The organism is Enterobacter sp. 61D5, assembly GCF_034107965.1.
GTDB lineage: Bacteria > Pseudomonadota > Gammaproteobacteria > Enterobacterales > Enterobacteriaceae > Enterobacter > Enterobacter cloacae_M.
Genome location: NZ_JAWNFK010000012.1, coordinates 230,687 through 288,357, shown reverse-complemented (window position 1 = coordinate 288,357; position 57,671 = coordinate 230,687). Strand labels below are relative to the sequence as shown.

The following is a 57,671-nucleotide window of genomic DNA, read 5'->3' as shown; positions in this document are numbered from 1 at the left end:
GCCGCCGGAAACCTGAGTACGGCCTCAGAGCCTGTCATCTTCACCGTGGACACCACGCCGCCGTCTGCCCCGGGTAATCTCGTGGTGTCGAATGATGGCAGCACCATCAGTGGCATCGCGGAAGCTGGCAGCACGGTGACCATCCGTGAAGGCGATATCACCCTTGGCACGGTGGTTGCCGATAGCCAGGGTAACTTCAGCCTGACGCTGACCCCGCCAAAAGTTAACGGTGAAATCCTGACAGCTGACGCCACAGACACAGCGGGCAACACGGGACCAACAACCTCCGCGGCGTCACCGGATATTACCTCGCCGCAGACGCCAGTTATCGTGTCGGTGATTGATGACGTGCAGGCCACCACCGGCCCCGTGGGCCAGAATGGCCTCACTAACGACACGACGCCGACGCTCACCGGCACAGCTGAACCGGGTTCAACCGTTACTATCCGTCTGGACGGTACTGATATTGGCACAGTGCTAACCGACAGCAACGGTCAGTGGTCTTATACCCCCACCACGCCGCTTGTCGAGGGCACTCACACTTTTACCGCCGTTGCTACCGATACGGCGGGTAACACCAGCCTTCCGTCGGAGGGCTTCACCTTGACCGTCGATATTACTCCGCCACCGGCAGCGACTATCGCTACCGTGACCGATGATGTCGGCGGCGTTCAGGGTCCGCTTAGCAGCGGCGATACCACGGATGACACCAAACCGCTGCTGCAGGGCACCGCCCCGGCTGATGCGGTAATCACCGTCTATGACGGCGCAACCCTGCTCGGCACCGCCACCCTTGACGGCAGCGGCGGCTGGAGCTTTACGCCAACGACTCCACTCACCGACGGCCTGCATTCGCTGACGGTTCACGCCACGGATGCCGCAGGCAATACCAGTATCTCCAGCCCGTTCGCACTGGTAGTGGACACCACGCCACCGCTTGCTCCGGGTAATCTCGCGGTGTCGAATGATGGTGGCATCATCAGCGGCATCGCAGAAGCTGGCAGCACGGTGACCATTCGTGAAGGCAACGTCATCCTTGGCACAGCTGTTGCCGACAGTCAGGGTAACTTCAGCCTGACGCTGACCCCACCAAAAGTTAACAGTGAAATCCTGACCGCTGACGCTACCGACACGGCCGGCAACACCAGTCCAACTACCTCCGCGGCGGCACCGGATATTACCCCACCGCAGACGCCAGTTATCGTGTCGGTGATTGATGACGTGCAGGCCACCACCGGTCCCGTGGGCCAGAACGGCCTCACCAACGACCGGGCCCCGACCGTGAACGGAACGGGCGAAGCGGGCTCGACCATCACGATTTATAACGGCAGCGATGTCCTCGGTTCGGTGGTTGTATCCTCCTCCGGTCAGTGGAACTTTACTCCCCCCTCACCGCTGACCGATGGCACGTACGTGCTGACGGCAACGGCGACGGATCCCGCCGGTAACCCGAGCGGGTTATCAGACTCGTGGACAATCAACGTCGACGGGACGGCGCCTGGCGCCCCGGTGATTTCACAAGTCGTGGACGATGTTCCCGGGCGTACCGGCTCGCTCGATATTAATGAGACCACCAACGATGCCACCCCGACGCTCAGCGGTACCGCCGAACCAAACGCGACGGTCACCCTCCGCGTGGACGGTGTTGCTATTGGTACGACCGTCGCCAATGGTCTTGGCGTGTGGATCTTTACCCCTGACACCCCGATCGCTGAAGGTCCACATACCCTGACCGCCGTCGCAACTGACGCGGCGGGCAACACCAGCCCCGTCTCCAACACCTGGACTCTGACGATTGACAGCGTCGCGCCAGCCGCCCCGGTCATTACCCAGGTGCTGGACGATGTGCCGGAGCGCCTCGGCGCGCTCACTTCTGGCGACAGTACCAACGACACCACGCCAACGCTCAACGGCACGGCTGAACCTGGCTCAACCGTCACCATTCGCCAGGACGGCGTCGATGTCACAACGATTGTGATCGACAGCAGCGGCACGTGGACCTATACCCCGACCACGCAGCTTGTTAACGGCACCTATACCTTTACCGTCGTCGCCACCGATACGGCGGGTAACACCAGCCAGCCGTCAAGCGGATTCACCCTGACCGTCGATACCACGCCGCCAGCGGCGGCCACCATCGCCACCGTAACCGATGACGTCGGCGGCGTTCAGGGCACGCTTAGCAGCGGCGATACCACGGATGACACCACGCCGCTGCTGCAGGGCACCGCCCCGGCTGATGCGGTGATCACCGTCTATGACGGCGCAACCCTGCTCGGCACCGCCACCCTTGACGGCAGCGGTGGCTGGAGCTTTACGCCCGTTACCCCGCTCACCGACGGCCCGCATTCTCTGACGGTTCACGCCACGGATGCCGCCGGCAATACCACTATCTCCAGCCCGTTTGTGTTGACGGTAGATACCGTCGCGCCTGCCACGCCGGACATCCCGGCAATCACCGTCAATCCTGACGGAACAGAAACACCGTTGAACCCGGGCGAAACCACTCGCGACACTACGCCGACCCTGAGCGGTACCGGCACGGCGGGCGATACCGTGACGATCTACAACAACGGCGTCAAAATCGGCGACGCCGTCGTGGACAACACCGGCAACTGGACCTGGACGCCATCAACCCCGCTGCCTGGCGGCACCTATGACATTACCCTGACCGTTACCAACGTGGACGGCACGGGCAACGAAAGCGCCCCGTCGCAGCCGGTAACCATCACCATTGATACCGAAGCGCCGGCTACGCCTGCGGCACCGACCGTCACCGACAGCGTTACACAGATCACCGGCCCCGTTCCCGATGGCGGAACCACCAACGATCCGCGCCCGGTCCTGAGCGGCACCGGCACGCCGAACGACGTCATCAACATCACTGATACCGTTAACGGCACACCGACCGTCGTGGGCACCGTCACGGTAGACAGCAGCGGCAACTGGAGCTGGCGTCCTGACAGTAATATTGGGGAGGGCAGCCACGTCTATACCGCCACCGCCACCGATGAGGCGGGCAACGTCTCTGACCCGTCTCCAGCGATTACGATCATCGTGGACACCCTGGCGCCGGATACGCCGGTGATTAGTGCAGTGGGCGGTGAGCCGAACGGTGGCTACATCACGGATACCACACCGACAGTGGGCGGAACCGGCGTCAACGGTGAGACGGTGATCGTCTACAACAACGGCGTCGAAGTGGGCCGTGTCGTGGTGGCTAACGGGGAATGGAACCTGACGCTTCCAACGCAAACGGACGGTCCGCTGAATATCACCGTTGCGGGTGTGGATGCGGCTGGCAACCTTAGCGCGCCGAGTTCGGTCTTTACCGTCACCCTCGATACCGTTGCGCCTGGGATACCGCAGATTAATGCCGTCTCAGACAGCCAGCTCACCAACAACGTGCTCTACACCCGCGACGGCACGCCGACCCTTACCGGGACAAGCGAACCCGGCACCACCGTTATCGTCTCCGTCGACGGTATCCCGTCAGGTGTGCCAGTCACGATACAGCCGGACGGCAGCTGGAGCTGGACCGCAGGCACAACGCTCTCAGACGGCCCGCATACCTTCACCGTCTCCGCTACCGATGCTGCGGGTAACGCTTCAGGAACTTCAGCCCCGCTGAGCGTAACGGTGGATACCCAGGATCCAACCGCCCCGGGCAATCTTAGCCTTGCTCCAGAAGGTACACCGCTGACCGGAACCGCCGAGGCTGGAGCACTCATTACCGTTAAGGATAGCGGCGGAAACGTCATTGGTACCGGGGTTGCGACCGGGGGCAACTTCTCCATCGCGGTCAGCCCGGCCCCGCAGGATGGCGCGACCCTGACCGTGACCGCAACCGATGCGTCCGGACGTACCAGCCCTGATGCGACTTACAACGTCACCGGTACGCTTCCGAATCTTCCTGACGTGCCCGTCATCACGGCGATTGTCGATGACGCGGATCCGGTCACCGGCGATGTGAAAGGCAAAACTACCAACGACACCACGCCAACGCTTACCGGTACGGCCGAAGCGGGCAGCCTGATAACCATCTATCAGGACGGTAGCGCGACGCCATTGACAACGGTGACCGCTGACGGCAGCGGCAACTGGAGCTATACGCCAGCCGCGCTTGGCGAGGGGCTGCACACCTTTGAGGTAACCGCGACCCTCAACGGCCAGACCAGCGGCCGCTCTCCGGCGGCCAGCGTCACCGTCGACCTTACCGCACCGGGCACGCCAGCTATCGGCGCGGTGATTGACGACGTCGGTCCGGGCACCGGCCCGCTGACCAGCGGCCAGACCACCAACGACAGCCAGCCGACCCTCACCGGCACCGGCGCGGTGGGCGATACCATCTCCATCTACAACAACGGCGTGCTGCTGGACAGCGTTGTGGTTGGTAATACCGGCACCTGGAGCTACACCACGCCCGCCCTGCCAGAAGGCAGTAATGTTCTGACCATCCGCGAGACCGATCCGGCGGGGAATCAGAGCGGTCCTTCGGCGGGCTTCACCGTCGTGGTGGACTCCGTTTCCGCCACGCCGGTTATCACCAACGTCACGGATAACGTCGGTAACGCCGCCACCACGGTGGTTAGCGGCAGCGAAACGAACGACGCCACGCCAACCCTTTCGGGGACAGCGGATGCAAACAGCGTGGTGACCATTTTCGACGGCGGCACCCAGATTGCCGTGGTGACAGCTGACAGCACCGGCGCATGGACGTTTACCCCTGATACCGCGCTCGGCGAAGGCTCGCACAGCTTCACCGTCCGGGCGACCGACCCGCTGGGCAACGTCAGCGCAATCTCAGCCCCATGGAGCGTGGTGGTTGACCTGACGGCACCGACGGTTCCGACGCTGGATAATGTCAGCGACGACGTCCCTGGCGGTGTCCTGGGCAACCTCACCAGCGGCCAGGTGACCAACGATAGCACCCCAACCATCAGCGGCACCGGGCAGGCGGGCAGCACGATTCACATCATGAATAACGGCACACAGATTGGCACAGCGATCGTTGACGGCAGCGGGAACTGGTCCTTTACGCCGACCGCGCCGCTGGGCGACGGCAGCTACTCCCTGCGCGCGTATGCAACGGATGCGGCAGGCAACGCCTCGGCGAACTCGTCGGTCTTTGCCTTTACCGTTGATACCGCAGCTCCCGGCGTACCGGTGGTGACCAGCGTGATTGACGATGTCGGTCCGATCACCGGGACGCTCACGTCGGGTAACAGCACCAACGACGCGCGTCCAACCTTCAGCGGCACGGGCGACGTGGGTTCTACCGTGCACGTGATCGTTGATGGCAGCGAAATTGGCACTGCGGTGGTGAATGCCCAGGGCGGATGGACCTTTACCCCGGGTACCGATCTGCCCGACGGGCCGCACGCCATCACCTTCAACGCTACCGACGCGGCGGGCAACGTGGGCACAGCAACGGCACCGTTTAACCTGACGGTGGATACGGGCGTGCCGTCGGCGCCGGTCATTTCGACCGCGGGTGACAATGTGGGCAGCATTCAAACCCCGCTCTCTTCCGGGCAGAGCACCGACGACACCACGCCGACGCTGAACGGCACCGCGACCGCGAACGCCGCGGTCACCGTGTATGAGAACGGCCAGCCGGTCGGTACCGTTCAGGCGGACGCTACCGGCGCATGGAGCTTTACGCCGTCAACGCCGCTGGCCAGCGGCAGCCATACCTGGACCGCCACGGTCACCGATGCAGCGGGCAACGTCAGCCCGACCTCGTCGGGCTTTACCCTGATTGTTGATACCGCGGCACCGAACGCGCCGGTTATCAGCCAGGCGATAGACGACGTGGGCAGCATCACCGGCCCGCTCACGTCCGGGCAAACAACCGACGATACCGTTCCGCGCCTTGTCGGAACCAGCGAACCGTTTGCCACCGTGAACATCTATGAGGGAACAACCCTTGTCGGAACAGGCACCGCGGATGGCAACGGAAGCTGGAGTATTTTGCTCAACACCACGCTGACAGCAGGCGCGCACAGCTTCACCGCGCAGGCGACGGATGCGGCAGGCAACACCAGCGTGTCCTCCACCAGCTTCAGCCTCACCGTCGACACCACGCCGCCTGCGCTGCCGGTGCTGACCAGCATTCTGGATGACGTGGGCAATGCGGCGACGCCGGTGGCGAACGGCGGGTTCACCAACGACGCGCAGCCAACACTCAGCGGCACGGCGGAAGCCGGGTCAACGGTGAAAATCTTCGATAACGGCGTACAAATCGGCAGCGTGACGGCGACCGGCGGGGCGTGGAGCTTTACGCCATCCCCGGCGCTTAGCAACGGTCCGCACAATTTAACCTTTACCGCCACCGATGCGGTGGGCAACGCGAGCGCGCCTACCGCCGGGTATGTAATTAACGTCGATACCCTCGCGCCGGGCGCACCGGTCATCAGCTCGGTCATTGATGATGTCGGCAGCGTCACCGGGCCGGTGAGCGGAACAAATCCGACCAACGACACGCGCCCAACGCTGAGCGGAACCGCCGAAGCGAATGCCACGGTGCGGATCTACGATGGCATCACGCTGGTGGGCACGGTGACCGCCGACGGCAGCGGAAACTGGACCCTGCCGCAAACCACCACGCTGACGCAAGGAACGCATAACTTCACCGCCACGGCCACCGATGCGGCGGGCAACACCAGCGTGGCGTCAGCCGTGACGACGATTATCGTCGATACGACCGCCCCAACGGCGCCAACCGGAACCTTCAACGCCGACGGTAGCGTCCTGACCGGAACTGCGGAAGCAGGCAGCACCGTCGCGATCCGCCTTGCGGACGGCTCGACGGTGACCGCCATTGCGGGCAGCAACGGCACCTACACCTATACCTTCATTAACAAACAGACCGAAGGCCAGACGCTGCAGATCACCGCCACCGATGCCGCGGGAAACACCTCGCTGCCGGGCTCCGCCCTTGCGCCGGTGGTGCCGCTCTCCGCCAGCAATAACGTCGAAGAGCTGAACCTCAGCACCACGGCAACCGTGACCAACAGCCAGTACAGCGATTACGGCTTCCTGCTGGTCGGCGCCGTCGGCAACGTCCTGACGCTGCTGGGCAATGATACGGCCCAGGTCAACTTCACGGTGGGCAGCGGCGGCAGCGCGGATATCGTGGTGAACGCCAACGCCACGGGAGCGGTGCTCTCTCTGCTCAACACCCTTGAACTGGTGGTTCAGCATTACGTCAACGGCGCCTGGACCACCGTGGTGGACACCGGCCAACCGCAGTTTGCCGATCTCCTGACCCTCGGAGCAACCGGCGTCTCGCTGAACCTGACCGGGCTGGCTGACGGCGACTATCGCGTGCTCAGCTACAACACCAACCTGCTGGCAACCGGCTCCTACACCAGCCTCGACGTGGCGGTGAAAGAGACCGGTCCGGGTACGGTCACGGGCGAAACCAGCCTCAACGGCAACGTGATCCTCGATACGGACCCGACCGCAGGCAGCGACAACGCGCCGGCAGGAACCACTATCTCCGCGGTCACTAACGGACAGGGCGTCACCACCAGCGTGAACGCCGACGGCACGGTGATCCAGGGCCAGTACGGTACGCTGACCATCAACCGCGACGGCAGCTACACCTACAGCCTGACCGACACCAGCGCCGCGGTCATTGGCCGGACGGAGAGCTTTACCTACACCATTACCCATAACGGCGTCAGCGCGTCAGCAAACCTGGTACTGTCTCTGGGTGCCGGTACGGTAATCAACGGCATTGTGGCGGTGGACGACACGGCCTCGCTGACCTTTGACACCACCGTGAGCGAGATTAATAACGGCGCCTCGTCTCAGAACGGTTTTACCCTGGTGGGCATTAATCTCGGCAGCACGCTGGGGCTTAACCTGCTGGACGATATGGCCAACCCGATTATCTACAACGTGGAGGAAGGCACGACCCGCACCATGACCATCCAGGCCTCCGTGGGCGGCGTGGCGCTGGCGTCGGTATTCGATCTGTACGTCTATAAGTTCAACAACGCCACCCAGACCTTCGAGCAGGTTCGCGTCGAGTCGGGCTGGCTGCGCGCCCCGCTGCTGGGGGGGACCTCATCCCAACTGACTCTGAATCTGCCGGCCGGGGAGTACCTGTTCTTACTCAATACCGCATCGGGGATCGCCGTCCTGACGGGCTACACGCTGAGCGTTCTGCAGGATCATGTCTACAGCGTGGCGAGCATCAGCGAAACCACCACGGGCGACGTGCTGGCGAATGACCCTGTTCCGGCGGGCACGGTGGTCACCGAAGTGAACGGCGTGGCGGTCAACAGCAGTGGAACAACCGACATTCAGGGGGAATACGGCACGCTGACCATCAATTCGTCCGGCCAGTACACCTACACCCTGAGAAGCGGCGTGGGGGCGGACCATATCAGCACGCCTGACACCTTCGTCTACACCGTTACCGCGCCTGACGGCTCGAAGGATACGGCATCGCTCAACATCACCCCAACCGCCCAGGCGATGGATGCGGTGAACGATGTCAGCGCCACGATGGACCTCACCTCGGTGCACCACACGTCGGTCTACTCGGATACCACCGTGGGTACCGCCAGCTGGACGACGGCGCTGCTCTCGTCAACCCAGGGCTCCGGCAGCGGAACCTTCGTGGTCGACGCGAACACCGCGCTGCACAACGCGTCGCTGCACTTTAACGTGGCCTCGCTGCTGTCGCTGGGCGGACTGACGGTGAACTGGTCCATCAGCGACGGGTCGGGCGTGATCCGCAGCGGTTCCTTCAGCGGCGCCTCGCTGCTGGGCGGCAGTATCGACGTTCCGCTGACCGGGCTGGATCTCAACGCCGGGACCTATACGCTGAACTTTACCGGTAGCGTACCGGGGCTGAGCGTCGGGACCATCACCATCACCCCAAGCGTGAACGGCACCACCTACTCGCTGAGTGATTTTGACGTCACCGGCAGCCACACCGTCAACGGCAATATCTTTGACGGCACCGACTCTGGCGGCGTGCTGGATCAGCTCCACTCGGTGGATACCCGCCTGAGCGTGACCGGTTACAACGGCGTGACCACCACGCTGGATCCGTATACCGGCAGCGCAACGGTGAACATTACCGGCCATTACGGCGTCCTGGCGATCGGCGCTGACGGTCATTACACCTATACCCTCAACAGCGGGGTATCGCTCTCAACCATGACGTCGAAGGAGACCTTCAACTACACCCTGACCGATGCCAACGGCAACACGGATACCGCCACGCTGACCATCAATATGGCACCGCAGTTCATCAGCTCGGAGCATAACGACGCCATCACCGGTACGGCCTACGGCGATACGCTGATTTATCAGGTGCTGAACAGTACGGTGGGAAATGCCACGGCGGGCAACGTCAGCAGCACCGCGGGCGATCACTGGACCGGCTTCTCGCTGGCGCAGGGGGACAAAATCGACATCGGCGATCTGCTGGTGGGCTGGGATGGTAATACCGCCTCGTTGGGGAATTATATCCATGTCACACAAAGCGGTAGCAACACTGTGATCTCCATCGACCGTGATGGTGCAGGGTCCACCTACACTAATACTGCACTCGTTACGCTTGATAACGTTCAGACCACATACGACGAGCTTGTTAACCAGCAACACATCATTACCTGATAGCACCTGCAAGAGATGACCCGGGCGCACAGCGCCCGGGCATAAATAATAAAGACATACTCTTTTTAATAGGGACATGACATGGGAATGAAGATGCCTCACTGGTGGCTCTCGTGCTGCCTGATATCTATGCCCGCTCTCTGCGCGAACCCGACGGCAATCATCAATACCGGGCAGCTTCGCGAAACGCAGGAACTCCCCTCGCTCAATGGCCGCGTCGCACCTGCGTCTGGCAAAGCCGCACCCGGTTCATTGCAGCTTGGCGATGCCGTTAACCGCGCCGTCACCTGGCACCCGGCGATCGGCGAAGCCGTGGGAAAACTCTATGAACAGAGCGAAGAGGTGGACGTCGCTAAATCAAAATACTATCCGCAGATTAATGCCGGCGTGGACAACGGCTATTCCCATGACGGCGACCAGAACGGCTTTACACCGTCGCTGGTGCTCTCTCTCTCACAGATGCTCTACGACTTTGGCAAAGTGGCCAGCCAGGTGCGCGCCGAGAGCGCGGGCGTTGCCCAGCAGCAGGCCAACGTGCTGGTGAGTATCGACACTATTGCCCACGATACCGCCATCGCCATGGTGCAGGTGCAAACCTTGCAGCAGATGGTCGACACCGCTAAAGAACAGCTCGACGCCCTCTCCTCGATTGGCACGCTGACCCGCCAGCGTAACGACGAAGGAGCCACGTCGCTCTCTGACGTGGTGCAGACCGATGCGCGCATTGAAGGCGCGCGCGCCCAGCTGATGCAGTACCAGGCCAGCCTGGACAGCGCCCGCGCCACGCTGATGAGCTTTCTCGGCTGGAACAGCCTGAACGCAATCAGCAATGACTTTCCGCAAAAGCTGGGCCGGAGCTGCGACATCGCCGAGCCGGATGACCGTCTGGTGCCCGCGGTACTTGCCGCCTGGGCGCAGGCTAACGTCGCCCAGGCGAATCTCGACTACGCCGACGCGCAGATGACGCCCACCGTCTCGCTGGAGCCGGAGGTGCGTCACTATATGAACGATCGCTACGCGGGGAGTGAAACCCGGGATCGCACCCAGTATTCCGCCTGGGTAAAAGTGCAGATGCCGCTCTATCAGGGCGGCGGCCTCACCGCCCGGCGTAACGCTGCCGGACACGCGGTGGAGGCGGCGCAGTCCACCATTCAGCGTACGCGCCTTGACGTCCGCCAGAAACTGCTGGAAGCCCGCAGCCAGGTGATGAGCCTGCAAAGCACGCTGCAAATCCAGGGCCGCCAGGAAGCCCTCAGCGCACGCACCCGCGAACTTTACCAGCAGCAGTATCTCGATCTCGGTTCGCGCCCGCTGCTCGACGTGCTCAACGCCGAGCAGGAGGTCTATCAGGCGCGCTTCACCCAGCAGCAGACCCTCGGTCAGCTGCACCAGCTGCAGCTCAACTGCCTGTATAACACCGGGCAGCTGCGTCATGCGTTCGATCTTGATAACCGCACCATCCAGACCGTGGAGATCCAGCCATGAAGCAACGCGAAATCCCGCAGGGTGAAACGATGACGGATGAGGCGCTTGCGCAGTGGGCGCAGGCCTTCGGTTTTGTCGCCACGCGCTACCGCGTCGCCTGCTCGCCCGGCGCTCTGATCGCAGGCGCACCGTGGCTAAAAGGCAAACCGATGGTGCCCGCCCTCACCCAGCTGGCCCGCGAAGCGGGGCTGTCGTTTCAGCTCCTTACCGACGATCGGCAGGCGATCAACAGCTGGCGTCTGCCGGTAGTGGTGGCGATGAACGACGGCAGGATCGGCGTGATCGAGCATTTCGACGGGGAGGATACGCTGGAGGTCAGCTTTTTTGACAATGAGACCTACACCAACCGGCTGTCGATGACGGCGTTGCTGCCCGCTATCCGCCACGTTATTGCCCTGCGTCCACTCGCCGCGCTGAAGGACAGCCGCGTGGACGCCTATATCTCAAAATACCGTCCGGACTGGCTCTACCGGCTGGTGATGCGCGACCTGCGCCCCTACAGCTGGGTCATGCTGGCCGCCCTCTTTATCAACGTGCTGTCGCTTTCCGGAATCGTCTTTTCCATGCAGGTCTATGACCGGGTGATCCCCGCCCAGTCCTACCCGACGCTTTACGTCCTGACCATCGGGGTGTTGATTGCCACCCTGTTTGGCTTTGTGCTGCGCGTGGCGCGCGGGCACATTATGGATCTGCTCGGCAAGCGCTCGGACATGCGCGTTTCGGATCGCGTGTTCGGCCACGCGCTGCGGCTGCGCAACAGCGCGATCCCCCGCTCCACCGGCAGCTTTATCTCTCAGCTGCGCGAGCTGGAGCAGATCCGCGAGATGGTCACCTCGTCCACCATCTCGACGATTGTTGATCTGCCGTTCTTTCTCCTGTTCGTGGTGGTGCTGGCGATCATCGCCCCGCAGCTGGCGTGGATCGCCCCGGTCGCGGCGGTGATCATGGTCCTGCCCGGCCTGCTGCTGCAGAAGAAGCTGGCGGAGCTGGCGAAACAGTCGGCCCATGAATCGACCCTGCGCAACGCGGTGCTGGTGGAGAGCGTGCAGGGGCTGGAGGACATCAAGCTGATGCAGGCGGAAAACCGCTTTTTGCAGCAGTGGAACAGCTATATCCAGATCACCGCGGAATCCGGCCTGCGCACCCGCGAGCTGACGCAGAACCTGATCAGCTGGGGGATGACCATTCAGAGCCTGGTCTACGCCGGGGTGATCGTGGTCGGCGCCCCGATGGTGATCGACGGCACCCTGACCACCGGCTCGGTGGTCGCCGCGTCGATGCTGGCCTCTCGCATGATCGCCCCGATGGCGACGCTGTGCGGCGTGCTGGCGCGCTGGCAGCAGGTCAAAGCGGCAAAAGAGGGGCTGGACAGCATCATGCAGCTTCCCACCGAAAACCAGCGCGAGGAGACGCCGATCCGCCAGGACGTGCTGCGCGGTCACTACCTCTTCGAGCAGGCGCAGTTCCGCTATCAGCCGGACGATCCGCGCATGGCGCTGCGCATTAACCGGCTGGAGATCCGGCCGGGAGAAAAAGTGGCGATCCTCGGGCGCAACGGCGCGGGCAAATCGACCCTGCTGCAGGCCATGGCGGGCGGGATGGATCTGGCGGCCGGCGAGCTGCGGCTTGATAACTTCAGCCTGCCGCATCTCGACGTCGCCGACGTGCGGCGCAACGTCGGCTTTATGACCCAGAACGCGCGGCTGTTTTATGGCACCCTGCGCGAAAACATCACCCTCGGCATGCCGCGCGCCACCGACGAAGAGATTTTCGAGGCGCTGGAGCTGACCGGCGCGGCAGGCTTCGTGCAGAAGCTGCCCAAGGGGCTGGACTACCCGATCATGGAAAACGGCGTGGGGTTATCCGGCGGGCAACGCCAGTCGATTCTGCTGGCGCGGATGCTGCTGCGCGATCCGAATATTGTGCTGATGGATGAACCCACCGCGTCGCTGGACGAGCACACCGAGCGCGAATTCATCCAGCGTCTGGGCGACTGGCTCGGGCATCGCACCCTGATTGTCGCCACGCATCGCGTACCGGTACTGGAACTGGTGGAGCGCGTCGTGGTGTTGAAAGAGGGGATGCTGGTGATGGACGCGCCAAAGGCCCAGGCGCTGAACAACAGCCGTATGCAGCAGCAACAGCAGCAGGCAGCAACCGGACGGGAGTGGAAAAATGAAAATCAGTCAGCGTGACGTGGCGGCAATGGACGATCTGGATAACGCCCTTGACTCCGAAAGCGGCTACACCGGCGCGCGTCGGATCGTGATCTTCTCGCTGCTGATGTTTGTGGTGCTGGGCGTCTGGGCGTGGTTTGGCGTGCTGGATGAGGTATCAACCGGCTCGGGTAAAGTGATCCCCAGCTCGCGCGAGCAGGTCTTACAGTCTCTCGACGGCGGGATCCTCACCGAGCTGAACGTCCACGAGGGCGATCAGGTGCAGGCCGGGCAGGTGCTGGCGCGGCTCGATCCGACGCGTTCCGAATCGAACGTCGGCGAAAGCGCGGCGCGCTACCGGGCCTCACTGGCCTCCAGCGCTCGCCTGTACGCCGAGGTGAACGATCTCCCGCTGAAGTTCCCTCCTTCGCTGGCAAAATGGCCGGATCTGATTGCTGACGAAACGCGCCTCTACAACTCCCGCCGCGCGCAGCTGGAGGATACCCAGCGGGAGCTGCGCGCCGCGTTAGATCTCGCCAACAAGGAGCTGGCCATCACCCAGCGGCTGGTCAAAACCGGCGCCGCCAGCCACGTGGAGGTGCTGCGCCTGCAGCGGCAGAAAAGCGATCTGGAGCTGAAGCTCACCGACGTGCGTTCGCAGTATTACGTCCAGGCCCGGGAGGCGTTATCCAAGGCCAACGCCGAGGTGGATATGGTTTCAGCGATCCTCAAGGGCCGCCAGGATTCCGTCACCCGTCTGACGGTAAAATCCCCGGTACGCGGGATCGTGAAAAACATCAAGGTCACCACCATCGGCGGCGTGATCCCGCCCAACGGCGAGCTGATGGAGATTGTGCCGGTGGACGATCACCTGCTGATCGAAACCCGCCTGTCGCCGCGCGATATCGCCTTTATCCACCCGAACCAGGAGGCGCTGGTTAAAATCACCGCCTACGATTACGCCATTTACGGCGGCCTGCACGGGGTCGTCGAAACGATCTCTCCGGACACCATCCAGGACGAGGCCAAGCCGGAAGTGTTCTATTACCGGGTGTTTATCCGCACCAGCCAGGATTACCTGGTGAATAAGGCCGGCAGGCACTTCTCGATTGTGCCGGGGATGATTGCGACGGTGGACATTAAGACCGGCGAGAAAACGGTGCTGGATTATCTGATCAAGCCGTTTAACCGTGCGAAAGAGGCGCTGCGGGAGCGGTAGTCAATCGCCGGGTGGCGGCTCCGCCTTACCCGGCCTACATACCCGGAGGCCCTTGCAAGCGCAGCGCCACCGGGCAATATGTATGAAGCATTGAATCCTCCGCTGAAGGGATATTCCTCAATCCGAGTAAACAGGCAATACAGGCTCATATTTCGCTGGACAGAGGGTAAAGCAGAAGATCTCTACCTCTCTCCACACAAGTACACGCAACACAAGTGAGGCATCACCTATGACACTTCAACAGGCACTCCGCAAACCCACCACGCCGGGCGACGTGTTGCAGTATGAGTATCTTGAACCGCTCAATCTGAAAATCAGCGATCTGGCGGAGATGCTCAATGTTCACCGCAACACCATCAGCGCGCTGGTCAATAACAATCGCAAGCTGACTGCCGATATGGCGATCAAACTGGCAAAAGCCTTTGATACCACGATTGAATTTTGGCTTAACTTACAGCTGAACGTCGATATCTGGGAAGCGCAATCCAACCCCAGGACGCAGGAGGAGCTAAGCCGTATAAAGACCGTTGCGGACGTCATGGCTAAGCGAAAATCTGGCCAGCCGGATGTAGCCTGATTCGGTAAACAATTCACCTATCAATACTTTTAATCGTTAAAAGAGCTGGATCTCAACGCAGCCACGCGTATTACCTTCGCCCAAAAGGGCCTTCTTTAATCACCCACTGCCCCGGCGTTTTACCGGTCCATGCTCTGAAAACCTCAATAAATGCGCTGACGCTGCTGTAGCCGCAGGACAGCGCAATCCACCCTACCGGCTTCCCCGCCGCCAGCCACTCCATTGCCCGCATGACGCGCGCCAGCTGCCGCCAGTTAACAAAGTTCATTCCGGTCTGGGCGCTAAATCGACGGTTGAACGTACGTACGCTCATCCCAGCATGAACAGCATGGCTCTCGACCGTCTGGTTATCATCGACAAACTGCAGCAAATGGCTGACCACTTTCTTCAGACGCGGATCCGTCGGCACGGGCAGAGAAAAGCGAGCCTGGGGCGTCAGGGCAAGCTCATCCAGCAGCAACGTCAGCTTTCGCGGATCGTACTCGCTCTCTGCATCGCATAAACGGGAAAACAGTGCATGGGTGAGATCGTCGGGCTCGAACAGCGCGGGCGCATCGGGAAGCATTGCGCATCCGGCGGGATCAAGATAGATAGCGTAGCCTTCTATCGCACTTTCGGAAAAAGCGGCGTGCTGCCGATCCGGAGGGATCCAGCCGATGTGTTTTGCCGGTACGACCGATCGCGCCTGCGGCGTCTCAATGACCAGCAGCCCCGCTGCAATGCGCCACAGCTGGCCGGTGCGATGACTGTGCCAGGGCGTTCGGTACCCGCCGGGATGAAGGAGCGTTTCAGCACTGACCATATCATTTTGACCGAAAATCGTTATTCATCGACGCATTACAGAAACTACGTCTTCGGCTGTCAAGGATAATGATGATTCACCATATAAGGAGCCCGCATGAGCATTATCACGTCCCTGATATCCCACACCGACAACGCCGCGCAGCGCGAAAAGATGGCCTGCCTCTTAACCCGCTTATTCAACGGCGATATCGATCCGGCAGAGGTATTTACGCCCGATTACCAGCAGTTTACGGACGGTCACGCGCTTGACTACCGGGTTTTTGTCCAGCATCTGAGCCACGTCAGCTCGCAGATCCGCGCGATCGCCTTTACCGTGGTGGAGATAGCCTGTCATGACGAACTTCTGGCTGACCGGCATCTCGTGACGGTCACGTATCCTGATGGTCGTCAGGCAGAGATCGAGGTTTACCTGTTTGCCGCGCTGCGTGAAGGGAAAATCTGGCGGATCCATGAAGTCACGCGAGCACTCAGCGGCGATGCTGCAGATCGCATGCTGGCACACGCGACAGAATAATCTTACTCCGCCGGGCGCGGTGCGGCGCTGTTATACACGCCAATATAACGCGCAAATTTCCCGAGAAACACGCCGGCAAACACGCCGCCGGAGACGATCGCCAGCGCGCTCATGGCGGGCTGCTGCATCGTCTGCGGAGAGACCGCGCTCATCACGCCCAGCACATACTTGACGCCGAACGCCAGCATCATAAACGGCAGCGCGGTGTAGTCTGCCTGACGATAAAGGCTGCGCGGCGCATCTGCGCGGGTGATAACCGCCTGCTTAATCATGAAATACCCCAGCGCGGCCCCGGCGAGGATCCCCGCCGTCCACAATGCGACAGTTCCGGGCGTCAGCGTGCGGTAGACCACCAGATCGTAGATATCCCAGATTAGAAATATTGCCGGAATGATGGCAAGCCTCTCCAGCGTAACGGTGGCAGGCCTGCGGGCTTTAATGCCGCGAGAGATAAGGAAGATAAACAGCACCCACACCCAGGCGGGCGTGTGCGTAACGACACCGAACAGAAATTCAAACATGGAGATCTCCATGGACGATCGCGGCCCGTGCCGCCCTGAACGCGTATTGCGCATAACGGCAGGAAAGCCATTATGCGCAGGTCTTTTACAGCGATTTTTTCAGGCGTTGAACCGCTTCCTTCAGCTCTTCATCCGTTGGCGTGACAAACGACATACGCAGCGTTGAATGGTCTGGCTCATTACAGTAGAAAAATTCGCCCGGCACAAATACTACGCCGTTACTTAACGTTTTTTCCAGCCAGCGGGTGGTATTACTACCATTTTTCATATTCGCCCACAGGAACATGCCGCCCTTCGGCTTGTGGAACGACATCACATCGCCCAGCTCGGCCTCCAGCTCGGTTGCGAACGTCTGGTATTTCTGGCGATAGGCTTCGCGGATCGTTTTAATCTGATCGGGCAGGCGACCGGTTTTCAGGTATTCATACGTCATCAGCTGCGACAGCGTGCTGGTGTGCAGGTCGGTGGTTTGCTTAAGGTTTACTACTGCGCGCTTCAGCCATTCCGGCACCAGCACCCAGCCCACGCGGGTTCCTGGAGCAAGAATTTTGGAGAAGGTCGAGGTATACACCACGTTGTCTTCGTTGCCGATATCTTTGGCATGGGCAATTAACGGGCGGAAAACTTCATCGGTATAATTAATTTCGCTGTACGGATCGTCTTCAATAATGACGAAGTCATAGCGCTTCGATAATTCCACCAGCTGTTTGCGACGCGCCTCAGAGAGGGTTACCCCGCCAGGGTTGCCAAACGTCGGAACAATATAGACCGCTTTGATGGTTTTATTTGCCGCCAGCGCTTCAAGCTCATCCACCTTCATGCCGTCGCCGTCTGTTCCAACGGATTCAAAATTCGCCTGCGCCAGACCGAAGACCTGCAGCGCGGCAAGATAGGTTGGACGCTCAACCACCACGGTGTCACCTGGGTTGATTAACGCACGCGCCAGCACGTCGAGCGATTGTTGTGAACCGGAGGTCACGACCACATCATCCGCCTTGCAGCGGATCCCGCGCCCTTCACAGATGCGCTGAATTTCTTCACGCAGCCCCGGAACACCTTCGGTCAGACCGTACTGAAAGGCCTCACCAAAATGCTGTGATAAAACGGCATCAGCGGCAATTTTCAGGCCTTCGTGATCGAACAAGGCCGGGTTAGGGATCCCCCCGCCCAGCGAAATGACGCCAGCCATTTTGCTATGTTTTAATAATTCACGGATGGCAGATGATTGCAGGCCCTGCGCGCTGCTGGCGAGTTTATTCACAGACATTCTTTGCATACCTTCTTTTTTTATAGTGTGCCCAATCTTAGCAGAATATGGGCGATAAATTCCGTTAGCTTAGGGAGAGGTCGTAAATCCTGACGCCACAGCAAATGCACGGGTCTCGGCGCCGGAATAAATGCCTCCAGCACCCGCACCAGCCTGCCGCTTTCCAGATCTTCCGCCACCAGCACCTCCGGTTGCAGCAATAGCCCCGCTCCGGCTCTCGCGGCCATCCGCAGCCCGTAGCCGTCGTTGCATCTCAAGACCGCATCCCGCTTCCAGTGCACCTCGCCTTCGACGCCCGGCAGCCGCCACTCGTTGCGTGCGGTCCACACGCTGTGGGATAAGCAGAGATGATCCACCAGATCGGCAGGGGTTTGCGGCGTACCGTAGCGCGCAAGATAGTCCGGCGCGGCGCAGATCACCATCCGGTAAGGGCAGAGGTATTTCGCCACCAGATCGTCGTTGTGAATGTCGCCAATACGAATGGCCAGATCGATGCCCTCCTCCACCAGGTCCACCATCCGGTTGGTGAGATCCAGCTCGATGCGCACTTCCGGGTAGCGTTGTAAAAAAGAGGCCGTAAGCGGCGCGATCGCGCTGCCGCCAAACGAGGTGGGTGCGGTCACGCGCAGGGTGCCGGACGGCACGGCGCGCAGGCGTTCCACGGCGCTTTCGGCGATCGCGACCTGCTCCAGCACCCGCTTCGCCTCGTCGAAATAGACCCGCCCGGCGTCGGTCAGGCTCTGGCGCCGCGTGTTACGCTCCAGCAGGCGGGTGCCGAGCTGTGATTCCAGCAGCGCAACGTATTTCCCCACCATTACCGCCGACATCTCCAGCCGAGCCGCCGCACCGGTAAAACTGCCGCTTTCAACCACGGCAATAAAGGTCTCCATACTGCGAAGCTTATCCATATTCCAAACCTCTGGTTAGCAATCTTCTAACTTTAGCCCAGTTTATCTGCATTTTTATTTATTAAAGAATGAAGGCTCACAACATAAGGAGTCGGCTATGAAAATCGTGATTATTGGTGCCAGCGGTACGGTCGGTCGTGCGGTAACGGAAGAGCTGAGTCTTCGCCACGAGGTCATCCGCGTCGGCCGCACGCAGGGCGACGAGCAGGTAGATATCACCTCGCAGGCGAGCGTCCAGGCGCTGTTTGAAAAAATCGGCCCGGTGGACGCGATTGTCTCCGCCAGCGGGGGTCTTTACTTTGGCCCGCTCGCGACCATGAAGGACAGCGACTTCAACCAGGGCCTGCAAGACAAGCTGCTCGGGCAGGTGCGCCTGGCGCTGATCGGCCAGCACTACCTGAACGAGGGCGGCTCGATCACCCTGATTAGCGGCATCGTGGCGCACGAGCCTATTGCCCAGGGCGTGAATGCCACCACGGTAAACGCGGCGCTGGAAGGGTTTGTCCGCGCTGCAGCCTGCGAGCTGCCGCGCGGGATCCGCATCAACCTGATTAGCCCGACGGTACTCACCGAATCCGTCGAAACCTACGACGGCTTCTTCCCGGGCTTTGAGAGCGTTCCCGCCGCGACCGTGGCGCTGGCCTATCGCCGCAGCGTGGAAGGCGTGCAGAGCGGGCGGGTGTATAAGGTGGGTTACTGAGCCTTACGGGCGGCGATCAGCACCAGCATCGGGCGCTCCGCCTCTTCGGCCAGCGCGGGCCAGGCGTCAATCTGCGCCTGCGCTGGACCCCACTCGTTGACGTCGCTTATCGTTAATCCGGCCCCGATCAGCGCGTTAAGCGTGGTGCCGAGCGTGCGGTGATATTTCACCACCCCGTCCGCCAGCCAGTTGCTGATGCGTTTGCCTTCATCCTGATAATGATTAACGCCCCAGTATCGCTCGCCGTTATCGTCGGTCAGCCAGCCCTGACGGGTGGCGCAGGTGTAGATCGGGTGCTCCATCGAAAAGACCAGGCTGCCGCCGGGCTTGAGCGCGCGCTGAACCCTGGCGAATAGCGTATCCAGTTCCGGCAGGTAGTGCAGCGCCAGCGAGCTGTAGACCAGATCGAGGCTGTTCTCGTTAAGCTTAAGAGATTCCAGATCGCTACGCTGATAGTGAATCTGTGGGTCAGCGGTAAGCTCCGCTGCGCGGGCGAGCATCTTTTCTGAGATATCGACCCCCGTGACGTCAGCAGCGCCCAGCTCGCGCGCCGCGCGGCAGAACCAGCCGTAGCCGCAGCCGAGATCGACAACCGATTTGCCGGTCAAATCAGGCAGCATGGCCTTAAGCGCGGGCCACTCCGGCGCGCCGTCCAGACCCTGCACCGAGCGTGGAAGCTGGGCGTAGCCTTCAAAAAACGCCGGATTGTCGTAGATGTTTTGTGCCATGGCAGATCCCTCTTTAAGAATGTGCATAGCAGTATACTGCATTGTCGGGTGGCGGCTTCACCTTACCCGACCTACGGAAGTGCGGCCTGATGCCCTTCCCCCCTCTCCCACAGAGAGAGGGAGAAATGCACGTTAACCCACCAAGCCCCAGACAAGGTTGCCCTTATGGAACGTCGCGGTGCGCGGCGAAATGCGCGCCACGGCCTCGGCGGAGCAGGAGGCATCCACCAGCACAAAGCTGGCTTCATCCTGCGCTTTTGGCCACACGCGCTCGCCTTTGTCATTCAGCGGCAGCACGTTGCCGGTGGCAATACCGAGCGCGCGGGAGAGCGTCTGCTCGTTCGGGCGGATGTAGAGCTGAGCGTAAAGATTCGCCTTCTCCAGCATGTCCCCCAGACCGTAAGGCGACCAGTGGTCGATGACGCTGTCGGTCCCCGTCATCACGAACACGCCCTTCTCGCGCAGCTGCTTCAGCGGCATATGCAGGGTGCCAATCGGCACCGTGGAGGCGATGGTCACCCGCTGCGCCGCCATGCGGGTGGCGATCTCATCCACCTGCTGCTCGTTGAGCGTCGCCAGCGCGAAGGCGTGGCTGATGGTCAGCTTGCCCTTCAGCTCCGGCGTTTTCTCCACGGTTTCCACCATATAGTTCACCGCCGCCACGCCCGCCGGGCTGGTTTCGTGCAGGTGAATGTCCACGCCTTTGTCGTAGTCCAGCGCAATCTGGAACATGGTGTCGAGGGATTTCTCCATCGCGCCGTCGACGTTGGTAGGATCCAGCCCGCCGACGTAGTGCGCCCCGGCCTGCATCGCCTCGCGCATCAGTTTTTCGGAGTTTGACAGCAGCAGGCCGTGCTGCGGGAAGGCGACGATTTCGCAGTCAAAGCCGGGCTTACGGCGCGATAAAACCGCCTGCAGGTTTTCCAGATTCTTCAGGCCGGAGGTCGGCTCGATATTGCAGTGGCTGCGGGCGATGGTGGAGCCTTTCGACTGGATCAGATCGATCAGCTTTTCCGCACGCTCCTGGGTGTAGGGCTGTAGCTCCGGCAGCAGCTTCTGCTCAAGGCGGATCATGTCCTGAATAGTAGTACCCGCCGGGCGGTTCAGGGAGCGCCACGGACCGCCGTAAAAGGTTTTATCCAGGTGAATGTGCATGTCGCGCATCGCCGGGAGCATCAGCTTGCCGCCCGCATCGTAGTGCGGCAGCGTGGCGTCGGCGTGGCGCTTGTTATCGCGCAGGGCGACGATCTTCCCGTCGTTAATCTCCAGCGTTTTCAGCTCGGTGCGGGTGCTCGTCGCCACGCCGCCGTCGACGTTGAACCCGGCCTCCAGCAGCACATTGTCCAGATAGTAATGTTTCGCGGTGATGCTCATCGGTTTGCCCGTCTCGCAGGTTGGCTTCGCGGAGTCAGCAGCATACGCGACGGATCCGGTGGCGCCAAACAGCGCGCAGGCGGTGACCATTTTGCCGCTCTGGCTAATAAATTCGCGGCGGCTTTTGTTTTCACTCATCTTATCTTCCTTCATTAACAATATGGGTGCCGGTTTCCCCGCGCAGCGCCGCGGGCAGGCAGTCCGGCGAGGTGATAATCACGCGCCTGCCGCCGTGGTGTAAAAATTCCAGCGAGGCGTCGATTTTGGGCAACATGCTGCCCGCCGGGAAGTGGCCCTCCTCCCTGTAGCGCGTCATCTGCGCCACGTTTACAGTGTCCAGCGCCTGCTGGTCTGGCTTGCCGAAGTTGATGCACACCTTCTCCACGCCGGTGGTGATCGCCAGCACGTCGGCGCCGATCTCGCGTGCCAGCAGCGCGGTGGAGAGATCTTTATCAATCACCGCATCGACGCTCTGGTAGTCGCCCTGCTCGCTGCGAATCACGGGTATTCCGCCGCCGCCCGCGCCGATCACCACAAAGCCTTTTTGCGTCAGCGTTTTGATGGCGTCGGCCTCAACGATGCGCAGCGGCTGCGGTGAAGCCACCACGCGACGGTAGCCACGGCCTGAATCCTCGACAAAATGCCAGTCCGGGTGTGCCTGCTGCAGCTCGTCGCGCTGCGCCTCGGTGAAGAACGCACCGATAGGTTTGGTAGGGTGAGTAAAGCCCGGATCGTTTTTATCCACCTCCACCTGCGTAACGACCGTGACCGCTTTTTGCTCCCCGCGCGCGGCCAGGCGATTGTTGAGCGCCTGCTGGATCAGGTAGCCAATCCCGCCCTGGGTGTCCGCCACGCAGTTTGCCAGCGGCGTCAGCGGTAGCCCTTCCCGCTCGTGGGCGATTTCGGCGCGGCGCAGATCCAGCCCCACCTGGGGGCCGTTGCCGTGCGTGAGCACGATGTCATAGTCGGAGGCCAGCATTTCCAGCACCGACTCTGCTACTGCTTTCACCGCCTGCGCCTGATGTTCAATCGACTGGCTGGCGTTGTCTTTGATAATGCTGTTGCCGCCGATGGCGACGACCATAAGCTCTTTCATACGTGCTCCTTCACAACAGTACCCGGCTCAGCGCTCGCCGCTTCGCGGCTATCCAGCACATGCTTCACCACAAACATGCCGCCCATCATCAGGTAGGCCGTAACGAACATCAGCGAACTGCCTTCGGCAAAGCCCACCACCGGGGCGTGGATCACGCCAAACAGCGCGAGCAGCGCCCCGACGGCGGCCGCAACGGCTCCGCGCAGCGGCTTGTTGATGATGGCGAAGATGGCGATACAGCCCCACAGCATGCTGGCGAGCGGCGCGCCGTTGCCGAGATGCACCAGGCCTTCGTAGTAAATTCCTTTGCTGTGCAGCACGTCGGTGCCGATCTTCGTCGCGCTGGTGCCCGCCGCCCCCATCACGCTGTTCATCATGGTCAGCGCCCAGTTGGCGATCCACGGGAACAGGCAGATGAAGATCACCGGCACCTCCACTTTGGGCGTTTCCCTCACCACCTGGTTGGCGGTGACGACGCCGATAAACACCAGAATCGGCACGATGGCGGTCATCGGAATGATGGCGAGCATAAATGCCCCCAGCCCGAACAGCGGCACGATGAACATGGTCACGCCCGAGGCCAGCGTGTAGCCGATGCTGGCCCCCATCGCTTTCCAGCCGGGGTGGCCGACGTAGACCGTCACCGGGAACGGGTTTCCCATCAGGCAGCCGAGCATCGACGCCAGACCGTTCGCCAGCATCACCTTACGCGTCGGGTACGCATCTCCCGCCGCGTGGGCGCTTTCGATATTCTCCAGGTCGAAGATGTAGTTCGCCAGCCCCAGCGGCACGGCAGAGGCCAGATACGGCAGCGCGTGCGGCAGGCCCTGCATGAAGCTGTTCACGTGCACTTCCGGCGGGTTAAAGCCGAAGGATGACATGGACGCTTTAATCGCTTCCGGGCTTTGCAGACCGGAGATCCACGCCAGTGCCGTACCGGCAATCAGCAGCAGCAGGCCGGTCGGGATACGGGCGAAAATCGGCTTTTTACCGAACCAGTTGATGAAGATCAGCAGCAGCACGATAAACGACACGGTCGGCGCTTCGAACGCCTGCAGCATCGGGTTCATCGCCAGCAGCAGCAGGCCCAAACCGGAGAGGCACGACAGCAGCACGGTACGCGGGATCATCTTGCGGATGGTTTCCCCCAGGAACGAACCGCCCGCGAGGATCATCGCCTCCACGAAGCACCACACTAGGCCAATCTGGATCGCGAAGTCCGCATCGCCGGTCTGCTGATAAACCGGCATCAATACCAGGAAGGTCACGGTAAAAATTGACGGCGCGCTCGGGCCGGACGGCAGCGCGGTCACGTCCGTACGCCCGGTGGCGCGCGCCATCTGCATGCCAAACCAGGCGTAGCAAATACTCGCCACCAGCACCGCCAGCCCGAAGGCTGGCGCGATGCGTCCATAAACAATCTCCTTCGGGATGCCGACGACAAAAATGAGCAGCCCCATCATGGTCAGCAAATTGGTCAGGTTGTTGGTCATCAACCCGAAATACGCCGCCCAGTCACCTCTTTTCCACTCCAGCTTCATGTTTTTCATGGATGCATGCCTTATAAAAAGTAGCGATCGCGGAAGGTCAACAGCGCCTTTTCAAAACAGCTAAACGGCGGGTGAACGATGCCCGCCCCAATCATGCCGATGCCCGCATCTTTATGGGCAATGGCGGTGTTAATCACCGGCAGAATGCCGCTACCCGCGACTTTGGTGATGTCGATAGCAGTCGGAATGCCCATAAACGAGAGCAGCGGAATGGTGACGTTCGGGTTTTCGCCGAGGGTGATTTCGCGCATCTGGCGGGAGAAGTCGATGGCTTCGTCCACCGTCCCGCCCACCAGCGCAACGATTGCCGGAGCCGTCGCCATCGCAAAGCCGCCAATGCCGTAGGTTTCGGTGATGGCGCTGTCGCCGATATCCAGCCCGGAGTCTTCCGGCTTATAGCCCGCGAACATCGGGCCAATCACCTGCTGCGCCGGGCCGGTGAACCACTGCCCCGGCAGGCCGGAAACGCGCAGGCCAAACTCGTAGCCGTTGCGCGCCATGGTGGTGACGACGGTGCTGTACTCAATGCCGTGGGCAGCGTCCAGCGCGGCCTTACACATCGCCATCCACGTCGGGCCGGAGAAGTAGTCGCTGCTGGCGACAAACTCGAACACCTCGCGCTGCTGCTCCACCGGATAGCCCGCCTGGATCAGCCCCGGCGTCAGCGCCTGGATCAGCAGCGTGGTGCCCGCGTTGTTGCGGTTATGGCACTCGTCGCCCATGTGCAGCGCCTGGGCCAGCATCAGGCGCAGGTCGATTTCGCCGACGATCTTCATCGCGTCGCGCAGCATCGGGCCGAGCACGTCGCGCATCCAGTTCAGGCGGTCGATCACGCTCTGGTCGTTAGCGCCCATGCGCAGGATCTTCGCCATCTGCTCGCTGAGATTGGTGAACGCGCGGTTGCCGTAGGTTTTGTTTTCAACGATGTGCATAAACATCGACGCGGAGGTCACGCCCGCCATCGAGCCCACGCAGTCGTGCTCGTGGCACGGTGAGAAGGTAATTTCTCCGGAGGCAGCGAGCCTTGCCGCGTCGTCCAGATCTTTCGCCAGCCCTTCAAACACCAGCGCCCCGGTGACCGCGCCCTTCATCGCCCCGCACATATTTTCCCAGGCGACAGGCGGACCGGCGTGCAGAATGGTGGTGCGGGTCATGCCCGGCACAACGTTAATGGCCTGGTCATAGCCCACCAGTACCGGATGGGACTGAATAATGCGCTCAAGGGCGATGCGGTTAGCGGCGGCGATTTTCTCCGCCAGCGGTTTTTCCGCCAGTTGGTCGAGCGCTTCAACGACCTGCATATTGCCCTGCCCCGGCGGCGTCCAGTCAAGTTGGGTCACGGGAACGTGCTGTTTTTTAAGATCATCGCTGAACATCGCAATGCCGACATTAATCACGTTCAGCGGCTGGTTGAATAAGGTCGTCATTATGCTTTCTCCCCTTTGCAGACAAATTCGCGAGCCAGTAATCCGGTGTTGGTACTGCTGCTGGCCCAGATGACGCCTGCGTCGGTCAGCAGCTGGCACTGCTGCGCCAGCGACTGCGGATCCTGGTCGGTGCCGAGCACGTAGCCGAGGATCTCAAGCGGACGGTTATCGGCCTTCGCGATCGCCTGCGCCTCTTTGATAGCGTCGATCATCACGCCGACCGGATCCTCATGTGCGCCAAAGCCCAGCACGAAGTCCATCACGATGACGCCCACCTCAGGATCGCGCGCCTCCTGCAGCAGGCGGCTGATGCGGTTGGTCGGGTCGATCATCGGGTGCGGCTTGCCGTTGGTGAAGTCATCGTCGCCAAAGTCGAGGAAGGTGTGGGCTTTACTGACATTGACGTCGCCCAGGCGCTTAGACGGATCGGGCTGGATGTTGCTGTAAACGTCGTTGAATTTCTCCAGCGCCGCGAACATCGCCTCGTCGCACAGGGTGCCGCCGCAGAACAGGCCGCGAATGTACTTCTGCTGCGGCGTCAGGCGAGTGCGCACCTCTTCAATCAACGGCCAGTTGAGCGGATGCAGATCGAGGGACTCTTTTTTGATGCCGGTGAGCAGGACCGCCTTCAGGGCCGCGTCTTTGGTGCCGCGCACAAACTGCAGGCCGTCTTCATCGGCGGGCGGTTCGCTGCGACCGAGGAAGCAGACAACCACCGGCTTGCGGCAGGCGCGCGCGCGGGCCAGCACTTTCTCCGCCACCGCAGGGGCCGGCGGCTTGGAGATCAGCGCAATCACCTGGGTCGCGTCGTCCGCTTCCAGCATGTCGATGGCGTCGAGCATCATCAGGCCGCCGATTTTCTCGCTGAGATCGCGTCCGCCGGTGCCAATCAGCTGCGACACGCCGCCGCCGAATTCGTGAATGCGCACGCTCAGCTCCTGGCTGCCGGTGCCGGATGCGCCGACGATGCCAATCGGTCCGCGGCGCACCGCGTTGGCAAAGCACAGTCCCGCGCCGTTGATAATGGCGGTGCCACAGTCCGGCCCCATCATCAGCAGACCTTTCTTATGCGCCAGCTGCTTCAGCGCCAGCTCGTCGTCGAGCGACACGTTATCGGAAAACAGCATCACGTTGAGATCGTTTTCCAGCGCCTGGCGCGCTTCGCGGGCGGCGAAGGTGCCGTTGACGGAAATCACCGCGAGGTTGCTCTCCGGGCGATGGGTTTTGGCGCTGGCAATCGTAGCGTAGCGCGCTTCATGGGTGCCGCCGCTCTCTTTACGCGTGAACAGCGCTTCGATGGCCGCCAGGGTTTCATCATTCGCCGCGTCGCCTTTAATTACGATCATCAGGTCGCCGTTTTTGGCTTCCGCTAATTCCGGCGTTAATAGCCCGAGGTTTTTTAATACGCCTTTGTTCATTTCCGTCGCCATCGCGACAAACGCCTGCTCGACGCCCGGTAATTTATTGGCTCTGGTGGAAACGGACATTAATGAGACGGAGTCAAAATATGTGTTCTTTTTTATGACGATTTTTGTGGGCATTATTTTCTCCTGAAAGCGGATAAAAGGGGGCCGCCGTCGTGCAAAATGCACGTCGGTAAAAATGCGTTTTAATTAGCGGCCAGCCGGAAAAGGCTGGCCGAATGCGTTATGCGCCCGCCGCCAGCAGCAGGTCAGCTATTGCATCGAAGCCTTTTTCCCGCGCCAGTTCGAGCGGGGTTTTACCGTATTTATCGGTCATGTGCGGGTTCGCGCCGTTATCCAGCAGCAGCTTCACGATCTCCTGCTGCTTAGCGCCGCCGTCGTTAAGCACGATCGCTTCCAGCAGCGGCGTCCAGCCGACAAAGTTGGTGTGATTGACGTTGATATCCGTTTTCTCCAGCAGCTCGCGCACGATCTCCACGTGCCCTTTTTCGCTGGCAGGGGTAATGCCCACGCCGCCAAAGCGCGTCAGGCGGTCGAGATCCGGATTTGCCGGAAGGACAAGGCGCAGCAGGGTGATATCGTTGGTCAGGCAGCTAATCAGGAAAGGGTTAAAGCAGGTCTGATCCTGTTTATCAATATCCGCCCCGGCGGCAATTAATAACGCCACGCAGTCATAATGCTTTTTCAGGCTGGCAATAATAACGGCGGTTCTTTTCTGTCGATTGGTGGCGTTAATATCCACGCCTTTCTCCAGACAGACTTTTAGCGCATCGCTATTGCCCTCTTCTGCCGCCAGCAGAAATTCAGTAACGAGTTCGTTCGCAGACATATTCAGACTCCCGATGTTTTTATTTCTGTTGACCTGAGAATAGCAACAGCCTGGTCATAAAAGAATCCGCTTAAAAATGATTCATCGACAGTCAATTCATTGTTGAGGTAAATTCAATAAACCGGTCAAAACGTGCGTCTGTGCAACCTTTTTCTTATGTTTCTCCGCTTTTTAGCGCTTCTGGCTGCATTATGCTTATGCCTGACGAAGCCTTACTGTGTGGGGCTTTCGGCAAATGATAAGAACTGTGATCGGCTTCAAATGCGTTGTAACAACGCTGTTAAAATATGTTCAAAACTGATGGCTGAAGGGAGTGAGATATGAATTCCATCTTTACCGAGGAGAACCTGCTGGCCTTTACTACCGCCGCACGCTTCGGCAGCTTCAGCAAAGCCGCCGCCGAGCTGGGCGTGACGACCTCCGCCATCAGTTACACCATCAAACGCATGGAGACCGGTCTGGACGTGGTGCTGTTTGTCCGCAGCACGCGCAGCATTGAGCTGACCGAGTCCGGCTTTTACTTTTACCGTAAGGCCACCGACCTGCTGAACGACTTTCACGCCATCAAGCGCGGCATAGATACCATTTCTCAGGGCATTGAGGCGCGGGTACGCATCTGTATCAACCAGCTTTTATACACGCCGCGCCACACGGCACGGCTGCTGCAGGTGCTAAAAAAGCAGTTTCCCACCTGCCAGATCACCGTGACCACCGAGGTGTATAACGGCGTCTGGGATTCGATCATTAATAATCAGGCCAACATCGCGATTGGCGCGCCGGACACGCTGCTGGACGGCGGCGGGATTGATTACACCGAGATCGGTGCCATTCGCTGGGTGTTTGCCATCGCGCCGGAACACCCGCTGGCATTCACCCCTGAGCCAATAGCGGAAAGCCAGCTGCGCCTGTATCCCAACATCATGGTGGAAGATACCGCGCACACCATTAACAAAAAGGTTGGCTGGCTGCTGCACGGGCAGGAGGCGATTCTGGTCCCAGACTTTAACACCAAATGTCAGTGTCAGATCCTAGGCGAAGGGATTGGCTTTTTGCCGGAATACATGGCCCGCGAGGCGGTAGACGCGGGGCTGCTGGTCACCCGACGAATCAATAACCCGCGTCAGGATTCGCGCATGCTGCTCGCCACGCAGCATGCCGCAACCGGCCAGGTCACGCGGTGGATCAAGCAGCAGTTTGGTCCAGCGGGGGTACTGACCGATATCTATAGCGATTTACTGTGGCGCGCCTAGCTTTTGCTCTGTACCCAAAACGCGTGAATGAGGCCGGGGAAGTAGCCCAGCAGCGTCAGAAGAATGTTGATAATAAACGCCCAGCCAAATCCTTTACCCAACAGCACGCCCAGCGGCGGTATGAGGATCGTAAAAACAATACGCCAAAATCCCATATAAACACTCCGTTCAATCTAATCCATTGAAAATAAAAAAGAGAACGCTGTAAGCATAGCCAGTTTATTCGTCTGTACCAGTTCCGGGCCTCGCGTTTACCCTCTTTTACGCTTTTGACGCTGGTTTAATGCACCGGATTAGTTTAGCATTCACTTAATTAAGCAAACACTAAACTATCATGACCGAACTCGAACAGCTTCAGGCCAGCGCAGAGCAGGCCGCAACCCTTTTAAAAGCGATGAGCAACCCGCGTCGGCTGCTGATCCTCTGCACCCTGTGCGGAGCGCCCGGCACCAGCGCGGGGGAGCTTGCGCGAGCCACGGGGTTAAGTCCTTCCGCCACGTCGCAGCATCTGGCGCGCATGCGTGAGGAAGGGCTTATCGACAGCACTCGCGACGCGCAGCGCATTCTCTATTTCATTAAAAACGATGCGGTGCATCAGCTTATCAGCACCCTGAAAACCCTTTATTGCCCGTAAGGAGTCGCCATGTCACTTCCTCTTCTTTCACCGCGCCAGGCCAATGCCCGCGTCGCTGAAGGCGCAAAACTGATTGATATACGTGATGCCGATGAGTACGCCCGCGAGCATATTCCCGCCGCGCGGTCCATGCCGCTGGATACCTTACCCGGCGGACTTAGCGCGCAGGTGGGTGATACGCTGATTTTTCACTGCCAGTCTGGCGTCCGCACCTCTGGCAATGCCGAGCGCCTTGCTCAGGCCGCCGCGCCCGCAGAGGCATTTGTGGTCGAGGGGGGCATTCAGGGCTGGAAACAGGCCGGACTGCCGACCGTTGAAGACAAATCCCAGCCGCTGCCGCTGATGCGTCAGGTGCAAATTGCCGCCGGGCTGTTGATACTCTGCGGCGTTGTGCTGGGCTATAGCGTCTCCAGCGGCTTTTTCCTTCTCAGCGGTTTTGTCGGAGCCGGGCTGCTGTTCGCCGGTGTGACGGGCTTTTGCGGCATGGCGCGACTGCTCATGGTAATGCCCTGGAACCGGCGTACCTCATAAGCAGTAAGCGGTGAAATACGCTGTACCCGGCGTCATGCGTGGGCTAAGGTGAAGATCGCTAAAACGATGAGGAGGTAATATGTTTTCTGTCGGTGATTATGTGCAACCGCGTAAAGGCGGCCCGAAACTGAAAGTGCTCGAAGTGAACGGTGACAGCATTGTGGCGGTCCAGGCCAGCAATGAGCAAGGCGAGAAATATACGCTGAAAGCCGCCGATGTAGCGCCTTATACCGAAGAAGGCGATTTCGGCGTCTGCTGAACAGTCAGCCGGGCGGCATATTCCGCCCGGCTCATTCGTTAGATCAGAAAATCATCCAGTGATTTACCGTCTGCCAGCGCGCTGGCGATAGGCTTCGGCGTGCGGCCCTGGCCGGTCCACGTTTTCTCTTCGCCGTTCTGGTCAATAAAGCGATATTTTGCTTCACGCGGCTTACGCTTTTTCGCTGGCTTACCCGTCTGCGCCAGTTCAGAACCCAGCAGGTCAGTCGGTGAAATACCATCAGCTTTCATCAGCTCCAGCAGGGCATTAATTTTTTCCTGCTGCTCAGCACGCTGCTGCTCTAATTCCGTCAGCTCGCTGCGTTTCTCTTCAGTAACGACCCTGACCTTTTCCAGCATTTCCTCAAGAACGTCCAGGGATAATTCACGCGCCATGGCGCGCAGGGTTCGGATATTATTAAGATTCTGTAACGTCAAAGACATATTATTTGGAAACCTTTTCTTTGGGGGGTAAATAGATAAATCGCCGACAGAATAATTCATTTGAGTTGAAATATCTACCCAAGGGTCCGTACGGGCATCAGTGTAAATATATCTAGAACTCACTGTTAATAATAGCGCAAGGTGCTGACAGGACACCGATGAATCCAATCACTCCATTAATATAAATGGCCAACTTTAATCCAAATTACAGCATACTGCGCCGCTTCAGGTGGAGGATTCCTGACTTTCGCCACTAACGAAATCAACTCATTGATTTTAAAGCGAAAACCATCAAACGAGACAGATTATAACGATCGGAACAAAAAACAAACAACTTTAGAGAATTTTGTGGACAAAAGGCGATTAAATAAAAATTAATCACTAGTTGTTAGTTTAAACTTAGAGATATACGCTATACACGTCAAACAAACCAACCTAAAGCACTAACCGCTGAAGGAAAATCGTTTCTTTTGTGTTCTTCTCAAGGAGTTCAGACATGTTCTCGCCGCAATCTCGCCTGCGCCACGCGGTGGCGGATACTTTCGCGATGGTTGTTTACTGTTCCGTCGTGAACATGCTGATCGAAATATTCCTCTCCGGAATGTCCTTCGAGCAGTCACTTTCTTCTCGTCTGGTGGCGATCCCGGTCAATATTATTATTGCATGGCCGTACGGATTATACCGCGATGCGGTAATGCGTTTCGCACGTCGTTTCAGCCCCGCAGGCTGGGTGAAAAACCTGGCGGACGTTCTGGCGTATGTGACGTTCCAGTCGCCGGTTTACGTGGCCATTCTCCTGACAGTCGGTGCAGACTGGCACCAGATCGCTGCGGCGGTCAGTTCGAATATTGTGATTTCGATGTTGATGGGAGCCGTTTACGGCTATTTCCTCGACTACTGCCGCCGCCTGTTTAAGGTCAGCCAGTACAGCCAGGCAAAAGCGTGATGTGAAGCGACTGGCGCACGCCAGTCGCGGATTTACTGTACGTCGCCAAACAGTCCCTTCAAAAATCGCTCCAGCGCCATACGCGAACTGAAACCGTGCGGAATACCATAATGCTCATGCCGTTCACCGCCTAAATAGAGCGGAAATTGCTGATAATGATCGCAGGTTTTAATATCCGAGGCAGGCTCAGCAAATGACAGACTTCTGTCTTTCAGCGTCGGGTGAATAATGAGAGCGGTACGTCCCATTCTTGCTTCGCGATTAACATAAACATAATTCTCGCCGCGGCGATATCCATACGCTTTTGGCGTTACCTCATCCATGGTGAATCCCTCTTTTTCAAGAACGCGTGCCACCTCGTCAGGTCGTAAATACATATCTTTTCCTCGTTATCTTTTCCTGCCCGGCAACCTTACAGTATTCAGCAATAGCAGGGCTTTCAGAATAGTCCATAAACTGCCGGATAACGCGTGATGCGCTTCAGATATTAAATTTCTGAACTAAACTGAACGGGAACACAAAATTACGGAGGATCGTATGTTTAACAGACCGAACCGAAACGATATTAATGGCGACGCTCAGGATATTCGTAATGATGTCAGCCAATTAGCGGACACGCTGGAAGAGGTGCTGAAGTCCTGGGGAAGTGACGCGAAGGACGAAGCGGATGCCGCAAAGCGTAAGGCTCAGTCTCTGCTCCGTGAAACTCGCGCCCGTATGAACGGACGTTCACGCGCCACGCAGGCTGCCTGCGATATGGCAAGCTGTGCTACGACCTTCGTGCGTGAAAAACCGCTATGTACTCTGGGAACCGTCGCAGCGGTCGGTATCTTCGTCGGTGCCCTGCTCAGCCTGCGTAAATAATCCCGCGTTCTCTGCCCCGGTAGCCTCAGGCGCCGGGGCTTTTTTATGCCCGTTAGCCTGAAAAACCCGTACAGCCTGCCCTGCCCCGCTGTGCTCATCACAGGGGCGATATTAATCTAAATTTCCCATATCTTGTATGGTTGAAACTTAAGACAACTACATCTAGTATTCCTTTTAGCAAGATACACACAACCCGACGCGATGATTCGCGCCGCACCCTCACTTTAAATGGAAATACGAATCATGAGCATTATTATTTACACTCGTAACGATTGTGTTCAGTGTCACGCGACAAAACGGGCAATGGAAAGCCGCGGCGTGGCGTTTGAAATGGTGAATGTTGACCAGGTCCCCGAGGCCGCAGATACCCTGCGCAAGCAGGGTTTTCGTCAGCTTCCGGTGGTGGTCGCCGGGGAGACAAGCTGGTCCGGCTTCCGCCCGGACATGATTAACCGCCTGAGCGCTCAGGCCACACGTGCATGAGCGGGCTGGTCTACTTCTCCAGCAGCTCGGAAAACACGCTCCGCTTTATTGAGCGCGTCGGGCTGCCTGCGGTGCGCATTCCGCTGAACGAGCGGGAGCGGATCCGGGTAGAGGAACCTTACATTCTGGTGGTGCCCAGCTATGGCGGCGGCGGTACGGCAGGAGCCGTGCCTCGTCAGGTGATCCGCTTTCTGAACGATCCTCACAACCGCGGGCTAATCCGCGGCGTTATCGCGGCGGGGAATCGCAATTTCGGCGATGCCTTTGGCCGCGCCGGGGATGTTATTTCTCAAAAATGCGGCGTGCCGTATCTCTATCGTTTTGAGCTGATGGGGACGCAGCAGGACGTCGAAAACGTGCGTAAAGGAGTGAACGAATTTTGGCAACGACAACCGCAGAACGGGTGATTCAGGCGACGCCGGATTACCACGCATTAAACGCCATGCTTAACCTCTACGATCGGGAGGGGCGCATCCAGTTCGATAAAGATCGTGAGGCGGTGGATGCCTTTTTTGCCGCCCACGTGCGGCCCAACAGCGTGACGTTTGCGAGCCAGAATGAACGTCTCGACTATCTGGTGAACGAGGGCTACTACGACGCGCGCACGCTCACCCGCTACGACCGCGCCTTTGTGGTGAAGCTGTTTGAACGCGCCCACGCCAGCGGCTTTCGTTTCCAGACCTTCCTCGGCGCGTGGAAGTATTACACCAGCTACACGCTGAAGACCTTTGACGGCAAGCGCTACTTAGAGAGCTTTGAAGATCGCGTGGTGATGGTGGCGCTGACGCTGGCGCAGGGTGATGAAGCGCTGGCGGAGCAGCTCGCCGACGAGATCCTCTCCGGACGCTTCCAGCCCGCCACGCCGACCTTTCTCAACTGCGGCAAAGCCCAGCGCGGCGAGCTGGTCTCCTGTTTCCTGCTGCGTATCGAAGACAATATGGAGTCGATTGGCCGCGCGGTGAACTCGGCGCTGCAGCTTTCCAAACGCGGCGGCGGCGTGGCGTTTCTGCTCTCTAACCTGCGTGAAGCGGGCGCTCCGATCAAGCGCATAGAAAACCAGTCCTCCGGCGTGATCCCGGTGATGAAGATGCTGGAAGATGCCTTCTCCTATGCCAACCAGCTTGGCGCACGCCAGGGCGCGGGGGCGGTTTACCTGCACGCGCACCACCCGGACATCCTGCGCTTTCTCGATACCAAGCGCGAAAACGCCGACGAAAAAATCCGCATAAAAACCCTGTCGCTCGGCGTGGTGATCCCGGACATCACCTTTAAGCTGGCCAGGGAGAATGCCGATATGGCGCTCTTCTCGCCGTACGATATTGAGCGTATTTATGGCAAAGCGTTTGGCGACGTGGCCATCAGCGAACTTTATGACGAACTGGTGGCCGACGATCGCATTCGCAAAAAGACCATCAACGCCCGCGATTTCTTCCAGCGGCTTGCGGAGATCCAGTTTGAGTCCGGCTATCCGTACATCATGTTTGAGGATACGGTGAACCGCGCGAACCCGATTGCCGGGCGTATCAACATGAGCAACCTGTGCTCGGAGATTTTGCAGGTCAACAGCGCGTCAGCCTACGACGAGAACCTGGACTACGCGGACATCGGCAAGGATATCTCCTGCAACCTCGGGTCGCTGAATATTGCCCACACCATGGATTCCCCGGACTTTGGCCGCACGGTGGAGACCGCCATCCGCGGGCTGACGGCGGTGTCGGACATGAGCCACATCCGCAGCGTACCGTCTATTGAAGCGGGCAACGCCGCGTCGCACGCCATCGGTCTGGGGCAGATGAACCTGCACGGCTATCTGGCGCGGGAAGGCATCGCCTACGGCAGTTCGGAAGGGCTGGATTTCACCAACCTCTATTTCTACACCATTACCTGGCACGCGCTGCACACCTCAATGATGCTGGCGCGCGAACGCAGCCAGCGGTTCGCCGGCTTTGAGCAGTCCCGCTACGCCAGCGGGGAATATTTCAGCCAGTATCTGGAAGGCGACTGGCAGCCGAAAACCGAAAAAGTACGCGAACTGTTTGCCCGCGCGGGGATTACCCTGCCGACGCGCGAAATGTGGCAGCAGCTGCGTGACGACGTGATGCGCTACGGCATTTATAACCAGAACCTGCAGGCCGTCCCGCCGACCGGATCGATTTCCTACATCAACCACGCCACGTCGAGCATTCACCCGATCGTATCGAAAATTGAAATTCGTAAGGAAGGTAAAACCGGGCGCGTTTACTACCCTGCCCCGTTTATGACCAATGAGAACCTGGCGCTCTATCAGGATGCGTATGAGATCGGCCCGGAGAAAATCATCGATACCTACGCCGAGGCGACAAAACATGTGGATCAGGGGCTGTCGCTGACGCTGTTCTTCCCGGACACCGCCACCACGCGGGATATCAACAGAGCGCAAATCTACGCCTGGAAGAAAGGCATCAAAACGCTCTACTACATTCGCCTGCGCCAGCTTGCGCTGGAAGGCACCGAAATTGAAGGCTGCGTATCCTGCGCGCTGTAAGGAGAAAGGATGAAACTGTCACGCGTGAGTGCCGTTAACTGGAACAAAATCCAGGACGATAAAGACCTGGAGGTATGGAACCGCCTGACCAGCAACTTCTGGCTGCCGGAAAAGGTCCCGCTCTCCAACGATATTCCGGCCTGGCAAACGCTCGGTCACGCCGAGCAGCAGCTGACGATCCGCGTCTTTACCGGCCTGACGCTGCTGGACACCATTCAGAATACCGTTGGTGCTCCGGCTCTGATGAGCGACGCGCTGACGCCGCACGAAGAGGCGGTGATGTCGAACATCAGCTTTATGGAGGCGGTGCATGCCCGCTCCTACAGCTCTATTTTCTCGACCCTGTGCCAGACCAAAGACGTGGACGCCGCCTATACCTGGAGCGAAGAGAGCGAGTCACTACAGAGAAAGGCAGAGCTGGTTCTGGAATATTACCGCGCCGACGAGCCGCTGAAGAAGAAGGTCGCCAGCGTGTTCCTGGAATCTTTCCTCTTTTATTCCGGCTTCTGGCTGCCCATGTACTGGTCGAGCCGGGGCAAGCTCACCAACACCGCCGATTTGATTCGGCTCATCATTCGTGATGAAGCGGTGCACGGGTATTACATTGGCTATAAGTATCAGAAAGGGCTGGAGAAAGTCAGCGAGGCGAAGCGCGAGGAGCTTAAAGACTTTGCGCTCGATTTGCTGATGGATCTGTACGACAACGAGCTGAGCTATACCGAGGAACTCTACGCCGGCACCGGCTGGGAGGACGACGTGAAGGCCTTCCTCTGCTACAACGCCAACAAGGCGCTGATGAACCTGGGTTACGACGCGCTGTTCCCGCCGGAGATGGCGGAGGTGAACCCGGCGATTCTGGCCGCGCTGTCGCCCAACGCCGACGAAAACCACGATTTCTTCTCGGGATCGGGCTCATCGTACGTGATGGGCAAAGCGGTGGAAACCGAGGATGAAGACTGGGATTTTTGATGAACGCTAACGTTCGTTAATTTAATATAAACCCAACAACTCTCTCTCTAATATTTACAAAACAACTACACTGTAATTTCCACGTCATATTCGCCTGAATCATTCCGGTTCAGGCGAAATTTCCCGATGCAGCAGCAAAAAATTGAGAAAAATTCAAATCGCCCTCAGCCCTTTATTCATGGGAAATTCAGCCGTTTCGCTTACGTCAAAATTTTGCCTTCATCCCGACTCAGGGTTGTCTCAGATTCTCAGTATGTTAGGGTTATGCCCGTTAACAATTTACCATGGTAATCATATCGGCATAAACAAATAACAGGACACTCTCTATTGCATGGCAATTAAATTAGAAGTGAAAAATCTTTATAAAGTATTTGGCGAGCATCCGCAGCGCGCATTCAAATATATTGAGAAAGGCCTTACGAAAGAGCAAATTCTGGAAAAAACCGGGCTATCGCTTGGCGTTAAAGACGCCAGTCTGGCCATTGAAGAAGGCGAGATTTTTGTCATCATGGGATTATCCGGTTCGGGTAAATCCACTATGGTTCGCCTTCTCAATCGCCTGATTGAACCCACCCGCGGGCAGGTGCTGATTGACGGCGTGGATATCGCCAGAATATCAGACGCAGAGCTTCGCGAGGTGCGCAGAAAGAAGATTGCAATGGTGTTCCAGTCATTCGCGCTGATGCCGCACATGAGGGTGCTGGATAATACCGCTTTCGGCATGGAATTAGCCGGCACGCCGGCTCAGGAACGTCAGGAAAAAGCCCTTGATGCGCTGCGTCAGGTCGGGCTGGAAAATTATGCGCATGCGTACCCGGATGAACTTTCCGGCGGTATGCGTCAACGCGTGGGATTAGCCCGCGCATTAGCCATTAATCCAGACATATTATTAATGGATGAAGCCTTCTCCGCCCTCGATCCGTTAATTCGCACCGAGATGCAGGACGAGCTGGTAAAATTACAGGCTAAACATCAGCGAACCATTGTCTTTATTTCCCACGATCTGGATGAAGCCATGCGTATTGGCGACCGTATTGCCATTATGCAAAACGGTGAGGTGGTCCAGGTCGGCACGCCGGATGAAATTCTCAATAATCCGGCGAATGATTATGTCCGCACCTTCTTCCGCGGCGTGGATATTAGCCAGGTCTTTAGCGCCAAAGATATTGCTCGTCGAACGCCAAACGGCATTATCCGTAAAACGCCAGGCTTCGGCCCGCGCTCCGCGCTTAAGCTGCTGCAGGACGAAGACCGTGAATACGGATATCTGGTTGAACGCGGCAATAAATTTGTTGGCATTGTCTCCATCGACTCCCTGAAAACGGCTCTCACTGAGAGCCAGGGAATCGATGCGGCGTTACTTGACGCTCCGCTTGCCGTGGACGCCGAAACGCCGCTCAGCGAGTTGCTCTCTCATGTAGGGCAGGCGCCATGCGCTGTGCCGGTCGTGGGTGAAGAACAACAGTACGTCGGCATCATCTCAAAACGGATGCTGCTGCAGGCTTTAGATCGCGAGGGGGCAAACAATGACCGATCAATCTAACCCGTGGGGCGCCACTGAGGCAGCGGACAGCGCTGCGCAATCCACCGACGCGTGGGGTTCCACGCCAGCGCCGACCGATGGCGGCGGCGCGGCAGACTGGCTCAACAGCGCACCCGCGCCTGCGCCAGAGCACTTCAACATCATGGATCCGTTCCACAAAACGCTGATCCCGCTGGACAGCTGGGTCACGGAGGGGATCGACTGGGTGGTCACCCACTTCCGTCCGGTCTTCCAGGGGATCCGCGTCCCGGTGGATTACATCCTGAACGGCTTCCAGCAGCTAATGCTGGGCATGCCGGCGCCGGTGGCGATTATCCTGTTCTCCCTGATCGCCTGGCAGTTCGGCAGCGCAGGGATGGGAGTCGCCACGCTGATTTCGCTGATTGCCATCGGCGCGATTGGGGCGTGGTCGCAGGCGATGATCACCCTGGCGCTGGTGCTGACCGCCCTCCTCTTCTGCGTTGTCATCGGCCTGCCGATGGGGATCTGGCTGGCACGCAGCCCGCGGGCGGCGAAGATTATTCGTCCGCTGCTGGATGCGATGCAGACCACCCCGGCATTCGTCTATCTGGTGCCTATCGTAATGCTGTTCGGCATCGGCAACGTGCCGGGCGTGGTGGTGACCATTATCTTCGCCCTGCCGCCAATTATTCGTCTGACCATTCTGGGGATTAACCAGGTGCCTGCGGACCTGATCGAAGCGTCACGCTCGTTCGGCGCCAGCCCGCGCCAGATGCTGTTTAAGGTTCAGCTCCCGCTGGCGATGCCAACCATCATGGCGGGCGTTAACCAGACGCTGATGCTGGCCCTGTCTATGGTGGTGATCGCCTCGATGATCGCCGTTGGCGGTCTGGGCCAGATGGTGCTGCGCGGCATTGGCCGTCTCGATATGGGGCTGGCCACCGTCGGCGGCGTCGGCATTGTGATCCTCGCCATTATCCTTGACCGCCTGACTCAGGCCGTCGGTCGTGATTCACGCAGTCGCGGCAACCGTCGCTGGTATACCACCGGCCCTGTCGGGTTACTCACCCGCCCTTTCACGAAATCAAAATAAGGAACAACGATGCGACATAACGTACTTTTTGCCACAGCGTTTGCCACCCTTGTCTCCACCAGCGCGTTTGCGGCTGACCTGCCTGGCAAAGGCATTACCGTACAGCCGGTGCAGAGCACCATTTCAGAAGAGAGCTTCCAGACCCTGATCGTCAGCCGCGCGCTGGAGAAGCTGGGCTACACGGTTAACACGCCGAGCGAAGTGGACTACAACGTAGGCTACACGTCGATTGCCTCCGGTGACGCCACCTTTACCGCGGTGAACTGGCAGCCGCTGCACGACGACATGTATGCCGCCGCCGGTGGCGACAAGAAATTCTATCGCGAAGGCACCTTCGTGACGGGTGCGGCGCAGGGGTATCTGATCGACAAGAAAACCGCCGATAAGTACCACATCACCAACATTGAACAGCTGAAAGATCCGAAGATCGCCAAACTGTTTGACACCAACGGTGACGGCAAAGCCGACATGATGGGCTGCTCGCCGGGCTGGGGCTGTGAAGCGGTGATTAACCACCAGAACAAAGCTTTCGATCTGGCGAAAACGGTCGACGTGAGCCACGGCAACTACTCCGCGATGATGGCCGACACCATTGCCCGCTTCAAAGAGGGTAAACCGGTGATCTACTACACCTGGACGCCGTACTGGGTAAGCGACGTGCTGAAGCCGGGCAAAGACGTGGTGTGGCTGCAGGTGCCGTTCTCCTCCCTTCCGGGCGAGCAGAAGGATATCGACACCAAACTGCCGAACGGCATGAACTACGGCTTCCCGGTGAACACCATGCATATCGTGGCCAACAAAGCCTGGGCGGAGAAAAACCCGGCGGCGGCGAAGCTGTTCTCGGTAATGAAGCTGCCGCTGGCGGACATCAATGCCCAGAACGCGATGATGCATGCGGGCAAATCGTCTGAAACGGATGTCAAAGGCCACGTGGACGGCTGGATCAAAGCCCACCAGCAGCAGTTTGACGGCTGGGTGAAAGAGGCGCTTGAGGCGCAGAAGTAAAATATTTTCCCTCACCCTAACCCTCTCTCCTTGGGAGAGGGCCGGGGTGAGAGGATCAAACCACACAATCCCCCTAAACCGCACAATACATCACCCAACAATCCCCCGCTATTAACAATCATTAGCTATTATGGTTTCCGGAAAAATAATCACTCAACTAACGATTCCTGAAACTAATGACAAAAACAACTCAAGGGCTTAGCCCCGCACTCATCCTTTTAATGTCCGTGGCAACGGGTCTGGCGGTCGCCAGCAACTATTACGCGCAGCCTCTTCTCGACACCATCGCCCGCGCGTTCAATCTCTCCGCCAGCTCCGCAGGCTTTATCGTCACCGCTGCACAGCTAGGCTATGCCGCCGGGCTGCTGTTCCTGGTGCCGCTCGGCGATATGTTTGAACGCCGAATGCTGATCGTCTCCATGACGCTTCTGGCCGCCGGTGGGATGCTGATCACCGCCAGCAGCCAGTCGCTGACGATGATGATTATCGGTACCGCGCTAACGGGGCTGTTCTCCGTGGTGGCGCAAATCCTGGTTCCGCTCGCCGCGACCCTCGCCTCTCCGGAAAAACGCGGCAAGGTGGTGGGCACCATCATGAGCGGCCTGCTGCTGGGGATTTTGCTGGCGCGTACCGTTGCCGGGCTGCTGGCAAGCCTCGGCGGCTGGCGCACCGTATACTGGGTGGCGAGCGTGCTGATGGTCATTATGGCGCTGGCGCTGTGGCGCGGGCTGCCAAAGGTGAAGCAGGAAAACCACCTGAACTATCCTCAGCTGCTGGCCTCCGTTTTCAGCCTGTTCACCCAGGACAAGCTTCTGCGCACTCGCGCTCTGCTGGGCTGTTTCACCTTCGCTAACTTCAGCATTCTCTGGACGTCGATGGCGTTTCTGCTGGCCGCGCCGCCGTTCAATTATTCCGAAGGGGTGATCGGCCTGTTCGGCCTGGCCGGTGCCGCAGGCGCGCTGGGCGCACGCCCCGCTGGCGGGCTGGCCGACAAGGGCAAATCCCACCTGACCACCTCCGCAGGGCTTGTTTTACTTCTGCTCTCCTGGGCGGCGATCTGGTACGGACACATCTCGGTGCTGGCGCTGATTGTCGGTATCCTGGTGCTCGATCTCACCGTTCAGGGCGTTCATATCACCAATCAGACCGTCATCTATCGCGTGAAGCCAGAGGCGCGTAACCGCCTGACGGCCGGATACATGACCAGCTACTTCATCGGCGGCGCGGCGGGTTCGCTTATTTCAGCGTCGGCGTGGCAGCATGCGGGCTGGTCGGGGGTATGCGCGATCGGGGCCATCGTCGCCACCCTCAACCTGCTAGTATGGTGGCACGGTTATCACCGTCAGGATGCAATTAACTAACATTTACATTGAGTTGGCCTCTTAGGGTGTTAAGAGGCCCTTCACTCTGTTAATGTAAACGTAATCATTTATCCCAGAAATTTTAATGTGGGTGACATATTTACAATCGGCATGAATAGTTCAGACCCCCGTCCTCACATCCTCTCTTCAGCGGGTTCACACCCTACGCTTTCTGTGCTCACCGGGTCACGGACTTACCCGGCGCTTTCTGATGGTGACATAAGTTTGGCGGATATAACCGCACAAATAATTCATTTACATTATTTGTCACTATCGTTACTATATCGGCTGTAATTAATGAGGTTATGCCCAAATGGATAGTTCGTTTACGCCCATTGAACAAATGCTTAAATTCCGCGCCAGTCGCCATGAGGACTTCCCGTATCAGGAAATCCTGCTGACTCGCCTGTGCATGCACGTGCAGGGTAAGCTACTGGAAAACCGTAATAAAATGCTGAAAGCTCAAGGGATTAACGAGACGTTGTTTATGGCGTTGATTACGCTGGAGTCTCAGGAAAATCACAGCATTCAGCCTTCCGAACTGAGCTGCGCGCTGGGCTCCTCCCGTACCAATGCGACCCGAATTGCCGATGAACTCGAAAAGCGCGGCTGGATTGAGCGCCGTGAAAGCGACAACGATCGCCGCTGCCTGCATCTGCAACTGACCGATAAAGGTCACCAGTTCCTGCGCGAGGTGCTGCCACCTCAGCACAATTGCCTGCACAAACTCTGGTCTGCCCTCAGCACCGCCGAGCGCGACCAGCTTGAGCACATCACTCGCAAGCTGCTCACCCGTCTGGACCAGATGGATGAAGACGGCGCCGTTCTTGAGGCGCTGCGCTAACGCGACGACACGCTCACCATTCCAGATTCATAAGAAAACCGACAGGCCAGCACGTCACAGTGCTGGCCTTTCTGACAACAGGTCGGCTCAGCCGATGTGAAAATAAGAAGATCGTGGAGAACAACAATGAGCGCAAATGCGGAGAGCACTACCCCGCAGCAACCGGCCAACAAGAAAGGCAAACGTAAGAGCGCCCTTCTTCTGTTGACCTTGCTCTTTATCATTATTGCCGTGGCATATGGGATCTATTGGTTTTTAGTACTGCGTCATGCTGAAGAGACTGACGACGCGTACGTGGCAGGGAACCAGGTACAAATTATGGCGCAGGTGTCAGGCAGCGTGACGAAAGTCTGGGCTGACAATACCGACTTTGTGCAAAAAGGCGATGTGTTGGTGACCCTCGATCCAACAGACGCCCAGCAGGCGTTTGAAAAAGCACAGACCGCGCTGGCCTCCAGCGTCCGTCAGACCCGCCAGCTGATGATCAACAGCAAACAGCTGCAGGCCAACATCGACGTGCAGAAAACGGCGCTGGCGCAGGCGGAGAGCGACCTGAACCGCCGCGTTCCGCTCGGCACCGCCAACCTGATTGGCCGTGAAGAGCTGCAGCACGCCCGCGACGCCGTTGCCAGCGCTCAGGCACAGCTGGATGTAGCCATTCAACAGTACAACGCCAACCAGGCGATGGTGCTGGGCACCAGCCTGGAAAACCAGCCTGCCGTACAGCAGGCGGCGACCGAAGTGCGCAACGCGTGGCTTGCCCTGCAGCGTACCAAAATCGTCAGTCCGATGACCGGCTATGTCTCCCGTCGTTCCGTCCAGCCAGGGGCGCAGATTAGCCCAACCACGCCGCTGATGGCGGTCGTGCCGGCGGACAATCTGTGGGTAGACGCCAACTTTAAAGAGACGCAGCTTGCCCATATGCGTATCGGCCAGAGCGCGACGGTTGTCAGCGACATCTACGGCGATGACGTGAAGTACACAGGTAAAGTGGTTGGTCTGGACATGGGGACCGGCAGCGCTTTCTCCCTGTTGCCTGCGCAAAACGCCACCGGTAACTGGATCAAAGTGGTTCAGCGTCTGCCCGTGCGTATTGAGCTGGATGCCAAACAGCTGGCGGATCACCCGCTGCGTATCGGCCTCTCTACGCTGGTGACGGTCGACACCGCCAACCGCGACGGCCAGATCCTGGCAAGCCAGGTGCGCAACAGCCCGGCTTATGAAAGTAACGCCCGTGAAATTAGCCTCGATCCGGTCAACAAGCTGATCGATGACATAGTGAAGGCAAACGCCGGTTAATCCGAAGGTGAGCGTTATGCAACAGCAAAAGCCGCAAAAACCGCTGGAAGGCGCGCAGCTGGTCATTATGACCATCGCGCTGTCGCTGGCGACATTCATGCAGGTGCTGGACTCCACCATCGCAAACGTGGCGATCCCGACTATCGCCGGTAACCTTGGCTCGTCGCTGAGCCAGGGGACCTGGGTTATTACCTCCTTTGGGGTGGCAAACGCCATCTCCATTCCGATTACCGGCTGGCTGGCAAAGCGCGTCGGTGAAGTGAAGCTGTTCCTCTGGTCGACGGTATTGTTCGTTCTTGCCTCCTGGGCGTGCGGCATGTCCAGCAGCCTGACGATGCTGATTTTCTTCCGCGTCATTCAGGGGATTGTTGCCGGACCGCTGATTCCGCTGTCGCAGAGTTTACTGCTGAACAACTACCCGCCCGCCAAGCGCTCGATTGCGCTGGCGCTGTGGTCAATGACCGTGATTGTCGCGCCGATTTGCGGGCCTATCTTAGGCGGCTATATCAGCGACAACTATCACTGGGGCTGGATCTTCTTCATCAACGTACCGATTGGCGCCGTCGTGGTAATGATGACGCTCCAGTCGCTGCGCGGCAGAGAAACCCGGACGGAACAGCGGCGTATCGACGCCATTGGTCTGGCACTGCTGGTTGTCGGCATCGGTAGCCTGCAGGTCATGCTCGACCAGGGCAAAGAGCTGGACTGGTTCAACTCCAGGGAGATCATCATCCTGACGATTGTCGCGGTGGTGTCGCTGAGCTTCCTGATTGTCTGGGAGCTGACGGACGATAACCCGATAGTCGACCTGTCGCTGTTTAAGTCGCGAAACTTCACCATAGGCTGTCTGTGTATCAGCCTCGCCTACATGCTCTACTTCGGCGCGATTGTACTGCTGCCGCAGCTGTTGCAGGAGGTTTACGGCTACACCGCAACCTGGGCAGGTTTAGCCTCGGCGCCGGTTGGATTGATTCCGGTTCTGCTGTCGCCGATTATTGGCCGCTTCGCCCACAAGCTCGACATGCGCCGGCTGGTGACGTTCAGCTTTATCATGTACGCCGTGTGCTTCTACTGGCGCGCGTATACGTTCGAACCGGGAATGGACTTTGGCGCGTCCGCGTGGCCGCAGTTTATTCAGGGCTTTGCCGTGGCGTGTTTCTTTATGCCACTGACCACCATCACGCTTTCCGGTTTACCGCCTGAGCGAATGGCGGCGGCATCGAGCCTGTCGAACTTTACGCGAACGCTGGCGGGCTCGATTGGTACGTCGATCACCACCACCCTGTGGACGAACCGTGAATCAATGCACCATGCCCAGCTGACCGAAGCGGTGAATCCGTTCAACCCGAACTCCCGGGAGATGTACAACCAGCTTCAGGGAATGGGCATGACGGAGCAGCAGGCGTCCGGCTGGATCGCCCAGCAGATCACCAACCAGGGTCTGATTATCTCGGCCAACGAGATTTTCTGGATATCGGCGGGGATCTTTATCGTCCTGCTGGGGCTGGTGTGGTTTGCTAAACCACCGTTTGGTGCCGGCAGCGGCGGCGGCGGCGCGCACTAATTCTCGTTGTCCAGAACGCGACAGCGATTGTCAGTTTCGATAAAGCAGCGCTCCTGAAATCAATTCACGATAGTGAAAAGACAACAGGAGCGCATCATGCTGAACACACCCGCCGACAAGTATCAACCCTACCCGACCCTTTCCCTGCCCGACCGCCGCTGGCCGGAGCAACGCATTACCCGCGCGCCGCGCTGGCTCTCAACCGACCTGCGCGATGGCAACCAGGCCCTTGCCGAGCCGATGGACAGCACCCGCAAGCTGCAGTTCTGGGATCTGCTGCTGGGCTGCGGATTCAAAGAAATTGAGGTGGCTTTCCCATCCGCCTCGCAGACGGACTTCAACTTTGTTCGCCAGCTGATTGAAGAGAACCGTATCCCGGATGACGTCACGATTCAGGTATTAACCCAGGCGCGGGAAGATCTCATCCATCGCACTTTCGAATCCCTGCGCGGCGCGAAACAGGCCACCGTGCATCTGTATAACGCCACCGCCCCGCTGTTCCGCCGCCTGGTGTTCGGCATGGAGAAAACGCAAGTCGTCGAGCTGGCGACGCGATCCACGCGGCTTATTCGTCAGCTGTGTGAAGAGAACCCGGACACCCGCTGGCAGTATGAGTATTCCCCGGAGACCTTCTGCTTTACCGAGCCGGAGTTTGCGCTGGAGATTTGTGAAGCCGTGGCGGAGATCTGGCAGCCGTGCGACGAACGGCCCATGGTGATCAACTTACCCGCAACCGTCGAAGTGAGCACGCCGAACGTCTATGCCGACCAGATCGAGTATTTCTGTCGCCACTTCAGCCGCCGCCGGGATGTCTGCATCAGCGTGCATCCGCATAACGACCGCGGTACCGGCGTCGCCAGCGCCGAGCTGGCCGTGATGGCGGGCGCAGACCGCGTGGAGGGCTGTCTGTTTGGTAACGGGGAGCGCACGGGCAACGTCTGCCTGGTGACGCTGGCGATGAACCTCTACAGCCAGGGCGTCAGCCCGAATCTCGACTTTAGCGATATGAACCGGGTCGTGGAAGTGGTGGAAGCCTGCAACCAGCTGCCGGTGCATCCGCGCCACCCGTGGGCCGGACGACTGGCCTATACCGCCTTCTCCGGCTCGCACCAGGACGCGATCAAAAAAGGCTTTGATGCCCGCAGGCCTGGCGATCGCTGGGAGATGCCGTATCTGCCCGTCGATCCGCAGGACATCGGCTGCACCTACGAAGCGGTGATCCGCGTAAACAGCCAGTCAGGGAAAAGCGGCAGCGCGTGGCTGATCGAACAGAATCATGGACTGAAACTGCCCCGCGCCCTGCAGCAGGATTTCAGCCAGCACGTGCAGCAGGAAACCGATCGCCACGGAAAAGAGATGACGCACAATGCGCTGTGGCAGCTGTTCCGCACCCGCTACGGACTGGTAGCCACGCCGCAGTTTGCCCTGCAATCCTACCGCAGCGACAGCCAGCAGGACGGCCAGCTGCGTTTGACGGCAAGCATCGCTACGCAGGGGGGAACGCGTCAGCTGGAAGGTCAGGGTAACGGTCTGCTCTCCGCCGCCGCTCACGGCTTAAGCCGCTGGGACAACGCCCCGTTCGTGATTAAGGATTATCACGAGCATACGTTAGGAGAACGCAGCGACAGCCGCTCGGTGGCCTACATCCGCTGCCTGTTCCAGGACGGGAGCAGCCGCTGGGGCGTGGGCATCGACAGCGACGTGGCGCGCGCGTCGCTTCAGGCGCTGTTTAACGCCGTCAGTCGTTCTTAAAGTAATCGCTGGGTGAGACGCCCACCACCCGGCGAAACATTGCCGTAAAGGCGCTGTGGCTGCCGTAACCCAGATCAAGCGCCACGCGCAGTACCGGCTGGCCCTGCGCCAGCCGCACTAAGGCTTCCAGCAGGCGCGCCCTTCTCAACCACTCGCCGTAGCTTAATCCCGTCTGCTGCTGAAAATGGCGGTTCAGGGTGCGTTCGCTCATGTTCATCATGCTCGCGGCCTGCGCGCTGCCCCAGCTCTCCCCCGCGTTTTGGCGGATTTGCAGACACAGGTGGCGTAACGCCTCGCTTTCCGGCTCCGGCAGATGAAACGGCAGCACCGGCATGGTGCGGATTTCATCGAGAATGAGTTCATAGACGCGTTCATCCCGGCTGCCGGGCGAGTACGATTCAGGTAAAGCAAGAGAGACGAGGATCAGCTCGCGCAGCAGCGGCGCGATCTGCACGATCTGGCAGGTGGCCGGGAGGTCGGCCCGCGCCAGCGGATCGACAAACAGCGTTCGCGCCGCCACGTTGCCGGTGATGCGAAGCGAGTGGCGGGTCCCCGCCGGCAGCCAGACGCCGCGACCGGGAGGCACAACCCAACAGCCCGATGCGGTATCGACCCGTACCACGCCGCTCAGGGTGTGCAACAGCTGTGCGCAGTCGTGCTCATGCCACGGCTCGCTGTCGCCATGCACGTAATCATGGGCAAACGGAACGAGGGGACGATGGGTAAAGGAGAAGGTTGCGGTTGTGGTCATGGAACCACCCTCACCCTACCCTCTCCCGTTGGGAGAGGGAAAAGGTGCACTAGATGTGCAATTCCTGCAGTTTTTCTTTTGGCAGGGCCAGCTCTTCGTTGCTGTTCACGCGAACGTCACGCTCGATGATGTGACGCGCGATCTCCTGCGCTTCTTCCAGAGAGTGCATCTGGTAGGTCCCGCACTGGTAAACATTCAGCTCAGGGATTTGGTTCTGCTCTTTCACCTTCAGCACGTCTTCCATCGCCGCTTTCCACGCATCAGCGACGCGTTTCTCTTCTGGCTGGCCAATCAGGCTCATGTAGAAACCGGTACGGCAGCCCATCGGAGAGATGTCGATGATCTCAACGCCGTTGCCGTTCAGATGGTCGCGCATGAAACCAGCGAACAGGTGTTCCAGGGTATGAATGCCTTTCTCCGGCATCACTTCTTTATTTGGCACGCAGAAACGCAGATCGAAGACGGTGATCGTGTCGCCGTGCGGGGTGTGCATGGTCTTAGCCACGCGTACTGCAGGTGCTTCCATACGGGTATGGTCGACAGTAAAGCTATCTAATAACGGCATACGTCACCTCCGATAGTGATTTTTTTTAAAATAAACTGAACTCTTCTACAGAATGCACGTCTGAGTATATGAAAGACGCGCATTTGTTATCATCATCCCTGAATTCAGAGATGTATATTTTGGCCACAGCGATGTGGCCTTTTTCTTTTCTGCTTAAGCCTGCTTCGCCAGAAACGCCTCAAACGACTCGGTATCCGCCGCTTCAACCTCTTTCTGACGCACCACGGACGCATCGCGTTCCGCGGCAAAATCTGCTTCGCTCAGCACTTCTAACGGCTCCTGCATCAGCATCTCACGGTACGCCGCTGAGAGTGAACGCCCCGTGCCGCCAATGCCCTGATCGATCATAGAACGCAGAATACGCGCTGAGAACGTCAGTTCCGGATTATCAAAACATTCCACCAGCTGGTCGCAGATCTGTTGATACGCGTCGCCGCCGTCAATGCTGTCCATTGTGCGGGCAACACGCTTCAGATCGCGGAACAGATCTTTGCCGACTTTGGTCAGCGGGAACTGTGCCGTTTCGCAGCCAATACCCAACGTCAGGCCCGGCTTACGCCCTTCCAGAATCACGCGATTCCAGTTTGTACGGGTACAGAGCAGTTCGTCTGAACTCATTTCCGGCGCATCCGCCAGCACGCACCAGACCATAAACAGATCCAGGAAGCGAATCTGCTGCTCATCAACGCCAATCGGTGAGAACGGGTTGATATCCAGCGAACGCACTTCAATGTATTCGATCCCGCCGCGCTGCAGCGCATCCGACGGGGTTTCACCGCTGCGCGTTACGCGCTTAGGACGAATAGGCGCATACAGCTCGTTTTCAATCTGCAGCACATTGCTGTTGATTTGCAGGCGCTTGCCGTCTTTTTCGAGGCCGATTTTCTCGTACTCTTCCGACGGGGTTTTGATCGCCCGCTTCAATCCTGCCACATATTCGTGCAATTCGTTAAACGTAATACCGAGATTGCTTTGCGATTTATTGGTATAACCGAGATCGCTCAGGCGCAGAGAGGTGGCGTACGGGAGATAGTACATTCCGCACTCGGTCTTCTCGAACGGCAGCGTGGTCGGTTTCCCCTGCAGGAACGAAGAACAGATCGCCGGGGAGGCACCAAACAGATACGGGATCACCCAGCCGAAACGGTAATAGTTGCGGATCAGGCGGAAGTAGCCTTCAGAGATCGCATCTTTATCCGTTTCACCGCATTTCGCCTGCCAGAACGCCATTGGCAGCGAGAAGTTATAATGCACGCCCGAGATCGTCTGCATCAACGCGCCGTAGCGGTTTTTCAGCCCTTCGCGATAGAGCGTTTTCAGCCGGCCGATATTTGACGTGCCGTACTGCGCCAGCTCAATCTCCTGGCCCTGCTCGATATAGCACGGCATGCTGAGGGGCCACATACGTTCGTCGCCGAGATTGCGCGCGGTGTAGCGATGGATATCGCGCATAATCGTCAGCATATGATCAATATCACCCTCTACTGGGGTAATGAACTCCAGCAGCGCTTCAGCGAAATCGGTTGTGATCCATTTATGTGTCAGCGCCGAGCCTAACGCCTTCGGGTGACCCGTCGTCGCTAAGCTACCGTCCGCGTTAACGCGCAGCGTTTCACGCTCAAGACCACGCTGAATACCCTTCAATGCCTGAGGGTGGTTTTCCAGCCAGGCCAGCGCCTGAGATACGTCCGGGATCAAATTGACCTCCCGCCTGTCAAAGTAATGTTACTCAGCATAATTGTAATGGTTGACGATTGAAGGTCGCGTATTCATTCCACCAATTAGTGCCACCACGTCATACCCTGTAGTGTTGCCCACGCCACGAGAACATAGCGCAACGCCTTGCCAAGGCACAAAAAAAAGAGCACCGGTCCCCAGGAGATGCGCATCCATCCCGCCAGCAGACACAGTAAATCGCCTATTACAGGCATCCAGCTTAATAACAGCGTGGCAGCGCCATAGCGTTTTAGCCAGCCGACTGCCTTTTCCTGCCAGCGCGATTTTTCGCGCAGCGGAAAGAAACGCCCAAGAATAACGTTAGTCAGCCCTCCAAGGCTATTACCCATTGTTGCTATTAATACAAGCAGCCAGGGCTGACTCACGCCGGACAACAGCATCGCCACCAGCACCACTTCCGAATTTCCCGGTAACAGCGTGGCGCTTAAAAAACTGCTGGCGAATAATGAGGCAAGTGACAGCGCGTCACTCACAGTAAGCGCACGTCCACCGCATCCATTCCGGCATCACGCGCGGCCTGGATACCGAAATCGGCGTCTTCAAACACGACGCATTTTGCCGCCGGGACGCCCATTAACTCTGCGCAAAGCAGGAAGGTGTCCGGTGCGGGCTTGTGATGTTTAACATGATCGGCGGCGACTACGGCAGAAAAATAGTGGCGCAGGCCAAGATGGTTGAGCAAAGCTTCAGCAATCGCGCTTTCACTGCCTGTTCCTACCGACATCGGGCGGCGCCCGTACCACTCTTTTACCACATCAATAAGCGGCAGAGGGCGTACGGTATCTAAAAGCATGGCTTTTACCGCATCGGTTTTTTCGCGCGCGAGCAGGTGCGGGTCGAGATCGGCCTGATTCAGTTCAATCACGGCCTGCGCAATACGCCAGGTGGGGGATCCGTTGAGGGCAATCATCGACTGAAGATCGAAACGCATGCCGTAGCGGCCCAGGACGTCAGTCCAGGCTTGACGATGCGTAGGTTCGGTATCCAGGAGAGTGCCGTCCATATCGAAGATCAAACCGTCATACTGTGCGTACATCGTGCTCTCGCTAAACGATTAACAAAGCATTACTTTATCGTAAATGGTGATTTTTGTCGCTGATTGAGAAGTCATAACTACGAGAGTGATTAAGAACTAAACATCGAAGGGAATAACAGAAGAGATGGTGCATCCGGGAGGATTCGAACCTCCGACCGCTCGGTTCGTAGCCGAGTACTCTATCCAGCTGAGCTACGGATGCATCGGGATTTACTACTGTACTGCTCGATATTCATATCACTTCTAAAGTGATATGAAGTAATAGATGGTGCATCCGGGAGGATTCGAACCTCCGACCGCTCGGTTCGTAGCCGAGTACTCTATCCAGCTGAGCTACGGATGCATCAGGGTACTGCTTTCAGAAATAGTAAATGGTGCATCCGGGAGGATTCGAACCTCCGACCGCTCGGTTCGTAGCCGAGTACTCTATCCAGCTGAGCTACGGATGCATCGGGATTTACTACTGTACTGCTCGATATTCATATCACTTCTAAAGCAATATGAAGTAATAGATGGTGCATCCGGGAGGATTCGAACCTCCGACCGCTCGGTTCGTAGCCGAGTACTCTATCCAGCTGAGCTACGGATGCAAAATGGCGGTGAGGCGGGGATTCGAACCCCGGATGCAGCTTTTGACCGCATACTCCCTTAGCAGGGGAGCGCCTTCAGCCTCTCGGCCACCTCACCACACAACGCCTCTTTCGAGTGCTTCGAGTTACTCGTTAAGAGCTTCTCGTCGCTGCGTGGCGCATATATTACTTTCTGGGACTTATAAGTCAAACAATTTTCCAAAAGCTTTTATCGTTTGCACAAATCACACGCAATTCGCATGTAAAAGCCGCAAAGAGGGTGTTTTATAAGCGGATTTTGCAGGCATCTTCACAGAAAACCTTTGCAGAAATGGCGGCGTAAGGGCGAGTTTAAGGTAACGGAGTGGTTAAAAAGAGAGCGTTTGAAATTAAACGGTAACGTTGAGCAGGAAAAATGACAGGAGGGTTGCGTCTCGCCCGACAGCGAGACGCGACAATATCAGTAACTGGACTGCTGGGATTTTTCAGCCTGGATACGCTGGTAGATCTCTTCACGGTGGACAGATACTTCTTTAGGAGCGTTAACACCAATACGTACCTGGTTACCCTTTACCCCTAAAACTGTCACGGTGACCTCATCCCCAATCATGAGGGTCTCACCAACTCGACGAGTCAGAATCAGCATTCTTTGCTCCTTGAAAGATTAAAAGAGTCGGGTCTCTTGTATCCCGGCATTATCCATCATATAACGCCAAAAAGTAAGCGATGACAAACACGTAAAGTGTAAGCAGTCACGGCATCACATTCTGTTAAACGTAAGTTTAGCCGATATACACAAACTCAACCTGACTTTATCGTTATCGATAGCACAGTGAACAAGACGCCATAACGTTACCGCTATGGCGTCTGCTTGTGCTTTGTAGTTATTACAGTTTCGCGCTTACCCAGCTTTCAACGCTGGCCAAAGCTTGCGGAAGTGCCGCCGCATCCGTACCACCGGCTTGCGCCATGTCCGGACGACCGCCACCCTTGCCGCCCACCTGCTGAGCGACCATACCAATCAGTTCCCCTGCTTTTACGCGGTCGGTCACATCCTTAGAGACGCCCGCAATCAGAGAAACCTTACCTTCTGCCACTGTCGCCAGCACGATAACGGTAGAACCAAGCTGGTTCTTGAGATCGTCGACCATAGTACGCAGCATCTTAGGCTCAACGCCCGCCAGATCGCTGACCAGCAGTTTGACGCCCTTAATGTCTACAGCCTTGCTGGAGAGGTTTGCACTCTCCTGCGCCGCAGCCTGCTCTTTCAGCTGCTGCAGCTCTTTTTCCAGCTGACGCGTGCGATCCAGCGCAACGCGCACTTTCTCGCCCAGGTTCTGGCTATCGCCTTTCAGCAGCTGCGCGATGTCGTGCAGCTGATCGCTCTGCGCATGCAGGCTCGCAATCGCACCTTCACCGGTCACCGCTTCAATACGACGCACGCCTGCCGCCGTACCCGATTCGGAAACAATGCGGAACAGGCCGATGTCACCGGTGCGCGATGCGTGCGTACCGCCGCACAGCTCGGTAGAGAAGTCGCCCATGCTCAGCACGCGAACGCGGTCGTCATATTTCTCACCAAACAGCGCCATCGCACCTTTTTTCTTCGCGTCCTCGAGCTCCATGATGTGGGTCTCGATTGGCAGGTTACGACGGATCTGCGCGTTCACCAGATCTTCCACCGCGCGGATTTCAGACGGTTTCATCGCTTCAAAATGCGAGAAGTCGAAACGCAGCACTTTGTCGTTAACCAGAGAACCTTTCTGTGTAACGTGGGTACCGAGTACGTCGCGCAGGGCGGCGTGCATCAGGTGGGTTGCAGAGTGGTTCAGACGAATGCGCGCGCGGCGAGCTTCATCAACGTTAGCCTGTACGCCCTCGCCCACTTTCAGAGAACCGGAAACCAGTTTGCCCTGGTGACCAATCGCCTGACCGTATTTCTGGGTGTCGCTGACGCTGAAGCTGAAACCGTTGCCTTTCAGTTCGCCTTTATCGCCAACCTGACCGCCGGATTCCGCGTAGAACGGCGTTTTGTCCAGAATGACAACCGCTTCCTGGCCCGCGCTGATGCTGTCCACGGCTTTACCGTCAACAAACAGGGCGGTCACTTTGCCGGTCAGTTCCAGCGCGTCATAACCTTTGAATTCAGACGCGCTATCAACGCGGATCATCGCGTTGTAGTCTGCACCGAAACCGCTGGATTCACGCGCACGACGACGCTGCTCTTCCATCGCGGCTTCGAAGCCCGCTTCGTCAACTTTGATGTTACGCTCGCGGCAAACGTCCGCCGTCAGGTCAACCGGGAAGCCGTAGGTGTCGTACAGGCGGAAAGCGGTTTCGCCATCCAGCGTGTCGCCCTTGAGTTTCGCCAGCTCTTCGTCCAGCAGCGCCAGACCGCGCTCAAGTGTACGCGCAAACTGCTCTTCTTCGGTTTTCAGAACCTGCTCTACCTGCGCCTGCTGGCGTTTCAGCTCATCACCGGCAGCACCCATCACGCCAATCAGTGGCCCAACGAGTTTATAGAAGAAGGTGTCCTTCGCGCCCAGCATGTTGCCGTGACGGATGGCACGACGAATGATACGACGCAGCACGTAGCCACGGTTTTCATTCGACGGGATAACGCCGTCGGCAATCAGGAACGCACAGGAACGAATGTGGTCCGCGATAACGCGCAGCGATTTGTTGTTCAGGTCGGTCGCGCCGGTAACTTCGGCAACGGCTTTGATCAGGGTGCTGAACAGGTCAATCTCGTAGTTGGAGTTGACGTGCTGCAGAACCGCGGCAATACGCTCCAGACCCATACCGGTATCAACGGAAGGCTTCGGCAGCGGCTCCATCGTACCGTCGGCCTGACGGTTGAACTGCATGAAGACGATGTTCCAGATCTCAATATAGCGATCGCCGTCTTCTTCCGGGCTGCCCGGAGGGCCACCCCAGATGTGGTCGCCGTGATCGTAGAAGATCTCGGTGCACGGACCGCAAGGGCCGGTATCACCCATCTGCCAGAAGTTGTCAGACGCGTATGGCGCGCCTTTGTTATCGCCGATGCGAATAATACGCTCGCGCGGGATCCCGACTTCTTTTTCCCAGATTTCGTAGGCTTCGTCATCGGTTTCATAGACGGTAACCCACAGACGCTCTTTCGGCAGGTTGAACCAGTTTTCACCGGTCAGCAGTTCCCACGCGTATTGAATGGCATCGTGTTTGAAGTAGTCGCCGAAGCTGAAGTTACCCAGCATTTCGAAGAACGTATGGTGACGCGCGGTGTAACCGACGTTTTCCAGGTCGTTGTGTTTACCGCCCGCACGCACGCAACGCTGTGAGGTTGTGGCGCGGGAATAATTACGCTTGTCGAGACCAAGGAACACATCCTTGAACTGGTTCATCCCGGCGTTGGTAAACAGCAGAGTCGGATCGTTATTCGGTACCAGGGAGCTGCTGGCAACAACCTGGTGTCCCTTACTATGGAAAAAATCGAGAAACGCCTGACGGATCTCAGCGGTGCTCTTGCTCATAATTATCCTGAAATCAAGCTAACGAAATGTCGTAGCCAGCCTGTATCGGTAAACCGTTGGACAGACCAGCTACTGGAAAAAGTGGGAATAAGATAAGTTTTCTTTAGTGGGAAGTAAAATCCCGCATGCGTTCAATCGGCAAAATTACGCCAGATATCCTGAATATCTTCCATGAGAAAGCCGCGATAGAGCAAAAAGCGCTGGATTTTGACTTTTTCTGAAAATTCACGCGGCAGCGGTTCGCCGTATTTACGAATCGCCTGTTCTCTGGCCAGCTCGCACCAGTCAGTATCGCATTCGCGCATCGCTTTTTCGATGGACTCCCGGGCCACCCCTTTCTGGTTCAGCTCCTGCCGGATGCGCGCGGGCCCATATCCTTTACGGCCGCGGCTGGCGAGAAACCGTGAGGCAAAGCGCTCGTCATCGAGATAATGATGCTCATAGCACCAGGCAATCACGCGGTCATAATCTTCCGCGGTGGCATCAATCTCTTCCGGCCCGTTTTTACTCATCACCGGAGCCGACAGTTTGCGCCGCAGCTCCTGTTCACTGTGGTCACGAACAGCCAGGATGCGCACCGCACGGTCCAGTAAGCGTGCATACGCCGGTCGACGTTTTGTCGGTTCACTCATAAAAAACCTGCTGGTTCAGAAATGCAAAAAGGGCCGCATCCGCAGCCCTTCATTTTTAGACGAAAGAATTAAAAGTCTTCGTTAGTTTCTTCAGCATCCGCGGCATCCACCACGAAATCAGGTTTAGAGTCCTGGTTGTTCAGCAGAAGCTCACGCACCTTCTTCTCAATCTCTTTCGCCGCAGCCGGGTTCTCTTTCAGCCAGGAGATCGCGTTCGCTTTACCCTGACCAATCTTGTCACCGTTGTAGCTGTACCAGGCGCCCGCTTTTTCAATCAGCTTCTCTTTCACGCCCAGGTCAACCAGCTCGCCGAGGAAGTTGATCCCTTCGCCGTAGAGGATCTGGAATTCAGCCTGTTTGAACGGCGCGGCGATTTTGTTCTTCACAACCTTCACGCGGGTTTCGCTACCGACCACGTTCTCGCCCTCTTTCACCGCGCCGATACGGCGGATATCCAGGCGGACAGAGGCGTAGAATTTCAGTGCGTTACCGCCGGTAGTGGTTTCCGGGTTACCGAACATCACACCAATTTTCATACGAATCTGGTTGATGAAGATCAGCAGCGTGTTGGACTGCTTCAGGTTACCCGCCAGCTTACGCATCGCCTGGCTCATCATTCGTGCCGCGAGGCCCATATGAGAGTCACCGATTTCACCTTCGATTTCGGCTTTTGGCGTCAGTGCGGCAACGGAGTCAACCACGATAACGTCAACGGCACCAGAACGCGCCAGCGCGTCACAAATTTCCAGCGCCTGCTCACCGGTGTCCGGCTGAGAACACAGCAGGTTGTCGATATCCACGCCCAGCTTGCGAGCATAAACAGGGTCCAGCGCGTGCTCGGCATCGATAAACGCACAGGTTTTACCTTCGCGCTGTGCCGCAGCGATCACCTGCAGCGTCAGTGTGGTTTTACCGGAGGACTCTGGCCCGTAGATTTCTACGATACGGCCCATAGGCAGACCGCCAGCGCCCAGCGCGATATCCAGAGAAAGCGAACCGGTGGAGATGGTTTCCACATCCATGGAACGGTCTTCACCCAGGCGCATGATGGAGCCTTTACCGAATTGCTTTTCGATCTGGCCCAGTGCTGCCGCCAACGCTTTCTGTTTGTTTTCGTCGATAGCCATTATTACTCCTGTCATGCCGGGAGAAGCGACTGTGCTTCACCGTGGATTTCTGTTCTGTTGGTGCAATTATACTGTATGGTCATACAGTATCAAGTGTTTTGTAGAAATTGTTGCCAGAGCGTTTTTAACGCATAAACGGTTGCCTGACGACGCACGCTTTCGCGATCGCCGCTGAAGCACTCCCGGCGGGTGA

General features: G+C 58.3%; 49 protein-coding genes, 5 tRNA genes and 1 pseudogene (2 of these 55 running past the window's edge). 26 read left to right on the top strand and 29 right to left on the bottom strand.

Annotated features, from left to right (window positions below; genetic code table 11):
• From UTM25_RS14510 to UTM25_RS14485, 6 genes and pseudogenes are all read left to right on the top strand, one after another.
• A protein-coding gene (locus tag UTM25_RS14510; protein ID WP_194401151.1) for a BapA/Bap/LapF family large adhesin crosses the window boundary here: on the top strand, positions 1 to 9,642 show its 3' portion. 1,323 nt of this gene lie to the left of the window's left edge; the window shows 9,642 of its 10,965 coding nt (coding positions 1,324–10,965); the start codon falls outside the window, past its left edge; the stop codon is at positions 9,640 to 9,642.
• 81 nt (positions 9,643 to 9,723) lie between these two features.
• Positions 9,724 to 11,127, top strand: coding sequence for a TolC family outer membrane protein (locus UTM25_RS14505; protein WP_194401152.1), 1,404 nt, complete (start codon positions 9,724 to 9,726; stop codon positions 11,125 to 11,127).
• Positions 11,124 to 13,322: a type I secretion system permease/ATPase gene (locus UTM25_RS14500; RefSeq protein ID WP_194401153.1), complete on the top strand. Its 2,199-nt coding sequence runs from the start codon at positions 11,124 to 11,126 to the stop codon at positions 13,320 to 13,322. Before UTM25_RS14505 ends, UTM25_RS14500 begins: the two co-directional genes overlap by 4 nt.
• Before the next feature lie 10 nt (positions 13,323 to 13,332).
• A complete protein-coding gene (locus UTM25_RS14495) occupies positions 13,333 to 14,502 on the top strand; it encodes an HlyD family efflux transporter periplasmic adaptor subunit (protein ID WP_086374946.1) in 1,170 nt (389 codons plus the stop codon).
• Positions 14,503 to 14,565: 63 nt separating this feature from the next.
• A pseudogene (locus UTM25_RS14490) lies at positions 14,566 to 14,721 on the top strand (type II toxin-antitoxin system RelE/ParE family toxin); the annotation flags it as partial.
• A gap of 10 nt (positions 14,722 to 14,731) precedes the next feature.
• Positions 14,732 to 15,079, top strand: coding sequence for a HigA family addiction module antitoxin (locus UTM25_RS14485; RefSeq protein WP_033146339.1), 348 nt, complete (start codon positions 14,732 to 14,734; stop codon positions 15,077 to 15,079).
• 70 nt (positions 15,080 to 15,149) lie between these two features.
• Here the strand turns inward: UTM25_RS14485 and UTM25_RS14480 are convergent, their stop codons facing one another.
• Complete coding sequence (locus tag UTM25_RS14480; RefSeq protein WP_194401154.1) at positions 15,150 to 15,881, bottom strand: helix-turn-helix domain-containing protein; 732 nt, start codon at positions 15,879 to 15,881, stop codon at positions 15,150 to 15,152.
• Between the two features lie 96 nt (positions 15,882 to 15,977).
• Here UTM25_RS14480 and UTM25_RS14475 point away from each other — a divergent pair, with 96 nt between their 5' ends.
• Positions 15,978 to 16,397: a nuclear transport factor 2 family protein gene (locus UTM25_RS14475; RefSeq protein ID WP_194401155.1), complete on the top strand. Its 420-nt coding sequence runs from the start codon at positions 15,978 to 15,980 to the stop codon at positions 16,395 to 16,397.
• Positions 16,398 to 16,399: 2 nt separating this feature from the next.
• Here UTM25_RS14475 and UTM25_RS14470 read toward each other — a convergent pair whose 3' ends face one another.
• The 3 genes from UTM25_RS14470 to UTM25_RS14460 form a co-directional block, all read right to left on the bottom strand.
• The gene (locus tag UTM25_RS14470; RefSeq protein WP_194401156.1) at positions 16,400 to 16,918 is read right to left on the bottom strand and encodes a DUF6622 family protein; all 519 of its coding nucleotides are present in this window, start codon (positions 16,916 to 16,918) and stop codon (positions 16,400 to 16,402) included.
• Positions 16,919 to 17,003: 85 nt separating this feature from the next.
• On the bottom strand, positions 17,004 to 18,185 hold the full coding sequence (locus UTM25_RS14465; protein WP_194401157.1) for a PLP-dependent aminotransferase family protein: 1,182 nt from the start codon (positions 18,183 to 18,185) through the stop codon (positions 17,004 to 17,006).
• 20 nt (positions 18,186 to 18,205) lie between these two features.
• A complete protein-coding gene (locus UTM25_RS14460; protein ID WP_194401158.1) occupies positions 18,206 to 19,093 on the bottom strand; it encodes a LysR family transcriptional regulator in 888 nt (295 codons plus the stop codon).
• Positions 19,094 to 19,190: 97 nt separating this feature from the next.
• Here UTM25_RS14460 and UTM25_RS14455 point away from each other — a divergent pair, with 97 nt between their 5' ends.
• On the top strand, positions 19,191 to 19,793 hold the full coding sequence (locus tag UTM25_RS14455; RefSeq protein ID WP_194401159.1) for a short chain dehydrogenase: 603 nt from the start codon (positions 19,191 to 19,193) through the stop codon (positions 19,791 to 19,793).
• Here the strand turns inward: UTM25_RS14455 and UTM25_RS14450 are convergent.
• The 7 genes from UTM25_RS14450 to UTM25_RS14420 all read right to left on the bottom strand — a co-directional run bounded on the left by UTM25_RS14450 (position 19,787) and on the right by UTM25_RS14420 (position 28,221).
• Positions 19,787 to 20,521, bottom strand: a complete 735-nt coding sequence (locus tag UTM25_RS14450) for a class I SAM-dependent methyltransferase (protein WP_194401160.1) — start codon at positions 20,519 to 20,521, stop codon at positions 19,787 to 19,789. The two genes, UTM25_RS14455 and UTM25_RS14450, sit on opposite strands and share 7 nt — an antisense overlap.
• Positions 20,522 to 20,653: 132 nt before the next feature.
• Entirely contained in the window at positions 20,654 to 22,033 is a 1,380-nt protein-coding gene (locus tag UTM25_RS14445) for an amidohydrolase family protein (RefSeq protein ID WP_194401161.1), read from the bottom strand.
• A 1-nt stretch (position 22,034) separates the two neighbouring features.
• Positions 22,035 to 22,991, bottom strand: coding sequence for a carbamate kinase family protein (locus tag UTM25_RS14440; protein ID WP_194401162.1), 957 nt, complete (start codon positions 22,989 to 22,991; stop codon positions 22,035 to 22,037).
• On the bottom strand, positions 22,988 to 24,541 hold the full coding sequence (locus UTM25_RS14435) for a xanthine permease (RefSeq protein WP_320714923.1): 1,554 nt from the start codon (positions 24,539 to 24,541) through the stop codon (positions 22,988 to 22,990). Before UTM25_RS14435 ends, UTM25_RS14440 begins: the two co-directional genes overlap by 4 nt.
• A gap of 11 nt (positions 24,542 to 24,552) precedes the next feature.
• The gene (locus tag UTM25_RS14430; protein WP_194401164.1) at positions 24,553 to 25,968 is read right to left on the bottom strand and encodes a DUF1116 domain-containing protein; all 1,416 of its coding nucleotides are present in this window, start codon (positions 25,966 to 25,968) and stop codon (positions 24,553 to 24,555) included.
• Positions 25,968 to 27,509, bottom strand: a complete 1,542-nt coding sequence (fdrA, locus tag UTM25_RS14425) for an acyl-CoA synthetase FdrA (protein WP_194401165.1) — start codon at positions 27,507 to 27,509, stop codon at positions 25,968 to 25,970. The genes UTM25_RS14430 and fdrA overlap by 1 nt, the downstream gene beginning before the upstream one ends.
• Positions 27,510 to 27,615: 106 nt before the next feature.
• Complete coding sequence (locus tag UTM25_RS14420) at positions 27,616 to 28,221, bottom strand: ankyrin repeat domain-containing protein (RefSeq protein ID WP_194401166.1); 606 nt, start codon at positions 28,219 to 28,221, stop codon at positions 27,616 to 27,618.
• Positions 28,222 to 28,541: 320 nt separating this feature from the next.
• On the opposite strand from UTM25_RS14420, the gene UTM25_RS14415 reads away from it, so the two are divergent.
• Positions 28,542 to 29,471, top strand: a complete 930-nt coding sequence (locus tag UTM25_RS14415; protein ID WP_023308916.1) for a LysR substrate-binding domain-containing protein — start codon at positions 28,542 to 28,544, stop codon at positions 29,469 to 29,471.
• Here the strand turns inward: UTM25_RS14415 and UTM25_RS14410 are convergent.
• Complete coding sequence (locus UTM25_RS14410) at positions 29,468 to 29,626, bottom strand: YqaE/Pmp3 family membrane protein (RefSeq protein ID WP_023308917.1); 159 nt, start codon at positions 29,624 to 29,626, stop codon at positions 29,468 to 29,470. The two genes, UTM25_RS14415 and UTM25_RS14410, sit on opposite strands and share 4 nt — an antisense overlap.
• 179 nt (positions 29,627 to 29,805) lie before the next feature.
• Between UTM25_RS14410 and UTM25_RS14405 the strand changes: the two genes are divergently transcribed.
• From UTM25_RS14405 to UTM25_RS14395, 3 genes are all read left to right on the top strand, one after another.
• On the top strand, positions 29,806 to 30,105 hold the full coding sequence (locus UTM25_RS14405) for an ArsR/SmtB family transcription factor (protein ID WP_121424485.1): 300 nt from the start codon (positions 29,806 to 29,808) through the stop codon (positions 30,103 to 30,105).
• Positions 30,106 to 30,114: 9 nt separating this feature from the next.
• Positions 30,115 to 30,636 carry a rhodanese family protein gene (locus tag UTM25_RS14400; RefSeq protein WP_194401167.1) on the top strand — a complete coding sequence of 174 codons (522 nt, stop codon included), beginning with the start codon at positions 30,115 to 30,117 and terminating at the stop codon, positions 30,634 to 30,636.
• 79 nt (positions 30,637 to 30,715) lie between these two features.
• Positions 30,716 to 30,895: a hypothetical protein gene (locus UTM25_RS14395; RefSeq protein ID WP_023308920.1), complete on the top strand. Its 180-nt coding sequence runs from the start codon at positions 30,716 to 30,718 to the stop codon at positions 30,893 to 30,895.
• Positions 30,896 to 30,933: 38 nt separating this feature from the next.
• On the opposite strand, the gene stpA is transcribed toward UTM25_RS14395, so the two are convergent.
• On the bottom strand, positions 30,934 to 31,338 hold the full coding sequence (stpA, locus tag UTM25_RS14390; RefSeq protein WP_032660403.1) for a DNA-binding protein StpA: 405 nt from the start codon (positions 31,336 to 31,338) through the stop codon (positions 30,934 to 30,936).
• Between the two features lie 496 nt (positions 31,339 to 31,834).
• Between stpA and alaE the strand changes: the two genes are divergently transcribed.
• Positions 31,835 to 32,284, top strand: a complete 450-nt coding sequence (gene alaE, locus UTM25_RS14385; RefSeq protein ID WP_194401168.1) for an L-alanine exporter AlaE — start codon at positions 31,835 to 31,837, stop codon at positions 32,282 to 32,284.
• Positions 32,285 to 32,316: 32 nt separating this feature from the next.
• Here the strand turns inward: alaE and UTM25_RS14380 are convergent, their stop codons facing one another.
• A complete protein-coding gene (locus UTM25_RS14380; protein ID WP_023308923.1) occupies positions 32,317 to 32,661 on the bottom strand; it encodes a DUF2002 family protein in 345 nt (114 codons plus the stop codon).
• A 160-nt stretch (positions 32,662 to 32,821) separates the two neighbouring features.
• Here UTM25_RS14380 and UTM25_RS14375 point away from each other — a divergent pair, with 160 nt between their 5' ends.
• The 13 genes from UTM25_RS14375 (at position 32,822) to leuA (ending at position 47,546) form a co-directional block, all read left to right on the top strand.
• On the top strand, positions 32,822 to 33,148 hold the full coding sequence (locus UTM25_RS14375) for a DUF883 domain-containing protein (RefSeq protein ID WP_194401169.1): 327 nt from the start codon (positions 32,822 to 32,824) through the stop codon (positions 33,146 to 33,148).
• A gap of 243 nt (positions 33,149 to 33,391) precedes the next feature.
• Complete coding sequence (nrdH, locus tag UTM25_RS14370; RefSeq protein ID WP_023308925.1) at positions 33,392 to 33,631, top strand: glutaredoxin-like protein NrdH; 240 nt, start codon at positions 33,392 to 33,394, stop codon at positions 33,629 to 33,631.
• Entirely contained in the window at positions 33,628 to 34,038 is a 411-nt protein-coding gene (gene nrdI, locus UTM25_RS14365) for a class Ib ribonucleoside-diphosphate reductase assembly flavoprotein NrdI (RefSeq protein ID WP_029742052.1), read from the top strand. The genes nrdH and nrdI overlap by 4 nt, the downstream gene beginning before the upstream one ends.
• On the top strand, positions 34,011 to 36,155 hold the full coding sequence (gene nrdE / locus UTM25_RS14360; protein WP_194401170.1) for a class 1b ribonucleoside-diphosphate reductase subunit alpha: 2,145 nt from the start codon (positions 34,011 to 34,013) through the stop codon (positions 36,153 to 36,155). Before nrdI ends, nrdE begins: the two co-directional genes overlap by 28 nt.
• A gap of 9 nt (positions 36,156 to 36,164) precedes the next feature.
• Positions 36,165 to 37,124, top strand: coding sequence for a class 1b ribonucleoside-diphosphate reductase subunit beta (nrdF, locus tag UTM25_RS14355; RefSeq protein WP_194401171.1), 960 nt, complete (start codon positions 36,165 to 36,167; stop codon positions 37,122 to 37,124).
• 331 nt (positions 37,125 to 37,455) lie between these two features.
• Positions 37,456 to 38,667 carry a glycine betaine/L-proline ABC transporter ATP-binding protein ProV gene (gene proV / locus UTM25_RS14350; protein ID WP_194401172.1) on the top strand — a complete coding sequence of 404 codons (1,212 nt, stop codon included), beginning with the start codon at positions 37,456 to 37,458 and terminating at the stop codon, positions 38,665 to 38,667.
• Positions 38,651 to 39,721, top strand: a complete 1,071-nt coding sequence (gene proW, locus UTM25_RS14345; RefSeq protein ID WP_194401173.1) for a glycine betaine/L-proline ABC transporter permease ProW — start codon at positions 38,651 to 38,653, stop codon at positions 39,719 to 39,721. The genes proV and proW overlap by 17 nt, the downstream gene beginning before the upstream one ends.
• A gap of 9 nt (positions 39,722 to 39,730) precedes the next feature.
• Positions 39,731 to 40,726, top strand: a complete 996-nt coding sequence (gene proX, locus UTM25_RS14340) for a glycine betaine/L-proline ABC transporter substrate-binding protein ProX (protein ID WP_194401174.1) — start codon at positions 39,731 to 39,733, stop codon at positions 40,724 to 40,726.
• A 176-nt stretch (positions 40,727 to 40,902) separates the two neighbouring features.
• Complete coding sequence (locus UTM25_RS14335) at positions 40,903 to 42,087, top strand: MFS transporter (protein WP_194401175.1); 1,185 nt, start codon at positions 40,903 to 40,905, stop codon at positions 42,085 to 42,087.
• A 313-nt stretch (positions 42,088 to 42,400) separates the two neighbouring features.
• Positions 42,401 to 42,931 (top strand): transcriptional repressor MprA, encoded by a 531-nt coding sequence (gene mprA, locus UTM25_RS14330; RefSeq protein ID WP_320714918.1) that lies wholly within the window; start codon positions 42,401 to 42,403, stop codon positions 42,929 to 42,931.
• Between the two features lie 126 nt (positions 42,932 to 43,057).
• Positions 43,058 to 44,230 (top strand): multidrug efflux MFS transporter periplasmic adaptor subunit EmrA, encoded by a 1,173-nt coding sequence (gene emrA, locus UTM25_RS14325; RefSeq protein ID WP_194401176.1) that lies wholly within the window; start codon positions 43,058 to 43,060, stop codon positions 44,228 to 44,230.
• Positions 44,231 to 44,246: 16 nt separating this feature from the next.
• Positions 44,247 to 45,794, top strand: a complete 1,548-nt coding sequence (gene emrB, locus UTM25_RS14320; protein ID WP_194401177.1) for a multidrug efflux MFS transporter permease subunit EmrB — start codon at positions 44,247 to 44,249, stop codon at positions 45,792 to 45,794.
• Positions 45,795 to 45,890: 96 nt separating this feature from the next.
• The gene (gene leuA, locus UTM25_RS14315) at positions 45,891 to 47,546 is read left to right on the top strand and encodes a 2-isopropylmalate synthase (RefSeq protein WP_194401178.1); all 1,656 of its coding nucleotides are present in this window, start codon (positions 45,891 to 45,893) and stop codon (positions 47,544 to 47,546) included.
• Here leuA and UTM25_RS14310 read toward each other — a convergent pair.
• From UTM25_RS14310 to pncC, 15 genes are all read right to left on the bottom strand, one after another.
• Complete coding sequence (locus UTM25_RS14310; RefSeq protein ID WP_194401179.1) at positions 47,533 to 48,297, bottom strand: AraC family transcriptional regulator; 765 nt, start codon at positions 48,295 to 48,297, stop codon at positions 47,533 to 47,535. The genes leuA and UTM25_RS14310 overlap by 14 nt on opposite strands.
• A gap of 49 nt (positions 48,298 to 48,346) precedes the next feature.
• Complete coding sequence (gene luxS / locus UTM25_RS14305; RefSeq protein WP_008499539.1) at positions 48,347 to 48,862, bottom strand: S-ribosylhomocysteine lyase; 516 nt, start codon at positions 48,860 to 48,862, stop codon at positions 48,347 to 48,349.
• Between the two features lie 153 nt (positions 48,863 to 49,015).
• Positions 49,016 to 50,560, bottom strand: a complete 1,545-nt coding sequence (gene gshA / locus UTM25_RS14300) for a glutamate--cysteine ligase (protein ID WP_194401180.1) — start codon at positions 50,558 to 50,560, stop codon at positions 49,016 to 49,018.
• 83 nt (positions 50,561 to 50,643) lie between these two features.
• Positions 50,644 to 51,072: a YqaA family protein gene (locus tag UTM25_RS14295; RefSeq protein WP_008499541.1), complete on the bottom strand. Its 429-nt coding sequence runs from the start codon at positions 51,070 to 51,072 to the stop codon at positions 50,644 to 50,646.
• The gene (gene yqaB, locus UTM25_RS14290) at positions 51,069 to 51,635 is read right to left on the bottom strand and encodes a fructose-1-phosphate/6-phosphogluconate phosphatase (RefSeq protein ID WP_194401181.1); all 567 of its coding nucleotides are present in this window, start codon (positions 51,633 to 51,635) and stop codon (positions 51,069 to 51,071) included. The genes UTM25_RS14295 and yqaB overlap by 4 nt, the downstream gene beginning before the upstream one ends.
• Before the next feature lie 125 nt (positions 51,636 to 51,760).
• Positions 51,761 to 51,837, bottom strand: a tRNA-Arg gene (locus UTM25_RS14285).
• 64 nt (positions 51,838 to 51,901) lie between these two features.
• A tRNA-Arg gene (locus UTM25_RS14280) sits at positions 51,902 to 51,978 on the bottom strand.
• Positions 51,979 to 52,007: 29 nt separating this feature from the next.
• A tRNA-Arg gene (locus UTM25_RS14275) sits at positions 52,008 to 52,084 on the bottom strand.
• 64 nt (positions 52,085 to 52,148) lie between these two features.
• Positions 52,149 to 52,225: transfer RNA gene (locus UTM25_RS14270), tRNA-Arg, on the bottom strand.
• Positions 52,226 to 52,229: 4 nt separating this feature from the next.
• Positions 52,230 to 52,322: transfer RNA gene (locus tag UTM25_RS14265), tRNA-Ser, on the bottom strand.
• Between the two features lie 342 nt (positions 52,323 to 52,664).
• Positions 52,665 to 52,850 (bottom strand): carbon storage regulator CsrA, encoded by a 186-nt coding sequence (gene csrA, locus UTM25_RS14260; protein WP_000906486.1) that lies wholly within the window; start codon positions 52,848 to 52,850, stop codon positions 52,665 to 52,667.
• A 241-nt stretch (positions 52,851 to 53,091) separates the two neighbouring features.
• Complete coding sequence (alaS, locus tag UTM25_RS14255; protein WP_194401182.1) at positions 53,092 to 55,719, bottom strand: alanine--tRNA ligase; 2,628 nt, start codon at positions 55,717 to 55,719, stop codon at positions 53,092 to 53,094.
• Positions 55,720 to 55,850: 131 nt separating this feature from the next.
• A complete protein-coding gene (gene recX, locus UTM25_RS14250) occupies positions 55,851 to 56,351 on the bottom strand; it encodes a recombination regulator RecX (protein WP_194401183.1) in 501 nt (166 codons plus the stop codon).
• Positions 56,352 to 56,419: 68 nt separating this feature from the next.
• On the bottom strand, positions 56,420 to 57,478 hold the full coding sequence (gene recA, locus UTM25_RS14245; protein WP_023308943.1) for a recombinase RecA: 1,059 nt from the start codon (positions 57,476 to 57,478) through the stop codon (positions 56,420 to 56,422).
• 89 nt (positions 57,479 to 57,567) lie between these two features.
• Positions 57,568 to 57,671: the end of a nicotinamide-nucleotide amidase gene (gene pncC, locus UTM25_RS14240; protein WP_194401184.1), read on the bottom strand. 394 nt of this gene lie beyond the right edge of the window; 104 of the gene's 498 nt are visible here — the last part of the coding sequence; its start codon lies off the right edge, out of view; the stop codon is at positions 57,568 to 57,570.

Bases quoted from the DNA above. Each gene is read 5' to 3' on its own strand.
- UTM25_RS14505 (WP_194401152.1), top strand. From the start codon at position 9,724: ATGGGAATGAAGATGCCTCACTGGTGGCTCTCGTGCTGCCTGATATCT.
- UTM25_RS14500 (WP_194401153.1), top strand. From the start codon at position 11,124: ATGAAGCAACGCGAAATCCCGCAGGGTGAAACGATGACGGATGAGGCG.
- UTM25_RS14495 (WP_086374946.1), top strand. From the start codon at position 13,333: ATGGACGATCTGGATAACGCCCTTGACTCCGAAAGCGGCTACACCGGC.
- UTM25_RS14485 (WP_033146339.1), top strand. From the start codon at position 14,732: ATGACACTTCAACAGGCACTCCGCAAACCCACCACGCCGGGCGACGTG.
- UTM25_RS14480 (WP_194401154.1), bottom strand. From the start codon at position 15,881: ATGGTCAGTGCTGAAACGCTCCTTCATCCCGGCGGGTACCGAACGCCC.
- UTM25_RS14475 (WP_194401155.1), top strand. From the start codon at position 15,978: ATGAGCATTATCACGTCCCTGATATCCCACACCGACAACGCCGCGCAG.
- UTM25_RS14470 (WP_194401156.1), bottom strand. From the start codon at position 16,918: ATGTTTGAATTTCTGTTCGGTGTCGTTACGCACACGCCCGCCTGGGTG.
- UTM25_RS14465 (WP_194401157.1), bottom strand. From the start codon at position 18,185: ATGTCTGTGAATAAACTCGCCAGCAGCGCGCAGGGCCTGCAATCATCT.
- UTM25_RS14460 (WP_194401158.1), bottom strand. From the start codon at position 19,093: ATGGATAAGCTTCGCAGTATGGAGACCTTTATTGCCGTGGTTGAAAGC.
- UTM25_RS14455 (WP_194401159.1), top strand. From the start codon at position 19,191: ATGAAAATCGTGATTATTGGTGCCAGCGGTACGGTCGGTCGTGCGGTA.
- UTM25_RS14450 (WP_194401160.1), bottom strand. From the start codon at position 20,521: ATGGCACAAAACATCTACGACAATCCGGCGTTTTTTGAAGGCTACGCC.
- UTM25_RS14445 (WP_194401161.1), bottom strand. From the start codon at position 22,033: ATGAGTGAAAACAAAAGCCGCCGCGAATTTATTAGCCAGAGCGGCAAA.
- UTM25_RS14440 (WP_194401162.1), bottom strand. From the start codon at position 22,991: ATGAAAGAGCTTATGGTCGTCGCCATCGGCGGCAACAGCATTATCAAA.
- UTM25_RS14435 (WP_320714923.1), bottom strand. From the start codon at position 24,541: ATGAAAAACATGAAGCTGGAGTGGAAAAGAGGTGACTGGGCGGCGTAT.
- UTM25_RS14430 (WP_194401164.1), bottom strand. From the start codon at position 25,968: ATGACGACCTTATTCAACCAGCCGCTGAACGTGATTAATGTCGGCATT.
- fdrA (WP_194401165.1), bottom strand. From the start codon at position 27,509: ATGCCCACAAAAATCGTCATAAAAAAGAACACATATTTTGACTCCGTC.
- UTM25_RS14420 (WP_194401166.1), bottom strand. From the start codon at position 28,221: ATGTCTGCGAACGAACTCGTTACTGAATTTCTGCTGGCGGCAGAAGAG.
- UTM25_RS14415 (WP_023308916.1), top strand. From the start codon at position 28,542: ATGAATTCCATCTTTACCGAGGAGAACCTGCTGGCCTTTACTACCGCC.
- UTM25_RS14410 (WP_023308917.1), bottom strand. From the start codon at position 29,626: ATGGGATTTTGGCGTATTGTTTTTACGATCCTCATACCGCCGCTGGGC.
- UTM25_RS14405 (WP_121424485.1), top strand. From the start codon at position 29,806: ATGACCGAACTCGAACAGCTTCAGGCCAGCGCAGAGCAGGCCGCAACC.
- UTM25_RS14400 (WP_194401167.1), top strand. From the start codon at position 30,115: ATGTCACTTCCTCTTCTTTCACCGCGCCAGGCCAATGCCCGCGTCGCT.
- UTM25_RS14395 (WP_023308920.1), top strand. From the start codon at position 30,716: ATGTTTTCTGTCGGTGATTATGTGCAACCGCGTAAAGGCGGCCCGAAA.
- stpA (WP_032660403.1), bottom strand. From the start codon at position 31,338: ATGTCTTTGACGTTACAGAATCTTAATAATATCCGAACCCTGCGCGCC.
- alaE (WP_194401168.1), top strand. From the start codon at position 31,835: ATGTTCTCGCCGCAATCTCGCCTGCGCCACGCGGTGGCGGATACTTTC.
- UTM25_RS14380 (WP_023308923.1), bottom strand. From the start codon at position 32,661: ATGTATTTACGACCTGACGAGGTGGCACGCGTTCTTGAAAAAGAGGGA.
- UTM25_RS14375 (WP_194401169.1), top strand. From the start codon at position 32,822: ATGTTTAACAGACCGAACCGAAACGATATTAATGGCGACGCTCAGGAT.
- nrdH (WP_023308925.1), top strand. From the start codon at position 33,392: ATGAGCATTATTATTTACACTCGTAACGATTGTGTTCAGTGTCACGCG.
- nrdI (WP_029742052.1), top strand. From the start codon at position 33,628: ATGAGCGGGCTGGTCTACTTCTCCAGCAGCTCGGAAAACACGCTCCGC.
- nrdF (WP_194401171.1), top strand. From the start codon at position 36,165: ATGAAACTGTCACGCGTGAGTGCCGTTAACTGGAACAAAATCCAGGAC.
- proV (WP_194401172.1), top strand. From the start codon at position 37,456: ATGGCAATTAAATTAGAAGTGAAAAATCTTTATAAAGTATTTGGCGAG.
- proW (WP_194401173.1), top strand. From the start codon at position 38,651: ATGACCGATCAATCTAACCCGTGGGGCGCCACTGAGGCAGCGGACAGC.
- proX (WP_194401174.1), top strand. From the start codon at position 39,731: ATGCGACATAACGTACTTTTTGCCACAGCGTTTGCCACCCTTGTCTCC.
- UTM25_RS14335 (WP_194401175.1), top strand. From the start codon at position 40,903: ATGACAAAAACAACTCAAGGGCTTAGCCCCGCACTCATCCTTTTAATG.
- mprA (WP_320714918.1), top strand. From the start codon at position 42,401: ATGGATAGTTCGTTTACGCCCATTGAACAAATGCTTAAATTCCGCGCC.
- emrA (WP_194401176.1), top strand. From the start codon at position 43,058: ATGAGCGCAAATGCGGAGAGCACTACCCCGCAGCAACCGGCCAACAAG.
- emrB (WP_194401177.1), top strand. From the start codon at position 44,247: ATGCAACAGCAAAAGCCGCAAAAACCGCTGGAAGGCGCGCAGCTGGTC.
- leuA (WP_194401178.1), top strand. From the start codon at position 45,891: ATGCTGAACACACCCGCCGACAAGTATCAACCCTACCCGACCCTTTCC.
- UTM25_RS14310 (WP_194401179.1), bottom strand. From the start codon at position 48,297: ATGACCACAACCGCAACCTTCTCCTTTACCCATCGTCCCCTCGTTCCG.
- luxS (WP_008499539.1), bottom strand. From the start codon at position 48,862: ATGCCGTTATTAGATAGCTTTACTGTCGACCATACCCGTATGGAAGCA.
- yqaB (WP_194401181.1), bottom strand. From the start codon at position 51,635: ATGTACGCACAGTATGACGGTTTGATCTTCGATATGGACGGCACTCTC.
- csrA (WP_000906486.1), bottom strand. From the start codon at position 52,850: ATGCTGATTCTGACTCGTCGAGTTGGTGAGACCCTCATGATTGGGGAT.
- alaS (WP_194401182.1), bottom strand. From the start codon at position 55,719: ATGAGCAAGAGCACCGCTGAGATCCGTCAGGCGTTTCTCGATTTTTTC.
- recX (WP_194401183.1), bottom strand. From the start codon at position 56,351: ATGAGTGAACCGACAAAACGTCGACCGGCGTATGCACGCTTACTGGAC.
- recA (WP_023308943.1), bottom strand. From the start codon at position 57,478: ATGGCTATCGACGAAAACAAACAGAAAGCGTTGGCGGCAGCACTGGGC.